This window comes from Nitrosomonas oligotropha, assembly GCF_900106555.1.
Lineage (GTDB): Bacteria > Pseudomonadota > Gammaproteobacteria > Burkholderiales > Nitrosomonadaceae > Nitrosomonas > Nitrosomonas oligotropha_A.
This window is the reverse complement of sequence record NZ_FNOE01000003.1, coordinates 115344-173014: the sequence shown is the minus strand read 5'-3', so window position 1 is coordinate 173014 and position 57671 is coordinate 115344. Positions and strand designations below refer to the sequence as shown.

Annotated in this window: 51 protein-coding genes (1 of these 51 only partly in view); 33 read left to right on the top strand and 18 right to left on the bottom strand. The window is 49.0% G+C overall.

Annotated features, from left to right (window positions below; genetic code table 11):
- The first annotated feature begins 24 nt into the window (after window positions 1–24).
- From hemA to grxD, 4 genes are all read left to right on the top strand, one after another.
- Entirely contained in the window at window positions 25–1278 is a 1254-nt protein-coding gene (gene hemA, locus BLU57_RS03290; RefSeq protein WP_090316137.1) for a glutamyl-tRNA reductase, read from the top strand.
- Window positions 1275–2354 (top strand): peptide chain release factor 1, encoded by a 1080-nt coding sequence (gene prfA, locus BLU57_RS03285; protein WP_090316134.1) that lies wholly within the window; start codon window positions 1275–1277, stop codon window positions 2352–2354. Before hemA ends, prfA begins: the two co-directional genes overlap by 4 nt.
- A gap of 34 nt (window positions 2355–2388) precedes the next feature.
- The gene (prmC, locus tag BLU57_RS03280) at window positions 2389–3219 is read left to right on the top strand and encodes a peptide chain release factor N(5)-glutamine methyltransferase (protein ID WP_090316131.1); all 831 of its coding nucleotides are present in this window, start codon (window positions 2389–2391) and stop codon (window positions 3217–3219) included.
- A gap of 97 nt (window positions 3220–3316) precedes the next feature.
- A complete protein-coding gene (grxD, locus tag BLU57_RS03275; protein WP_090316128.1) occupies window positions 3317–3625 on the top strand; it encodes a Grx4 family monothiol glutaredoxin in 309 nt (102 codons plus the stop codon).
- A 67-nt stretch (window positions 3626–3692) separates the two neighbouring features.
- Here grxD and BLU57_RS03270 read toward each other — a convergent pair whose 3' ends face one another.
- Window positions 3693–4112 (bottom strand): YqaA family protein, encoded by a 420-nt coding sequence (locus BLU57_RS03270; RefSeq protein ID WP_090316125.1) that lies wholly within the window; start codon window positions 4110–4112, stop codon window positions 3693–3695.
- A 282-nt stretch (window positions 4113–4394) separates the two neighbouring features.
- On the opposite strand from BLU57_RS03270, the gene BLU57_RS03265 reads away from it, so the two are divergent.
- Window positions 4395–6494, top strand: coding sequence for an SIR2 family protein (locus tag BLU57_RS03265; RefSeq protein WP_090316122.1), 2100 nt, complete (start codon window positions 4395–4397; stop codon window positions 6492–6494).
- 2 nt (window positions 6495–6496) lie between these two features.
- Here BLU57_RS03265 and BLU57_RS03260 read toward each other — a convergent pair whose 3' ends face one another.
- The gene (locus tag BLU57_RS03260) at window positions 6497–7408 is read right to left on the bottom strand and encodes a LysR family transcriptional regulator (protein ID WP_090316119.1); all 912 of its coding nucleotides are present in this window, start codon (window positions 7406–7408) and stop codon (window positions 6497–6499) included.
- Window positions 7409–7509: 101 nt separating this feature from the next.
- Here BLU57_RS03260 and metE point away from each other — a divergent pair, with 101 nt between their 5' ends.
- The 3 genes from metE to BLU57_RS03245 all read left to right on the top strand — a co-directional run bounded on the left by metE (window position 7510) and on the right by BLU57_RS03245 (window position 11133).
- A complete protein-coding gene (gene metE, locus BLU57_RS03255) occupies window positions 7510–9807 on the top strand; it encodes a 5-methyltetrahydropteroyltriglutamate--homocysteine S-methyltransferase (protein WP_090316117.1) in 2298 nt (765 codons plus the stop codon).
- A gap of 71 nt (window positions 9808–9878) precedes the next feature.
- Window positions 9879–10622: a 4-aminobenzoate synthase gene (locus tag BLU57_RS03250; RefSeq protein WP_090316114.1), complete on the top strand. Its 744-nt coding sequence runs from the start codon at window positions 9879–9881 to the stop codon at window positions 10620–10622.
- A gap of 148 nt (window positions 10623–10770) precedes the next feature.
- Window positions 10771–11133: a putative quinol monooxygenase gene (locus BLU57_RS03245; protein WP_090316111.1), complete on the top strand. Its 363-nt coding sequence runs from the start codon at window positions 10771–10773 to the stop codon at window positions 11131–11133.
- A 12-nt stretch (window positions 11134–11145) separates the two neighbouring features.
- On the opposite strand, the gene gshB is transcribed toward BLU57_RS03245, so the two are convergent.
- Both gshB and gshA read right to left on the bottom strand, forming a co-directional pair.
- Window positions 11146–12108 carry a glutathione synthase gene (gene gshB, locus BLU57_RS03240; RefSeq protein ID WP_090316108.1) on the bottom strand — a complete coding sequence of 321 codons (963 nt, stop codon included), beginning with the start codon at window positions 12106–12108 and terminating at the stop codon, window positions 11146–11148.
- A gap of 8 nt (window positions 12109–12116) precedes the next feature.
- Complete coding sequence (gene gshA, locus BLU57_RS03235; RefSeq protein WP_090316105.1) at window positions 12117–13412, bottom strand: glutamate--cysteine ligase; 1296 nt, start codon at window positions 13410–13412, stop codon at window positions 12117–12119.
- Window positions 13413–13527: 115 nt separating this feature from the next.
- On the opposite strand from gshA, the gene BLU57_RS03230 reads away from it, so the two are divergent.
- The 3 genes from BLU57_RS03230 to BLU57_RS03220 all read left to right on the top strand — a co-directional run bounded on the left by BLU57_RS03230 (window position 13528) and on the right by BLU57_RS03220 (window position 17533).
- Window positions 13528–15510, top strand: a complete 1983-nt coding sequence (locus BLU57_RS03230) for a monovalent cation:proton antiporter family protein (RefSeq protein WP_090316102.1) — start codon at window positions 13528–13530, stop codon at window positions 15508–15510.
- A gap of 283 nt (window positions 15511–15793) precedes the next feature.
- On the top strand, window positions 15794–16894 hold the full coding sequence (nirK, locus tag BLU57_RS03225) for a copper-containing nitrite reductase (protein ID WP_090316099.1): 1101 nt from the start codon (window positions 15794–15796) through the stop codon (window positions 16892–16894).
- A gap of 111 nt (window positions 16895–17005) precedes the next feature.
- On the top strand, window positions 17006–17533 hold the full coding sequence (locus tag BLU57_RS03220; RefSeq protein WP_090316096.1) for an adenine phosphoribosyltransferase: 528 nt from the start codon (window positions 17006–17008) through the stop codon (window positions 17531–17533).
- Window positions 17534–17576: 43 nt separating this feature from the next.
- Here the strand turns inward: BLU57_RS03220 and mpl are convergent, their stop codons facing one another.
- Complete coding sequence (mpl, locus tag BLU57_RS03215) at window positions 17577–18923, bottom strand: UDP-N-acetylmuramate:L-alanyl-gamma-D-glutamyl-meso-diaminopimelate ligase (RefSeq protein WP_090316093.1); 1347 nt, start codon at window positions 18921–18923, stop codon at window positions 17577–17579.
- Between the two features lie 182 nt (window positions 18924–19105).
- On the opposite strand from mpl, the gene gluQRS reads away from it, so the two are divergent.
- From gluQRS to BLU57_RS03190, 5 genes are all read left to right on the top strand, one after another.
- Entirely contained in the window at window positions 19106–20008 is a 903-nt protein-coding gene (gluQRS, locus tag BLU57_RS03210) for a tRNA glutamyl-Q(34) synthetase GluQRS (protein WP_090316090.1), read from the top strand.
- Window positions 20009–20119: 111 nt separating this feature from the next.
- Entirely contained in the window at window positions 20120–21283 is a 1164-nt protein-coding gene (locus tag BLU57_RS03205; protein ID WP_090316087.1) for an NAD(P)/FAD-dependent oxidoreductase, read from the top strand.
- A gap of 24 nt (window positions 21284–21307) precedes the next feature.
- Window positions 21308–21772: an SRPBCC family protein gene (locus BLU57_RS03200; RefSeq protein ID WP_090316084.1), complete on the top strand. Its 465-nt coding sequence runs from the start codon at window positions 21308–21310 to the stop codon at window positions 21770–21772.
- Window positions 21773–21845: 73 nt separating this feature from the next.
- Complete coding sequence (locus BLU57_RS03195; protein ID WP_090316082.1) at window positions 21846–22298, top strand: PAS domain-containing protein; 453 nt, start codon at window positions 21846–21848, stop codon at window positions 22296–22298.
- 154 nt (window positions 22299–22452) lie between these two features.
- Window positions 22453–22968, top strand: coding sequence for an aspartate carbamoyltransferase (locus tag BLU57_RS03190; RefSeq protein WP_090316079.1), 516 nt, complete (start codon window positions 22453–22455; stop codon window positions 22966–22968).
- Between the two features lie 71 nt (window positions 22969–23039).
- Here the strand turns inward: BLU57_RS03190 and BLU57_RS03185 are convergent, their stop codons facing one another.
- Together BLU57_RS03185 and BLU57_RS03180 are read right to left on the bottom strand one after the other, a co-directional pair.
- Window positions 23040–24440 carry a sensor histidine kinase gene (locus BLU57_RS03185; protein WP_090316076.1) on the bottom strand — a complete coding sequence of 467 codons (1401 nt, stop codon included), beginning with the start codon at window positions 24438–24440 and terminating at the stop codon, window positions 23040–23042.
- Between the two features lie 38 nt (window positions 24441–24478).
- On the bottom strand, window positions 24479–26920 hold the full coding sequence (locus BLU57_RS03180) for an EAL domain-containing protein (RefSeq protein WP_090316073.1): 2442 nt from the start codon (window positions 26918–26920) through the stop codon (window positions 24479–24481).
- A 587-nt stretch (window positions 26921–27507) separates the two neighbouring features.
- On the opposite strand from BLU57_RS03180, the gene BLU57_RS03175 reads away from it, so the two are divergent.
- From BLU57_RS03175 to BLU57_RS03150, 6 genes are all read left to right on the top strand, one after another.
- Window positions 27508–28077 (top strand): DUF2780 domain-containing protein, encoded by a 570-nt coding sequence (locus BLU57_RS03175; RefSeq protein WP_256206072.1) that lies wholly within the window; start codon window positions 27508–27510, stop codon window positions 28075–28077.
- A gap of 232 nt (window positions 28078–28309) precedes the next feature.
- Complete coding sequence (locus BLU57_RS03170) at window positions 28310–29209, top strand: hypothetical protein (protein ID WP_090316067.1); 900 nt, start codon at window positions 28310–28312, stop codon at window positions 29207–29209.
- A 545-nt stretch (window positions 29210–29754) separates the two neighbouring features.
- On the top strand, window positions 29755–30288 hold the full coding sequence (gene ppa, locus BLU57_RS03165) for an inorganic diphosphatase (RefSeq protein ID WP_090316060.1): 534 nt from the start codon (window positions 29755–29757) through the stop codon (window positions 30286–30288).
- Window positions 30289–30582: 294 nt separating this feature from the next.
- Entirely contained in the window at window positions 30583–31428 is an 846-nt protein-coding gene (locus BLU57_RS03160; RefSeq protein ID WP_090316057.1) for a carotenoid biosynthesis protein, read from the top strand.
- A 160-nt stretch (window positions 31429–31588) separates the two neighbouring features.
- Window positions 31589–32050, top strand: a complete 462-nt coding sequence (locus BLU57_RS03155; protein ID WP_090316054.1) for a hypothetical protein — start codon at window positions 31589–31591, stop codon at window positions 32048–32050.
- A gap of 36 nt (window positions 32051–32086) precedes the next feature.
- A complete protein-coding gene (locus BLU57_RS03150; protein WP_218131626.1) occupies window positions 32087–32419 on the top strand; it encodes a hypothetical protein in 333 nt (110 codons plus the stop codon).
- A 111-nt stretch (window positions 32420–32530) separates the two neighbouring features.
- On the opposite strand, the gene BLU57_RS03145 is transcribed toward BLU57_RS03150, so the two are convergent.
- The gene (locus BLU57_RS03145; protein ID WP_090316044.1) at window positions 32531–33937 is read right to left on the bottom strand and encodes an alkaline phosphatase PhoX; all 1407 of its coding nucleotides are present in this window, start codon (window positions 33935–33937) and stop codon (window positions 32531–32533) included.
- A 353-nt stretch (window positions 33938–34290) separates the two neighbouring features.
- Here BLU57_RS03145 and BLU57_RS03140 point away from each other — a divergent pair, with 353 nt between their 5' ends.
- On the top strand, window positions 34291–34740 hold the full coding sequence (locus tag BLU57_RS03140; protein ID WP_090316041.1) for a hypothetical protein: 450 nt from the start codon (window positions 34291–34293) through the stop codon (window positions 34738–34740).
- An 86-nt stretch (window positions 34741–34826) separates the two neighbouring features.
- On the opposite strand, the gene BLU57_RS03135 is transcribed toward BLU57_RS03140, so the two are convergent.
- The 3 genes from BLU57_RS03135 to BLU57_RS15985 all read right to left on the bottom strand — a co-directional run bounded on the left by BLU57_RS03135 (window position 34827) and on the right by BLU57_RS15985 (window position 36610).
- A complete protein-coding gene (locus BLU57_RS03135) occupies window positions 34827–35189 on the bottom strand; it encodes an exosortase system-associated protein, TIGR04073 family (protein ID WP_090316039.1) in 363 nt (120 codons plus the stop codon).
- A 60-nt stretch (window positions 35190–35249) separates the two neighbouring features.
- A complete protein-coding gene (locus tag BLU57_RS03130; RefSeq protein WP_090316036.1) occupies window positions 35250–35774 on the bottom strand; it encodes a hypothetical protein in 525 nt (174 codons plus the stop codon).
- A gap of 293 nt (window positions 35775–36067) precedes the next feature.
- Entirely contained in the window at window positions 36068–36610 is a 543-nt protein-coding gene (locus BLU57_RS15985; RefSeq protein ID WP_176776351.1) for a hypothetical protein, read from the bottom strand.
- Window positions 36611–36814: 204 nt separating this feature from the next.
- Here BLU57_RS15985 and BLU57_RS03115 point away from each other — a divergent pair, with 204 nt between their 5' ends.
- Complete coding sequence (locus BLU57_RS03115; RefSeq protein ID WP_090316027.1) at window positions 36815–37684, top strand: phosphoribulokinase; 870 nt, start codon at window positions 36815–36817, stop codon at window positions 37682–37684.
- A 151-nt stretch (window positions 37685–37835) separates the two neighbouring features.
- Window positions 37836–40031 carry a UvrD-helicase domain-containing protein gene (locus BLU57_RS03110; protein WP_090316024.1) on the top strand — a complete coding sequence of 732 codons (2196 nt, stop codon included), beginning with the start codon at window positions 37836–37838 and terminating at the stop codon, window positions 40029–40031.
- A gap of 18 nt (window positions 40032–40049) precedes the next feature.
- On the opposite strand, the gene BLU57_RS03105 is transcribed toward BLU57_RS03110, so the two are convergent.
- From BLU57_RS03105 to BLU57_RS03090, 4 genes are all read right to left on the bottom strand, one after another.
- A complete protein-coding gene (locus BLU57_RS03105) occupies window positions 40050–40913 on the bottom strand; it encodes a BPSS1780 family membrane protein (RefSeq protein ID WP_256206071.1) in 864 nt (287 codons plus the stop codon).
- A gap of 44 nt (window positions 40914–40957) precedes the next feature.
- Entirely contained in the window at window positions 40958–41908 is a 951-nt protein-coding gene (locus BLU57_RS03100; RefSeq protein ID WP_090316021.1) for a homoserine kinase, read from the bottom strand.
- Window positions 41909–41986: 78 nt separating this feature from the next.
- On the bottom strand, window positions 41987–42436 hold the full coding sequence (locus tag BLU57_RS03095; protein WP_256206070.1) for a DUF2782 domain-containing protein: 450 nt from the start codon (window positions 42434–42436) through the stop codon (window positions 41987–41989).
- 9 nt (window positions 42437–42445) lie between these two features.
- Window positions 42446–43165, bottom strand: coding sequence for an LOG family protein (locus BLU57_RS03090; protein WP_090316019.1), 720 nt, complete (start codon window positions 43163–43165; stop codon window positions 42446–42448).
- A 15-nt stretch (window positions 43166–43180) separates the two neighbouring features.
- On the opposite strand from BLU57_RS03090, the gene polA reads away from it, so the two are divergent.
- Complete coding sequence (gene polA / locus BLU57_RS03085) at window positions 43181–45922, top strand: DNA polymerase I (protein WP_090316016.1); 2742 nt, start codon at window positions 43181–43183, stop codon at window positions 45920–45922.
- A gap of 31 nt (window positions 45923–45953) precedes the next feature.
- On the opposite strand, the gene BLU57_RS03080 is transcribed toward polA, so the two are convergent.
- Window positions 45954–48479, bottom strand: a complete 2526-nt coding sequence (locus BLU57_RS03080) for an Rne/Rng family ribonuclease (protein ID WP_090316013.1) — start codon at window positions 48477–48479, stop codon at window positions 45954–45956.
- A gap of 459 nt (window positions 48480–48938) precedes the next feature.
- Here BLU57_RS03080 and BLU57_RS03075 point away from each other — a divergent pair, with 459 nt between their 5' ends.
- Window positions 48939–49937: an RluA family pseudouridine synthase gene (locus BLU57_RS03075; protein ID WP_090316010.1), complete on the top strand. Its 999-nt coding sequence runs from the start codon at window positions 48939–48941 to the stop codon at window positions 49935–49937.
- A 30-nt stretch (window positions 49938–49967) separates the two neighbouring features.
- Here the strand turns inward: BLU57_RS03075 and BLU57_RS03070 are convergent, their stop codons facing one another.
- The gene (locus BLU57_RS03070; RefSeq protein ID WP_090316007.1) at window positions 49968–50612 is read right to left on the bottom strand and encodes an arylesterase; all 645 of its coding nucleotides are present in this window, start codon (window positions 50610–50612) and stop codon (window positions 49968–49970) included.
- Here BLU57_RS03070 and BLU57_RS03065 point away from each other — a divergent pair.
- The 6 genes from BLU57_RS03065 to BLU57_RS03040 all read left to right on the top strand — a co-directional run bounded on the left by BLU57_RS03065 (window position 50611) and on the right by BLU57_RS03040 (window position 56965).
- A complete protein-coding gene (locus BLU57_RS03065) occupies window positions 50611–51297 on the top strand; it encodes an ABC transporter ATP-binding protein (protein WP_090316004.1) in 687 nt (228 codons plus the stop codon). The two genes, BLU57_RS03070 and BLU57_RS03065, sit on opposite strands and share 2 nt — an antisense overlap.
- Before the next feature lie 61 nt (window positions 51298–51358).
- Window positions 51359–53869: an ABC transporter permease gene (locus BLU57_RS03060; protein ID WP_090316000.1), complete on the top strand. Its 2511-nt coding sequence runs from the start codon at window positions 51359–51361 to the stop codon at window positions 53867–53869.
- Between the two features lie 4 nt (window positions 53870–53873).
- The gene (gene hemW / locus BLU57_RS03055) at window positions 53874–55067 is read left to right on the top strand and encodes a radical SAM family heme chaperone HemW (protein ID WP_090315997.1); all 1194 of its coding nucleotides are present in this window, start codon (window positions 53874–53876) and stop codon (window positions 55065–55067) included.
- Between the two features lie 45 nt (window positions 55068–55112).
- The gene (locus tag BLU57_RS03050) at window positions 55113–55910 is read left to right on the top strand and encodes a formate/nitrite transporter family protein (protein ID WP_090315994.1); all 798 of its coding nucleotides are present in this window, start codon (window positions 55113–55115) and stop codon (window positions 55908–55910) included.
- A 76-nt stretch (window positions 55911–55986) separates the two neighbouring features.
- Window positions 55987–56469: a hypothetical protein gene (locus BLU57_RS03045; protein ID WP_090315991.1), complete on the top strand. Its 483-nt coding sequence runs from the start codon at window positions 55987–55989 to the stop codon at window positions 56467–56469.
- An 85-nt stretch (window positions 56470–56554) separates the two neighbouring features.
- Window positions 56555–56965, top strand: coding sequence for a hemerythrin domain-containing protein (locus BLU57_RS03040; RefSeq protein WP_090315988.1), 411 nt, complete (start codon window positions 56555–56557; stop codon window positions 56963–56965).
- Window positions 56966–57073: 108 nt separating this feature from the next.
- Here the strand turns inward: BLU57_RS03040 and BLU57_RS16400 are convergent, their stop codons facing one another.
- Window positions 57074–57671 carry the 3' portion of an FxDxF family PEP-CTERM protein gene (locus tag BLU57_RS16400; RefSeq protein WP_256206069.1) on the bottom strand. 71 nt of this gene lie beyond the right edge of the window, so 598 of the gene's 669 nt are visible here — the last part of the coding sequence; the start codon falls outside the window, past its right edge; it ends in the stop codon at window positions 57074–57076.

Here is a 57671-nt window from a genome sequence, read left to right as displayed (position 1 = left end):
TTTCATTGGCTAACATTATTTTTCATGCAGTTATTCGCCTTCGGTATTAATCACAATACTGCGCCACTGGATGTGCGTGAGCAGGTTACTTTTCCTGAAAATACGATGGAGCTCGCGCTGAGGGATCTGGTCGGGCGCAACCCGATTAAAGAAGCAGCCATTGTATCCACATGTAATCGCACGGAAGTCTATTGTTGCACCGATAAACCGGAAGATGCCATGGCGTGGCTGGCGGATTTTCATCATTTGCCGACGCGTGAACTGGATCCCTATCTATACAAATTTCCCCGCGAACACGCCGTAAAACATGCTTTCCGCGTTGCCAGTGGATTGGATTCGATGGTGTTGGGCGAACCGCAAATATTGGGGCAGCTCAAAAGCGCGGTGAAATCGGCGGAACATGCCGGGACCCTCGGCCTATTGCTGCATAAACTCTTTCAGCGCACCTTCTATGTCGCTAAGGAAGTGCGCACATCGACTGAAATCGGCACCAGCTCGGTATCGATGGCTGCCGCAGCGGCACGCCTGGCCGAACGGATTTTCGGCGATATCAGTGAACAGCGTGTGTTGTTTATCGGCGCCGGAGAAATGATCGAGCTGTGCGCCAATCATTTTGCCGCGCGTAACCCCAAGAAAATAACCGTAGCGAACCGTACCACCGAGCGTGCCGAAGCGCTGGCGGAACGTTTTAATGCACAAGCAATTACGCTCAGCGAATTGCCGGAACAATTGGCGTTGCATGACATCGTGGTGACGTGTACCGCAAGTCCGTTGCCGATACTAGGCAAAGGCATGGTCGAGCGTGCGATCAAGATCCGCAAGCATCGCCCCATCTTTATCGTCGATCTGGCTGTGCCGCGCGATGTGGAATCGGAAGTGGCGGAACTGGATGACGTATTTCTCTATTACGTCGACGATTTGGCGGAGATCGTCAAAGAAGGACTGGATTCGCGCCAGAATGCAGTCGCTCAGGCCGAAACCATTATTGACTCCAACGTCGTTGATTTTATGCGCTGGCTGGCGACACGGGAAATGGTGCCGACCATTCGCGCGTTGCGTGACCAGGGCGAACGTTACCGCCGCCATGAACTGGAACGGGCGCACAAGCTGCTCGAGAAAGGTGAAGATCCGAAAAAAGTCATCGAAGCGCTCAGTAATGGCTTAACCAATAAATTCCTGCATGTGCCATCCAGTATTCTGAATCATGCAGCGGCGGATGAACGTGAAGAATTAGTCGAACTGATTAATCGGTTATACCAGCTGCATCGCCCGCAATGAACAAAAACATCACGGACAGGCTCACTCGCTTGAGTGTGCGGTTGGAAGAATTAAACCATCTGCTGAGCAGTGAATCCGCTACATCCGATCTGGATAATTACCGCAAATTGACGCGCGAACACTCCGAAATCGTTCCCATTGTAGAACTCTACCGCGCTTATCAGCAAAGCGAACGTGACATCCAAACCGCGCGGGAAATGCACGCCGATCTCGATATGCGCGCTTTTGCCGAAACCGAGATACAGACCGGTAAAGAGAAACTGGTAAAACTGGAATCGGAAATACAGAAACAGCTGCTGCCGAAAGATCCCAATGACGAACGCAATATTTTTCTGGAAATCCGTGCCGGAACCGGCGGCGATGAGTCCGCTCTGTTTGCCGGAAACTTGTTCCGCATGTATTCACGTTTTGCGGAAAGGCGCGGCTGGCAGGTGGAAATCATTTCGCAAAGCCTGTCGGATATCGGCGGTTACAAAGAGATCATTGCCAAAATCATCGGTCAAGGCGCTTATTCCCGTCTAAAATTTGAATCCGGCGGGCATCGCGTGCAACGCGTACCTGTCACTGAAACGCAAGGGCGGGTGCACACTTCCACCTGTACCGTGGCGGTGATGCCCGAGGCAGATGAAGTCAGCGAAGTGGTATTGAATCCTTCCGAATTACGTATCGATACATTCCGCGCTTCCGGCGCTGGCGGCCAGCATATCAACAAAACCGACTCGGCTGTACGCGTTACGCACTTGCCAACCGGCATTGTAGTGGAATGCCAGGATGGACGCTCGCAACACAAAAATAAAGCACAAGCGTTGAGCGTACTGGCAGCGCGTATCCATGCCAAACAGATGCGCGAACAGCATGCGGAGCAAGCCGCCACCCGGAAATCACTGGTGGGCAGCGGCGAGCGCTCAGAACGGATCCGTACTTACAACTTTCCCCAGGGACGCATAACCGACCATCGTATCAATCTGACGCTCTATAAAATGGATCAGATCATGGATGGCGATATCGATGAACTGTGTTCGGCGTTAATGGCGGAGCATCAGGCAGAACTCTTAGCCGCTTCCGTGCAAGAATAATCAGCCGTACGGTTGATTTTCCTGATTGCACATTATGCAACCTCTCACTATTTCTCAAGCGTTAGCAACAGCTTGCCGCGATATCGACCGGATCGACGCGCGCTTGTTGTTGCAGCATGTGCTCAATGCCGGTCATACATTCTTGCTGACTTACCCGGATCGAATACTGACTGCGCAGCAACTGGAAGCATTTTTACATCTGGTTCAGCGGCGGATTGACGGTGCGCCGGTTGCTTATTTGACCGGCGAGCGGGATTTTTACGATCTGACTTTTAAAGTCAACGAAGCGGTTCTGATTCCGCGCCCCGAAACTGAATTACTGATTGAATTGGCGTTGCAATTGATTCCATCCGGCCGGTCTTGCAGGATACTCGATCTGGGAACGGGCAGCGGTGCGATTGCGATTACTCTCGCCAAACATCGTCCACAATGCGAAGTTACTGCGGTTGATTTGTCACCGGCTGCAATCGCGGTTGCGCAATGGAACGCGCGCAATCTGCAAACGCATAATCTGAATTTCGTTACGGGCAGCTGGTTCGATGAACTTTCCGGGGAAGAATTTGATCTGATCGTATCCAATCCGCCTTATGTGGCTGACACTGATCCGCATCTGCAACAAGGCGATCTGCGTTTTGAGCCGCCCATGGCATTATCCGCTGGTGACAACGGTTTGTCGTGCATTCACTGTATCATCGATAAAACACCGGATCACCTGGTTAGCAGCGGCTGGTTGCTGCTGGAACATGGTTACGATCAAGCTGCTGCGTGCAGGCAATTGTTGCAGGAAAAGGATTTTAGTAATATTTGTTCCCACCCGGATTTGGCTGGCATAATGCGGGTAAGCGGCGGTCAATTGAATTTTTGATGTAAGCTATCAGTAGGGCGCTAGCGTAGTAATTGAGAACGCGGCTTTTTGTTTCTGTATAAAACTTTTGAAATGATTTTTTGGAGAAATTAACACTATGAATGTTGAAGATTTAATCGAACAACAAATTACCACACATCCGGTCGTACTCTACATGAAAGGCACCCCAGACCAGCCGCAATGTGGGTTCTCGGCGAATGCTGTGAATATTCTGCAGGCTTGTGGTGTTGATAATATTTACGCTGTGGATGTACTGGCGGATCCGGAAATCAGGCAAGGTATCAAGGATTATTCAAACTGGCCTACCATTCCGCAGCTGTATGTCAACGGTGAGTTTATCGGCGGCTCGGATATCGTCACCGAAATGTATCAGAGTGGTGAACTCCAGAAACTGTTTGAAAACTGATGCTGGTTTAATCGATTATCAACGATCCGGCTTATTCACCAGAGCGAATAAACCGGATTGTGCATCCTCAGTTCACCGCAACCGCAATCACCCAATAGCGCGCGAATTTCCCCGCTGCAATAAATAACAAAGCCCATAGCCAATTGGTGCGCAACCACCCTGCGGCCACACACAACAAATCGCCAATCAACGGCGCCCACGATAACAACAGAATAGGCGTGCCATGCCGCCGCACCCATTCCAGCCCGCGTGCATTTCCACCGGCTTTCTTCAACACGGTCTTTTCATCCGGCAGCAACCGGCCAATCAGATACGAACTCATCCCTCCGAGCGTATTGCCGACGGTCGCCAAAATCAGCGCCTGCCAATGCAAATCGGGATACGCCAATAACACCCCCACGAGTACCGCCTCCGATCCACCGGGAAGTAGGGTAGCAGCGAGAAAACTGCTGGTGAATAACGCGATTAGGCTTGATTGTTCGTCCATGTGAATTATTTGAATTTAGAAAGGCCGATAGTTTAACTGGATATTTTGCGATGAAGATATAGTTAGGGGAAGCACAATGGGAGATTCGGATATCATAACTTTGGTAGTTTTATATCCATGTAGCATGGTTGTATATTTGGTAATGCTCAAGAAATACTCAATATCTCTATTAACGAGGAATACACAAGTAAAAATTCTTAATTAGTATTCTATTGCGTACTTGGATTTTGCTGTTTATAAAGCTGAATCAAACTGCTTTGATTATCAACTGGAGAGATCAATTTGTTTAGTAGTGACCAAGAGACTCATAAAGCGCTCAATTCACTTACGACGGCTGCGCGAGATCAAACTCGTCCTTTGATAATATGGGTGGGTGCTGGAGTAAGTTCGTGGGCAAAATACCCATTCTGGAACAATCTGGCTGAACAGATGCACACTGTATTTTCAAGAGAAGAACGCAATTACGATGGAGTTTTTTCTTCTCGATTATTGGAGGGAGCTAAATATCCCGAGTTATTCGAACAAATGCGCATTGCGAACCAGTCGCGGTATTTCACATTCTTGTCAGATCAGTTTCGTCCACAACATGCCACTGGGGTATACAGACGTTTTATAAGAGCGATATGTAAGATCCCAAACGTTTACATAGTTACAACTAACGTAGATGAGGCGCTGGAACATAGTTTGCCAGAACATATAACCATTCAGCGTTCCGATATCGAACGTCTTCCACAGTTACTTCATCAACGATCAAAATTCATTTGCAAGCTACATGGTTCTGTTAGCTCGGTAGAGTCCATGATTTTCTCAACGCACGATTACGAGTCACTTCAATTGGAGAATGGCTATCTTGAGGCTATACAGTCAATATTTTCGAATACAACTGTACTGTTTCTTGGATATGGTTTGCGAGATGAATACGTGTTTCGAAACCTGCGGGCGTGTTCGACTATACGCCCATTATTCGGTGTAGGGCCACACTTCATAGTTACATCGGAAGAACGAAACGAGCTTCCTGCAACAGTACGACGAATTCGATATGTACCTGATGCGACCGATCACCGTGATGCTCTTCAAGTATTGGAAGTAATTGCTGATTTCGCATCAAGTCAATCAATACAGGTAGTTAACGAGGGTAAAGAAGAGGTTTCTAGTCATCATAGCATCTACTATCTTGCTGATCTTATAACCCCAGGTAGTTGGACAACTTCTCAGACATTAAATTTAGAGCCATTTCCGGGTGCAGTTCAGCCACAGGTGATTATTGGGGAAGGTTATGTTAACGGTGAAATTGAGTCTTATAACTATTCGGCTCTGCATGATATTGTTGTTGGATTACTGTGTTTCGACATAGTTTGTGTATCAATAGACCATTTAGCACGTGTGCATGACCTTCTTGGCCCCGAGGCGTTTTGGATTTTTGTTGAAAATGGCTCACTTCGTTTGGTTATCCCTCCATCAGTTTCTGCGATTGGCTTTTTTGATGAACAGTCGCCAATTGGTGGTCTGATGATGGTCGATCTTGATATTTTAGGTAAAAAATCTTTGCCTAGTGTGTCCGAACGCATTCGCTTCCAGATTTTACCTGCCGCAGGTAAGGAAAAGATCGCAGAGAAACTTTTTCAACTTCTTGAAGCATCTATTTTTGATGTATCAAAATCGAAACTGTCGAATTCTGTTATAGAAAAAACACTCGGGGCGCTCATGAATCCTTCAATACGCCGCATGTTAGGGATTAGTCAGGGTACACCGAGAAATGTCATTCCTCGGTGGTTGTCATTCCCAGCACTTAGGCTTGCTAAAGTGATAAGCAGTGGAATTATCTGTCAGCACATTCAAGCTAGTTCGGCCAGAATGATTTTTGGTAGCGAAAAACAGGCGAGTGTAGCGTTTTCTGCTACTGAAACTGAACAATGGGCTCAGGATGCTGCCAGTTATGTATTAACAGGACGTTTCAACTCTGATGTTGGAGAAATAATAAGGAAAAATCCAGATTTGCTTTTCGGAATAATAAAATTTCGTGAGTCTTCAACCGGTGCAAATTTCCGGCGAGAGACTGCACAGTCGCTCGCAGCGGATAATGGAAGTCAAATCGTTACAGCGATCAATTCTGGTTTGAATCAAGCTATTCCAGTAGCAGTTCTCCAACAAGCACGAGACCAATTTTCTGGATTATTTATTCCTCAGAAAAATTCTTCATTATCCACGCCAGTAGTTTGGGGGGATCTTCGTAATTCAGATACTCAAATTTCTCGTTGGAGAAAACGTAGTCGTACCTTATTAGAAGCAGAAATTAAACGTCAGAGATTAGGGCCTTATGACGAATGCCCGTGTGGTTCGGGAGAGAAACTGAGGTTTTGCTGTCAAGATGCTTTGTCTTGATTTTACTCAAATTTTTGAATGATCGGATTCTTCGCAGCCTTCTGCCCCACCCCAATAAACTGCCGGATATACGAAACCGTATTATCTGCCTCCCGCATCGCCAAATACAATTTCTGAAAAAGCCCTTGATCGCCGATTTGGATTTTTTTGAGCTGCAAATCCTTGTTCTTGATGTCGGCGAGCCATTCCGGCAGGACGCACACACCGCGGTTGAGGGCGGTCATTTGCAGCATGATTTCCAGGGATTCGATTTGTTTCAATTTTTCCGGTTCGAGGTGTGCGGGTGTCAGGAAATGCGTCAAGATATCCAGGCGTTCGAGCGGCACCGGGAAGGTTAACAAAGTTTCCTTGCACAAAAGCTCCGGCGTTACGAATCGAGTGTCTGCCAGTGGGTGATCAACAGATACCAGTAGCACCAGTTGATATTCCGCCAGAATTTCATAATCGATTTTTTCTTTTTTGACCCAATCAGGTGTGATCAGAACATCGATATGCTGGTTGAGCAGACCTTCCAATCCCGAGAATTGAAATTTCTGCACGATGTCGACGTCGATGCCGGGCATTTGCCGCATGTATTGGCCGATCATACCGGTGAGCCATTCAAAGCAGGGGTAGCATTCCACGCCGATGCGCAAGATGCCTTGCCGGCCTTCACCGTACGCTACCAGCGTTTTCTCCGCTTGCGCCAGCACCGGTAGCACTTGCTGGGCGGTTTCCAATAGCAGTAGGCCCGCCTGCGTCAGGCGCAAGCTGCGGCCTTCGCGTTCCCACAATTTGACTCCGAGTTTCTTTTCCAGATAACCGATCTGATGCGATAACGCGGGCTGACTGAGGCAGAGCGTATTGGCGGCTTCGGTCAGGGTGCCGTTGGTGTGCAGCGCTTGAATGATTTTCAGGTGGCTGTGTTCGATCATTTATAAGGTAACCTAATTGGAATGTGAAAATTGATCATTATTATTCATTACTCAACCTTCATACAATAGCGCTACTTTGATTAATCTTGGAGTGGTGATTTATGGTAACGACACACAATCTTGGATTTCCGCGCATTGGCAGAAACCGTGAGCTGAAATTCGCTTTGGAAAAATACTGGAAAGGCGATATTGCCGAACACGCCTTGCTGGAAATCGCAGCGCATCTTCAAACGCAGCATTGGCAAGATCAATCCAGGCTCGATTGGATTCCGGCGGGTGATTTTTCATTGTATGACCATGTGCTGGATACGAGTTTCCTGCTGGGGAATATTCCCGCGCGTGTCAGCGCATTACCGGGTGGCGCGCTGGACAATTATTTTCGCGTGGCGCGCGGCCGTTCGGTCAGCGATGGTAATGATTGCGCTTGCGTAAGCGCCGGTGAAATGACCAAGTGGTTCGATACCAACTATCATTACATCGTGCCGGAATTTGACGCAAACACACATTTTTCATTGCACGCCAGCCGTTTTCTTGAGCAGATCCGGCAAGCGCAACAGATTCACCCGCGAGTCAAGCCCGTCATTTTGGGGCCGGTCACTTATTTGTGGCTGGGAAAAGCCAAGGATGGCGGCGATAAACTGGATTTGCTGGACGATTTGTTAGATGTTTACGCGCAATTGCTGCATGAACTTAAAGACGCCGGTATTCAATGGGTGCAAGTCGACGAACCGGTGCTGGTCATGGAGCTTGACCAAGCATGGAAGCACGCGCTGCGCAAAACGTATTATCAATTGCAGGCTGCACCGGTCAAGTTGCTGTTAACCACTTACTTCGGGCAACTGCAAGACAATCTGCAATTGGCGTGCGAATTGCCGGTCGCCGGATTGCATCTGGATGCGGTCTCGGCGCACGATGAAATCGCCAAAGTAATCGATTGGCTGCCGGTGCATAAAATCCTCTCTTTAGGCGTGGTCAATGGGCGCAATGTCTGGAAAACCGATTTAACCGCGGCGCTGGATTGGCTCGAGCCGGTGCATGCCCGTTTGCAAGACCGGTTGTGGCTCGCGCCGTCTTGCTCACTGCTGCATGCACCGGTTGATCTGGAGAGCGAACAAAAACTCGACCGGGATATCCGCTCGTGGCTGGCTTTTGCGGTGCAGAAATTGGATGAAATCGGCCTGCTGGCAAAGGCTTTGAATCATGGCCGGGGTAGTGTCACCGAATTCTTGCGGGAAAATAGCGCGGCGATAACCAGCCGGAAACAGTCCAAACGCGTTCATAAAGCGTCGGTTAAAGCGCGCTTGCAGGAAATTAATGATGCGATGGGTACTCGGCAGTCGCCTTATCGTCAACGCGCGATCGTGCAGCAAAAACGATTTCAGTTGCCGCCTTTTCCGACCACGACCATTGGATCTTTCCCGCAAACGCAGCAGATCAGGCAAACGCGTCGCGATTATCGCGAAGGCAGATTGCCGGAATCGGCTTATCGTCAGGCAATGCAGCAGGAAATTGGCTATTGCGTGCGCGAGCAGGAAACGCTGGGATTAGACGTGCTGGTGCACGGCGAGCCCGAGCGTAACGACATGGTGGAATATTTCGGTGAACAGTTGGAGGGCTACGCCTTTACCCAGTTTGGCTGGGTGCAGTCGTACGGGTCGCGGTGCGTCAAACCGCCGGTGATTTATGGCGATGTTGCGCATGTCAAAGCGATTACCACGGAATGGATCAGATACGCACAATCACTCACCAGTAAGCCGATGAAAGGCATGTTGACGGGGCCGGTGACGATGCTGAATTGGTCCTTCGTGCGCGACGATCAACCGCGGCGTGAAACTTGCCTGCAACTGGCACTAGCGATACGCGACGAAGTATTGGCGCTGGAGCAAGCCGGTATCCGTATGATTCAGATCGATGAAGCGGCGCTGCGGGAAGGGCTGCCACTGAGAAAATCGCAATGGAATAGCTATCTCGACTGGGCGATTCGTGCTTTCCGCATTACCGCCAACGGCGTAAAAGACGAAACGCAAATTCATACGCATATGTGCTATTCGGAATTCAATGACATCATGGAAGCCATCGCGCGCATGGACGCCGATGTGATTACGATTGAAACATCGCGCTCGGATATGGAGTTGCTCGATGCTTTCGACCGATTTCAGTATCCGAACGAAATCGGCCCGGGCGTGTATGATATTCATTCGCCCAATATACCTTCCGTCGATTCGATCATCGGCTTGATGGAAAAAGCAGCGCAACGCATACCCGCCCAGCGCCTGTGGGTGAATCCGGATTGCGGGTTAAAAACGCGCAACTGGGAAGAAGTGAAACCGGCATTACGCAATATGATTGCCGCCAGCCGGTATTTGGCCAGCCATCTGAACCCGGCTCAAGCCAGCTAAATTTGACTTGCCGGTGTTATTTAGCGATGATATGCGGCATCTTTATCCATCACGGTTTAAAAGGAGTGATCATGACCACCAATACCATTCTGAAACAAAAAATCAGTGCCATTATCAGCGAGAAACATCTGCTGAAACATCCATTTTATATCGCTTGGACAGAAGGCAAACTGACCAAGGAACAGTTGCGCCATTATGCCGAACAATATTTTTATAACGTTCTGGCCGAGCCAACCTATTTAAGCGCGGTGCACTTCAACACACCGCATATCCATTCCGAAAGCAACAGCGGCGACATCAGCGTGCGTCAAGAAGTGCTGCGCAACCTGATCGACGAAGAACACGGTGAAAAAAATCACCCCGCATTATGGAAAAATTTTGCTTTTGCATTGGGTGCGAACGATAAAATCCTGGCCAATACAGCGGCATTACCGTCGACCGAGAATCTGGTCGACACCTTCCGAGATATTTGCCTGAACCGCCCGTTCTATGCCGGATTGGCAGCGCTGCACGCATTCGAGTCGCAAGTGCCTGACATCGCCGCAGTGAAAATCGACGGTCTGGCTAAATTCTATGGCATGAAAAACCCTGAAGATTATGAATTCTTCTCGGTACACCAAAAAGCCGACATCTATCACTCACAAGCCGAATGGGCAATCATTGAGCGCTTCGCCGACACGCCGGAAAAACAAGCCGAAGTGCTGGCCGCAACCAAGGAAGCGTGCGATGCGCTGTGGGGCTTCCTGGACGGTATCCACGAAACCTATTGCAGCAATCTGATTTGCGAAGAAAAGCAAGCTGCGACAGTACACTAAGTTTGTAATAACAAGCTTCCAGCTTACGATCAGCCCGGGATGGATCACAATGCAAGTTGTGTCTGTTCCGGGCTTGTTAATGATGAATCCGGTTTTTTCGTGATTCCAATCATCATAAAACCTTCTCTGCTTCAAATCGCCTGAATCCATGTCAACACACGATCGGTGCTGTTCGATAGCGCCCTATTTCAAGATTGCCGAGGGTCAAATCGACCAGTTCAAACAGCTCTGTGAGCAGTTTGTTGCCAGATCCAGTGTTGAGCCGAAATGCCTTTATTACGGTTTCAGCTTCAATGGCAGCGAAGCGTATTGCCGTGAAGGATATGAAGATGCCGAAGGGTTGCTGGCGCATTTGAACAATGTGGGTGATCTGCTGCAACGAGCGCTCGAGATGGCTGAGATCGTCCGTTTGGAAATCCACGGACCCGAGGAAGAGTTACAGAAACTGTATCAGCCGTTGGCCCAATACAATCCGCAGTATTTTGTGCTGGAACATGGTTTCCGGCGGTAATTTGCTGTTTGATTAATGCTTTTTGTTTTGGATGCTCGCTTCAATCGCGTCCAGCATCATTCCCGCTACGTTAAATCCCGTTTGCTGGGTAATTTCCTGCATCCCCGTCGGGCTGGTTACATTGACTTCGGTTAGGTAATCGCCGATCACATCCAATCCCACCAGCATTAAACCACGCTTGGCCAATTCAGGCCCGAGCGATTCTGCGATTTCCTGGTCACGTGCGGATAACGGCTGCGCTTTTCCGGTACCGCCGGCGGCCAGATTACCGCGCGATTCTCCCGGTTTGGGGATGCGCGCCAGCACATAGGGTACAGGCTTGCCGCCGATAAGGAGAATGCGCTTGTCGCCTTGCGCAATCTCGGGAATGAACCGTTGTGCCATGATGGTTCGCGTGCCGTAGTGAGTCAGCGTTTCAAGAATCACGCTGATATTGTGATCCGCGCTGTGTACACGGAACACGCTGGCGCCGCCCATGCCGTCGAGCGGTTTCAGGATGATGTCCTGGTGCTGTGCGAGAAATTCCCGGATTAAATGCGCTTGACTGGTTACCAGCGTGGGGGCGATCCATTGCGGAAATTGTGCGATGGCCAGCTTCTCGTTGTGATCGCGGATGGCGCGCGGACTATTGATGACGAACGCGCCTTGCGTTTGTGCCAATTCCAGCAGATACGTGCTGTAAACATATTCCAGATCGAAAGGCGGATCCTTGCGCATCAGCACGGCATCGAATTGATTGAGCGGCGTAGGCACGCTGTCGCTCGTGTTGTACCAATGGCCATCTCGGCCGGGCGTGTCCGTGAAGGTCAGGGAACGGCAAAAACCGGTGACGGTGTTGCCGGTCAATGCGATATCGTGCTGATAGAGCACGTAAATCTGATGATTCCGGGCGATTGCCTCGCGCATCATCGCAAAACTGGAATCTTTAGCGGTTTTAATTGAATCCAGTTGGTCGATGACAAAGGCAAGTTTCATGATGGAATCTAGGCGGGCCGTGGCGTTTGCGCATGTGGATCGGTTTGCTCCAATTCCAATGCGGCGGCTAGCAGCGCGAGCCGTGCAACGACACCATAGGCATAAAAGCGGTTTGGAATGACATTCGGCTGCGTGGCGCTGGCTTCCAGACAAGTGGTTTCAAACGCCAAGGGCACGAAATGCATGCCCGGCGCATTCAGGTTTTCGTCGATGCCGCGTCCGGTATGGACACGGTAAAAACCACCGACGACGTAGCGGTCGATCATGTACACGACCGGTTCGGCCACCGCTTGGTTGATTGTTTCAAAGGTGTAGACGCCTTCCTGCACCAGCACGTGGGAAACTTGCAAGCCTTCTTTTACTACGGCCATCTTGTTACGTTGCTTGCGGTTGAGGCTATGGATTTCCTCGCCGCTCTTGACCGTCATGATGCCCATGCCATACGTGCCGGAATCGGCCTTGACGATGACGAAAGGATCTTCTTTCACGCCATATTGCTGATATTTTTTCCTGATTACCGAGAGAATCCGGTCAATCGCGGCTGCGACGCATTCCACACCTTGTTTTTCCAGGAAATTGATTTCGCCGCACGAAGTAAAACGCGGGTTGATCAACCAGGGATCGATGCCGATCAAATCGGCGAATTCCTGTGCTACGCGATCATATGCGGCGAAGTGCTCCGATTTGCGCCGTGTCGCCCAGCCGGCATGCAAGGGTGGAATGACCGTTTGCTGCAAGTTCTGCAAAATATCCGGAACACCGTTAGATAAATCGTTATTCAGAAGCACCGCACAGGGATCGAAATTATGGACGCCGAGTTTGTTATTTTTACGGATAATGGGTTCCAGCGTGATGAACTGTCCATCTGGCAAATCAATCTGGGTGGCTTCGGTCACTTCGGGCAGCAAGGTGCCCAGGCGCACATTCAAACCGGCGCGCTGGATGATGTTCTGCAAGGTTGCGATATTCTGCAAGTAGAAGGTATTGCGCGTGTGGTTTTCCGGAATCAGCAGCACGCTATGCGCATCCGGGCATACTTTTTCAATCGCGCTCATCATCGCCTGCACGCATAGCGGGATGAATTCCGGGTTCAGGTTGTTAAAACCGCCGGGAAACAAGTTGGTATCAACGGGCGCCAATTTGAAACCGCTATTGCGCAGGTCGACCGAGCAATAAAAAGGGACGGCATGTTCGCGCCACTTGTTCCTGAGCCAATGCTCAATGGTAGGCATAGCATTGATAATACGGCTTTCAAGATCAAGAATAGGGCCGCGCAGAGCAGTAGAGAGATGAGGTACTGGCATTTCCGTATGAAGTATTAAATCGGAGCGATTATAGCATTATGTCTTGCGCCGATTGTGAAGCGCGCTATCCTTAAGTATCTTAGGGTACTTTGCCCAAAACCAATTTTTTGCCGGTATGTTCAATCCATTACAGCCTGTTCTCATTTTGTTAGCCGTGTCGGTATTGGCGGTGGTCGTTTTCCGTTTATTGCGGCTGCCGCCGATGCTGGGTTATTTATTGGCGGGCGTGAGCATCGGTCCGTATGCGCTGGGTTGGATCGCGGATTCTGACGAGACTCGCCATTTGGCTGAGTTTGGCGTGGTATTTCTGATGTTCAGCGTGGGCCTGGAATTCAGTTTGCCCAAGCTGATTACGATGAAGCGCATTGTTTTTGGTTTTGGCACGGCGCAAGTGGCGATCTGCATTCTTTTAGTGATGGCGATAGCTTGGATGCTGGCGCTGGATTGGCGCACCGGATTGGTATTGGGCGGCGCTCTGGCGATGTCTTCCACCGCTATTGTGAGCAAAATATTGGCCGAGCGGGCGGAACTCAATTCCACGCATGGCAGGCAGGTGATCGGCGTTCTGCTTTTTCAGGATCTGGCGGTTATTCCATTATTGATTGTGATGCCCGCTTTGGCGGCTGAGATCGATAGTGAAACGAACGACTTCAGCTTGATGCTGACGGTCGCTTTGCTGAAAGTGGCCGCTGTGCTGACCTTTCTGTTATTTTTCGGGCAGAAGTTAATGCGCCCCTGGTTTCATTTGGTCGCCCGGCAGAAATCGTCGGAATTGTTTGTGCTGAATGTGCTGCTGATTACGCTGGGTATCGCGTGGTTAACCGAACTGGCCGGTTTGTCTATGGCTTTGGGAGCATTTCTGGCGGGCATGTTGATCTCCGAAACGGAATACCGCTACCAAGTGGAAGACGATATCAAGCCTTTCCGGGATATTTTGCTGGGTTTGTTTTTTGTGACGATTGGTATGCTGCTGGATATGCAGGTCGTCATTGAGAACTTTCTATGGATATTTGCTATTTTGGCGGCACTGATTGTGCTGAAAATAGTCGTGATTGGAGGGTTGTCGCGTCTGTTTGGCGCGGATGCCAACGTCGCGATCAGGACGGGAATGAATCTGGCGCAAGCAGGAGAGTTTGGCTTTATTTTACTAGCGCAGGCGGGTGAATCCGGTTTGATCGAAAACTCAATTCTGCAGCCGGTGCTTGCGGCCATGGTGCTATCGATGTTTATCGCGCCATTCATTATTGAATATAGTGAATCGATGATTCACCGCTTATACGGCTCGGATTGGATGTGCCGCGCTATGCAGATCACGTCTATCGCGGCGCAGACGATGGTGTCGCAAAATCATGTGATTATCTGCGGTTACGGGCGCAGCGGTCAGAGCATGGCGCGGATATTGGAACAGGAATCCATATCGTTTATCGCCTTGGATCTTGATCCGCAACGTATCCGCGAGGCAGCCGGCGCGGGGGAGGCGGTGGTGTACGGCGATGCGGCGCGACGCGAGGTGCTGATTGCCGCGGGACTGATGCGCGCCAAAGTATTAGTTGTCAGTTATGCTGACACGGTTTCTACGTTAAAAATTCTGAAACACGTTCAGGAGTTGCGCCCGGAATTATCCGTTGTTGTCCGGACGCGCGATGACTCCGATATTGATATATTGAAAGAAGCCGGGGCTACGGAAGTGGTCGCGGAAATCATGGAGGGGAGCTTAATGTTGGCGTCCCATGCGCTGATGTTTGTCGACATATCGACCGGGCGGATTTTACGCCGCATCCGAAAAATTCGTGAGCAGCGTTATAGTCTGTTGCGCGGTTTTTATTATGGCGTGACCGATGGAGCAGAGGACAACAGTGAGAAACTGTTGCCGCGTTTGCTGACGATTACCATTATTCAAGGCGCGGCTGCGATTCATAAAACACTGGGCGACATTGATCTGGCAAGCTTGGATGTCGAAGTTACTGCGGTGAGAAGACGCAACATTCGCGGATTATTGCCCACCGGGGAAACACGTCTGGAACTTGGCGATGTTATCGTGCTTCGTGGAACGCAAGAAAATCTCGCGGCGGCTGAAATTAAGTTAATTCAAGGCTGAAAATTGCTGATTGAAGGGATTTTGACTCGATGAGCGGATAACAATAGGATTTATATTAATATCGATTCGAGTCATTCCAATCCCATTCATTCAGTATGGCTATAATCGTTACAAGCTACTAAGAATAGACAGTTTTCTTCAAAAAGTGTATATTCTCCGTTCCGTCCTTTGGGCTCTTCATAGCTTAAAAGGCAGATGTTGGTAATCTTGATGATTACATGACAAGTAGCAATTAGAATGGCGCATAAAAAAAGCGTAAAATTCATCATTTATGGAGGGAGATATGATTAAAGCTGTTCAAGCGATTGTTGGTCTAGGATTGCTCTGTTTAGGCGCAACTCAAGCAGCTGTGGCTGCTACAGACGTTTCTAAATTACCGCATGTTAAACAAACATTGGTGGCTCCACCAAATGTGCCTGCACATGAGCAAACTTCAAAAGGGCCAAAAGTTGTTCAAATTACAATGGAAACCCAAGAGAAGCTGATTGAAGTTGCGCCAGGTGCAAAAGTTTGGGCGCTGACTTTCAATGGTAGTGTTCCTGGTCCGCTTATCGTTGTGCATGAAGGCGACTATGTTGAATTGACATTAAAAAATCCAAAATCAAGCACATTGGCCCATAACGTAGACTTCCACGCTGCAACCGGCGCGCTGGGTGGTGCTGGTTTAACACTGGTTCAACCAGGTGAAGAAGTTGTACTGCGTTGGAAAGCAATTAAAGCAGGTGTATTCGTTTATCATTGCGCACCTGGTGGAACCATGATTCCATTCCACGTTATTTCCGGTATGAGCGGTGCCCTCATGGTATTGCCTAAAGATGGTTTGAAAGACAACAAAGGCAAGCCATACAAATATGACCGTGCATACTACATCGGTGAACAAGATTTCTATCTGCCAAAAGATGACAAAGGTAATTTCAAAACCTATGGCTCACCAGCAGAAGGCATGGCAGATATGTTGGAAGTTGCTAAAGGACTTATCCCAACACACGTAGTATTCAACGGTGCAGTTGGTGCATTGACCGGTGACAACGCACTGAAAGCCAAAGTGGGTGAAAAAGTTCTGTTTATCCATTCACAAGCTAACCGTCCTTCCTATCCGCACTTGATCGGTGGACACGGTGATCTGTATTGGGTAGGCGGTTCATTTGGTGATGCGCCTCTGACCAACCAAGAAACCTGGTTTGTTCCAGCAGGTGCCGCAGTTGCTGCTGCTTATGAATTCCATCAACCTGGCTTGCATGTATACCTCAGTCATAACCTGATTGAAGCTGTATTGCTGGGTGCTGCTGCTCACATGACAGTTGATGGTGCTTGGAATGATGACATTATGACTCAACTTAAAAAACCAGCTAGCTTTGATGCAAAAGCTGGAATGGACCACTAAGATTTGATGTAGTGTTCTATTGGGGTAGTGTTAAAAGGCCTCAACCTGTTATGGGTTGAGGCCTTTGTCGTTTTAATTCCTTGAGTTTTCATTATTGCTTGTTACAACTTTATGACGATTAAATCCCATATTCGTACGGTTCCTCACTACCCCCATCACGGCATTATGTTCCGTGATATCACGACATTGCTAAAAGATCCGATCGGACTGCGAACAACTATTCAGGAAATTGCAAAGCGTTACAGCAATGTGGAAATTGATAAAGTGATCGGCATTGAGTCGCGCGGTTTTATTATCGGTGCGCCCGTGGCCTATCAGCTGGGTAAAGGTTTCGTGCCGATTCGTAAGCGCAATAAATTACCGGCGGAAACGATAGGAAGAGACTATCAGCTGGAATATGGCAGTGACCGGATTGAAATTCACGTCGATGCGATCCAACCGGGAGAACGAGTGCTACTTGTGGATGATTTGATTGCCACCGGTGGAACCGCTGAAGCTGCTGTTGGCCTGATCCGTGATATGGGCGGTGAAGTGGTGGAGTGCTGTTTTGTGATCGATCTGCCGGACGTGGGCGGTAAAGCCCGGTTGGAAAATCTGGGATGTCCGGTGTTTGCGTTATGCGAATTTGAAGGCGACTAGATACGTTGTTTATAGTGTTCTTTTTAGTACCAACGGGTTTTTATTACGTTCGTTCTAATGCGGATAATATTTTTTCATGGATGCCGCCAAAACCTCCATTGCTCATGATTAAGATATGATCGTCAGGCTCAGCGATTACTGCGATAGCTTGGACGAGCTGATTCAAATCATCAAAACAACGCGCCTTGTTATGTAATGGCAGCATGGCATCTTTAGCCCAGTGTGCATCGCGGGTGAAGCAAAGCACCTGATCAGCTTCGCTCAAACTCTTCGCAAGAGAATCTTTCCATACTCCCATTTTCATGGTGTTTGAACGCGGTTCCAGGACTGCAATAATCCTTGCTTTACCGGTATGAGTCCGTAAGCCTTCGATAGTCGTTTGAATGGCGGTTGGGTGGTGAGCAAAATCATCATAGACGGAGACACCGTTGACCGTGCCGCGTTTCTCCATACGGCGTTTGACATTCTTAAATTGTGCTAATGCTTCGATGCCAATGTTGACGGGTATTCCGGCATGCCGCGCAGCGATCAGCGCAGCCAGCGCATTCATGCGGTTATGTTCGCCTAATAAATCCCATTGTAAGCTTCCGTGAAATGTTTCGTTGCAATAGACATCGATCGTATTGTCAGCCCGCGCTTTGGTATGCCAGCCACTATCAGTGCCGAATTCTTCTACCGGTGTCCAGCAGCCTTGTTTCAGGACATGCTTCAGATTTGGATCTTTGCCATTTGCGACGATTAAACCGTTATTCGGAATAACTCGTACAAAGTGATGGAATTGCCGTTCAATCGCTGCAAGATCTGTAAAAATATCCGCATGATCGAACTCAAGATTATTCAGTATCGCTGTTTTCGGGTGGTAATGAACGAATTTAGAACGTTTATCGAAAAATGCCGTGTCGTATTCGTCTGCCTCTATGACAAAGAAAGGCGAGGTGTTTCCGATCCGTGCCGAAATACCAAAATTCTCGGGAATTCCACCGATCAGGAATCCCGGATTCAATCCGGCATAATCCAAGATCCAAGCTAACATGGAGCTGGTCGTGGTTTTTCCGTGGGTACCGGACACGGCGAGTACCCAGCGATGCCGTAGAATATTTTCCGATAGCCACTGCGGACCGGAAATATAGGGTAAATTCCGGTTGAGTATTTCCTCCATCAGTGGATTGCCGCGTGTAACGACGTTACCGATGACGAAAATATCCGGTTGTAACCGGATCTGTTCGGGCGAATAACCCGCTATTAATTCGATCCCTTGAGACTCAAGTTGCGTGCTCATCGGTGGATAGACATCCTGATCGCAGCCCGTCACAGTGTGACCGGATTCGCGTGCAATGGCTGCAATACCGCCCATAAAGGTACCGCAAATTCCGAGTATATGAATATGCATGATTAGTTTGAAATTCTTGATTCTGCTGACAGAAAACTACTAATATGATTGGCAAGTTTGGGCAATTATAATGGATATGGCAGGGCAATACCGGATGTTGATATTTTATTCATTCATAGAGCGGCTAAAAGGAAAGGGTGCGGTGATGATTATTCTTTTAATCTCAATGTGCTAATTTCCAAATGGAAAGCACTCGATCGATTGATACGCATTATCGCGGACGATTCGCACCATCGCCAACCGGACCGCTGCACTTTGGTTCGCTGGTGGCGGCTGTAGGCAGCTATGCCGATGCGAAATTTCATGGCGGCAAATGGCTGGTTAGAATTGAGGATGTCGATTTGCCACGTAGAGTACCTGGAGCGGCCAAACAAATTTTGGATACGCTCGAGAAATTGGGTATGGAGTGGGACGAGGAAATCATCTACCAAAGCCGCCGTTCCGAGGCATACCGGGAGGCTTTGGATGTTTTGGATAAACAAGGTTTATTGTATCCCTGCACGTGCTCCCGGAAGGAAATCGCGGATTCCAGTATCACCGGTTTATATGGCTTCATTTATCCCGGAACTTGCCTGAACAATCCCGTCTCACTGCAAAGTGCACATGCGCTTCGTATTCAAACCCATGATGATATCATTCAGTTTACCGATGGTTTGAAGGGATTGTATACGCAGAAACTGCACAGTGAAGTGGGTGATTTTGTGTTACGCCGGGCTGATGGAATTTATGCCTATCAGCTTGCGGTTGTGGTGGACGATGCTGCGCAGAATATCACGCATGTAGTTCGCGGCGCCGATCTAATCGATTCCACGCCACGACAAATATTTCTGCAGCAACTGTTGCGTTATCCGGTACCGCAATACATGCATTTGCCCGTGGTAACAAACGCGGCAGGAGAGAAGCTCAGCAAGCAAACAAACGCTGCCCCGGTGAATACGGCTGAGGCATTAAAAGAGCTGGTTGATGCGTTGCATTTCCTGGGTCAGCAGCCGCCACTAGAGATTCTGGAAGGCGATATTGCTTCTTTTTGGGACTGGGTCATGCAAAATTGGCGCGTGAACCGGATTCCAAACGGTGTGGTATAAAGATAAAGCCATGCAGCTGGTAATTATGCTAGGCTGTAGTGCAGCCGGGTTCAAGTTAACATTACCGGCGCAAGGTTTTGCGTTAATCATAGATAAAGGTAAGGAGTGATCGTGGCTTTGCTGCCATTTAATATTTCCAAGCAAAAAAGGTTGAAGGTGGTCATTGCCGGTGGCGGATATGCCGGACTTGCCGCGTTAACCAATCTATTACAATTTGCTCCGGATACCGACATTACGTTGATCGATCCTAAAACGCAGCATCTAAAGATTACACACTTACATGAAACATTTCGCTATCCGCTAACCGATTTGCTGGTTCCTTTTGCCGACATAGAAAGTCGTTACGGGTGCCGGCACATTCCGGCAGCGGTGAGCTTTGATCAAAGCGCGTTGGAGAGCTATCAGGATGAGCGGCAGCTGGTTGTGAATGGTGAGATAGTTGATTTTGATTATTTGATTGTCGCGAGCGGTTGCGAGAGTCAGAAAAATGATCATGTCGATAGCGGCAATTTGCTGAGTCTGAATGATTTTGCCACGATAAGCGGATCAGATTTATTAACCCGGCTGCTCGACCGGAATGACTCACCGGAATTGTCGATTTCCGTTGTAGGCGGAGGAGCCACGGGGATACAGTTTTTATTCGAAATAAAGCAGTTTCTCGATCGGATCAGACGTAAGGTGGAATTGCGCTTGATCCACTCGGGCGAGCATGTGCTGGAGCAATTTCCTGCCGGGTTTGGTACTTATGCGGAATCCCGCATGCGGGATATGAATATCGCTTTTTATCCGAATACATATTACCGTGAACAGCAAACCGGAAAAATTTTACTGACGGACAAGGTGACTGAACAGCAGTTTGAATTGCCTTCCAGTCTGACCCTACTGTTTTTGGGAAAAAAGCCGCGCAATATTTTTACCGCAAATGCTTTCGGACAGGTTATAGTTGATCAGAAACCGCTACCCAATATTTTTGTAGCGGGTGATTGTTCGTATTACCAGTCGCTTGGATCGAATACATTGACCGCGCAATCCGCTGTCAGGAAAGGTAAATTAGTGGCGCGAAACGTGTTGCGGCATGCGGGATTTCCCGGATTGCTCGAGCCTTATCTCCACCATGAATTGGGTTATGTGGTGAGTCTGGGGCCGTCGGATGCGGTAGGCTGGCTGGTTGCGGAAGGTAACTTGATTACCGGTATTCCAGCTTTAACGATTAAAGAAATTGTTGAAGCGCAATATGACTTATTATTGGCAGGAATCGATACCTATTTGGTTTAGCAAACACCGTGCGGGAGGCATTTTATGCTTGGTTTGTTCAAAGACAGCCCTGTAATTGGCAAGGCCAGTGCAATAATTCGAAGTCCCACCGATAAACTTTTCAATTTTATCGGTAATGATCTGCTCATTAATTATCCCCGATGGTCTCCGGAAGTTAAGGAATTGGAGAAACTGACCGATGGTCCTATAAAAATAGGAACCGTCTGCCGTCAAGTCCGCATCGATCAAGGCAATCGCTCGGAATCGACCTTCAAAGTTAAATTTTTTGATACGGGTGCACGTATCTGTTTTGAAGGCGTTTCCAATCCTTACCGGTGTGATTATGTCATTGAACCAGTGAATGCTTCCGATAGCCGGATAACTTTTATTTTTGAGTTACTGAGCCTGGATCTGCATGTCAGGCCGTTTGAGAAGCTGGTGCGTATCGCCGTTCAAGATGGAACTGAAAGGACTGTCAAGAATATCAAGAAACTGATCGAGGCGGAGTAGGTTGATGTAAGACGGCGGACCCGTTCGTACGTATTTAATTATGCTAACAGTTGATTAACTTGGAGAGAAGATCATGGATTTTATCGTTGAAAAAGACCCTGGATTAATTCCACAAGTATTGTCCAAGATTCTTGATTCATGCGTGAACGGTGTAACACTGGCTGATCCCGATCAAGAGGACATGCCTTTGGTTTATGTGAATAAAGCGTTCGAGACAATAACCGGTTATACGTTAGCGGAAACGGTAGGCAGGAATTGCCGTTTTTTGCAGGGCGATGAACACGATCAGGCCGGTGTTAAGCAGCTCAAGGAAGGGATAAAAAATAGAAAACCGGTGGAAGTGGTTTTGAGAAACTTTCGTAAGAACGGTGAGTTATTTTATAACCACTTACTGGTTTCCCCGCTTTTTGATTCGCATGGAAACTTACTTTATTTCCTTGGTGTGCAATTAGACATCACCCCGAAAATCCGTGCGGAAGAGGAAATTAAGGCTTTGAAGGAGCAACTGGCGGCACTCAAGCGATGAAGCCGGATGCATGAGCGGCATCCGGATAAATAACCGCACGATTTAAGCATTCTTACCCGTGCATGAAACAGTCAAACGAGGTACAAGATTTGCTCTGTGTGCGGTTTCCACCAATCTGATCGGTTCTGTAAGCTCACCGTAGCGGAGAAATAAAATGAATCAGTTATTTACTGTCACTTTCTTGCTGGTTTTTCTTTTGCCGGCATCGATTCATGCTGCTGCGCCCGCGGATGAAAAGCGATTGAACGAAGTAGCGGAACGCGGCGCTCATGTCATGCCGTTTGATTTGGAAAAGACCGTGCATGTTTTCACCAAGACTGAAAGTGGTGGCGTTCAGAAGGTTACCGTCAGAAACATATCGGATCAGGAGCAAGTCAGTTTGATCAGAGCACATCTGTCTAAAATTGCCAATGAATTTAAGCAAGGTAACTTCTCAAACCCGGAAAAAATTCATGGTGGAGACATGCCCGGATTGGCTGAGTTGAAAGCAGCCAAACCGGGAGAAATCAAGATTGAATACAAAGTGCTCCCTATCGGCGCACAAATAGGCTATTCCACTGAATCACGGCAGCTTGTCAATGCAATCCACCGCTGGTTTGATGCGCAGCTAAGCGATCATGCGCGTCATGCTGAACCCGGGCAGCTGCATCAGCATATGCCAAAAAAATAATAGAGTACTCATTGGATACTGCGGGTTTCAAAGCGCGCTTGAGTGGTTTTAAGCAATGCCATGCAATCCTTTCAGAGTGGAACAATCAGCGAAAAACGGGTCGGATTTTTACGATGAATAGTGAGTTCCGCGGAAATTTGCTCACTGAGTAACTGAACAAGTTGTAAACCCAGGGATTGGGTATTTTCAATATCGAAATCGTCCGGTATCCCTACACCGTCATCGCTAAGACATACCAGCAGTTGTCCTTGATTCTGGCGTTTAAGGCTGATATCGATATGGCCGCCCCGGTTTTCAGTAAATGCATACTTCATGGCGTTCGTGCAAAGCTCGTTTAGAATCAATCCCAATGGAATACTGACATCGATGGGAAGAAGCACTTCCTGATCGGTATCGATATTTATAACGATTCTCGACGTATCCAGCGCATAGGAAACGGATAAGTTATCAACCAGGGATTGGATGAAACCGGAAAAATCAACGCGGGAAAAATCCAATGATTGATATAAGATCTGGTGAATCAGCGCCATGGATTTCACCCGGTTCTGACTTTCTTTTAAAACGGATATAGCAGCCGTATTATTATCCAGCATATCGGATTGCATTCCGAGTAGGCTATCGATGATTTGAAGGTTGTTTTTAACCCTGTGATGAATTTCCGATAGCAATAAATCTTTCTCCTTCAATGCTGCTTTGAGTTGTTCCTCTTGAGATTTCCGCTCAGTAATGTCGATAACGGACGCAAGCACCATAACACCTCTGGGCGTTTGGATCGGATTCAAGCCTACTTCGACTGGAAATTCTTTGCCGTTTTTGTGCGCCCCATGCAGATCTCTGCCATGCCCCATTGCGCGCGTGCTGGGATATTGCAGATAATTACTTCTTAATGACGGATGATGGGCGCGATGTGATTCCGGTATCAAAATTTCAATCGGTTGACCCAGTAATTCTCCCCGGTGGTAACCGAATAGTTCTTCAGTAGTGGAATTTACCATCATAATTTTTCCTTCATGATTGGTCATCACCATACCGTTCGGAGAAGCCTCGACTGCGAGGTATATCATTTCCTCGGCATGCTTGCGATCGGTAATATCGACGATGGCGGCCAGCACAAAAATGCCGTCATGTTCGGTTTCCACGGGATTCAGACCAACTTCAACTGGGAATTCCTTGCCGCTTTTGTGCAGGCCGTAAAGATCCCTGCCATGCCCCATGGAACGCGATTTTGATTCGCTGATATAAGCTTCCCGATAGCCGGGATGATGTCGGCGGAATCGTTCGGGGATAAGCATTTCGATGGAATGACCGATTAATTCCTGCCTGGAATAGCCGAATAGCTTTTCCGTGGCGGAATTCACCATGACAATTTTTCCATCACAACCGGTCATGACCATGCCATTGGGAGAAGCTTCCACAGCAAGATGCATCATTTCCTCGGTATTGCTCAAGCTTCTGAATCGGGGTGGCGGCATATCGCTATTTAATCCTGGTGTGAAGAAGTGGGGGTAGTCTAGAACTTCAGGGAGCTCAGGCGATCCGGCAGTTTCTGGATCAAATAAGGTATCTGTTCGGAATCTACCGGTTTACTCAGCAAGTAACCTTGCAACTCATCGCATCCAAGATTACCGAGAAAATCGGCTTGCTCGTAAGTCTCGATACCTTCCGCAGTTACCTGCAGATTCAGTTTCTGAGCCAATGCCAGAATAGCTGCTGCAATGGCGCAATCATTCGTATCATAAGGTATGCCCTTGACGAAGCTCTGATCGATTTTCAGCCGCCGTATCGGAAGGTTTTTCAATGAACTCAAGCAGGAATAACCGGTGCCAAAATCATCGATGGAAATCGGTATACCCAGACTCTCCAATTGTTCTAAACATCGGATATAAATCAATTCATTTTGCAGACAGGATTCCGTTATCTCCAGCTCAAGTGACTGGGCTGGCAATGCGTACTGTTGCAATAGTTCTGCAATAAATTGCTGCAAATCTTTATCGGCGAGTTGACGTATCGAGATATTGACCGCAATGCGGATATCGCAAAAACCTCTATCTCGCCATTGTTTGAGTTGCTTGCATGCTTCCGTCAGGATCCAGTTACCGATTTCCACGATCAGCCTGCTCGTTTCGGCAACCGGAATAATTTCAGCGGGAGATAACAAACCCTTTTCCGGATGCTGCCAGCGGATTAACGCTTCCACGCCGGTTATTTTTTTCTGCGATAAAGAAAATTGCGGTTGATAATGCAGCAGAAATTCATTTTTAATTAAAGCGTGATGCAGTTCCCGTTCCCGCGTCAAATAATGAGCGGCTTTTTGTGTCAGGGATGGATGATAAAAAGCGTAACTGTTGCGCCCTTTGTTTTTTGCTTCGTACATGGCGGTATCCGCCATTTGCACTAATTCATCATGATGTGAGGAATGATCCGGGTATGCGCTGATACCGATACTGCACGATGGGACGACTTCCATGTTACTGATGACAATGGGATGGGAAAGACATTCCAGTATTTTTTCCGCGACGATTACCAAGGCATCGCGGGATTCAGCATTCGTCACAATGACGATAAACTCATCACCTCCCAATCGGCCCAAAGTATCGCTTTGCCGTAGCACGGAGAGCATTCTCTGCGCCACAAAGCAGAGCATCGAATCTCCGTGTGTATGCCCCAGGGTGTCATTGATTCTCTTAAAGTTGTCGAGGTCAATGAACAGCACGCCAAGAAACGAGGAACTCCGTATGGCTTTTGCCAGCGCCAATTGAAGCCGATCCATGATCAGCATGCGATTGGGCAAGTTGGTCAGATTATCGTAGTACGCAATATGCGATAACTGTTCCTGCGTTTCGCGGATCGCCGTAATATCGGATATCATGACGACGAATTGCTGTTCTTCATTTGCTTCGGCGGGAATGAGTCCAATCGTCAGCCAGACAAATATTGTCTCATTATTTTTCTTGAATGCCGTGATTTCTCCTCGCCAATGGCCATGCTTATCAATACTTTGCCATATGCTATTGTAAATATTCTTACTCAAGGAACGGCTGGTAAGAAACGGTAACTCCTTATTCCGGAGATTGTGGGGCTGAAATCCGGTGATCTTATAAAAGGCGCTATTGGCGCAATTAAATTTTCTATTTTTGTTGAGAATGATGATGCCTTCCGATGCGCATTCAAAAACAGTAGCGGCTTGCGCCAGGCGGTCTTTTGCAAGACGGTTCTCGGTTGTTTCCTGTAAGATACCGACGATCTGATGCTTTCCTGCATCACTATTTTTAAACGATTTGCCATATAACTTGTACCAGCAGCTTTTTCCGGTATCAGGGCTAACGCGGAATTCTATTTCAGCAGCCAAGCCCTTTTTATTGCGCAATTTATCGATAAAGTCAGATACTTTTGGCTTGTCTGTTTCGTCTATTGAAAGAAAGAAACTTTCCCAGTCGGATATCGGTTCTATGGTTCCTTCAGGGCTTTTACCCATGAATATCTCACGAGATTCTTTCGTTACTTCCCAGGTGCCCAAGCGCGCCGCTTCCAGTGCGAGACGAAAGTGCTGCTCATTCTTTTTTAACAGAATATCGTTTTCGTAACGCTCTATACTGACTTGGATGATGATGTGCAGCTCTCTGTCGGAGAATGGCTTTAATAAATAACCGTAGGGCTTGGTCGCTTTCGCCCGATTCACGGTTTTTTCTTCGGAGTAAGCGGTCAAGTATATGATTGGGATGCTATGGGCTTTTTGCAGCTGATCCGCCACTTCAACGCCATCCATATCCCCTTGAATATGAATGTCCATCAACACAATATTGGGGATCTCCTGGTCCACCAGCGCCAGTGCTTTCTGGCCGCTGGCAGCCATTCCGGTAACTTGATAGCCTAATTTTGTCAGACGTCTTTTCAGGTCAAGCGCAACAATTTTTTCGTCTTCAACGATCAGTATCTTGATGTATCCGCTCATACGTTCCCAGTCTCCTGCAACTAATTATTTCGAATAGACTATTACTTGAAATTCAATACCTCTTTTGCGGTGATTTTTTCTAAAAACCAATAAATTTTCGAATGTAATGTATTGGTTTGAACAAACATCCTCTATTGATAACTATGTCTAAAATTTCGGAACGCTGTGTGGAAGGAATCAAGAGGGAGGAGAATAAATTAACAAAAAGAAGAAAAAATTTATATCAGCGTTGTCTTACACATATATTAAAGAAACCCCAGGTTATGTCGGGTCTTAGGATGCTAAGCACCTGGCAATGCTGTAAGCAGCGTTAGAAATTGTTCCGCAAAGTTATCCATTGCAAGCATTTTTATAGCGATAGCCGGCGTGGTTACGATGGTTTAGAGTTTTATTAAGCGGCGGCGCACCGGTTAATGAGAATTTAAAGGGTGCCGGGAAACAGCCTGATGCACTTGCGAAGGAACTATGGTAGCTTATCGGATATTATTAACTCTGCTGGTTCAGAGAGGCTAAAATATTTTTTATTCTCAGCACAAATCTATTATGACAATAGTCATCGATCACATATCTATACACGAGAAGGAGTTATGATGAAAAAAAGCAATTACGTTCAATTAGGCGCCGTGATCATTTTGTCGGCAGTTACGGGCTGCGCGACCAATACCGGCGGTACGAATCCTGTGGGTGCGGTCAATCAAAGTCTATCAACGATAGAAAGCGCGGCGCAGAGCGGCAAACAAGTGCTTAATGCCGGTGCTGCAGTTGCCGGTAACGCTGAAGGAGCTGCGCAGATTGGTCTGGTGGATATTCTGGCTCACCGTCTTGGTGTCTCGCCGCAGCAGGCCTTGGGTGGCGCCGGAGCGATATTTCAAATGGCGCAAAGCAATATGAATCCGCAGGCATTTTCGTCATTGTCCCGGTCTGTTCCCGGAATGAGTACAATGCTGGGCGCCGCACCCGCCATGTCCAATCTATCCGCGTTAGCGGGCGGTAATAGCACACTCGGCAGTGCGGCTGCACTTGCTGCATCATTTCAGCAATTGAATCTTTCCCCTGATATGGTGGGAAAATTCATTCCGGTAATTACCAACTATGTGAGCAAAACAAGCGGACAGGCAACGGCTAATCTGCTGCAATCCGCTGTGACTGCCCGTTAAACTCCAGAGTTTGATTAATGGAAACGAGCAAGTGCAAGTGACTTGCACTTGCTCGTGTCGTTTCATCATGGTGTGCTGTTACTGCATCTCGTATGAGCACCATAAAATGCAAACAACCGATTCGGCGCTTTTCTCCGGATTTTGCCATTACCAGTCAGATGCCAATAACCAAAGCGCATTGTATTGTGCAATTTGAGCACTCGAGACAAGGTAATTCAAGAAGAAGGGCGGGATGCAAAATCGAACAGCTTTTCTGAAAGCGGGCGCTTACGCGGGTTTCGCGGGTACCACGATATTCATTGTGCAAGCCGTTTTCACGTCGGCCAGTTCAACGGCTGCTATTGGCTTGATCATGATCCCTTTCTATGGTTTTCCAGCTGCGGGCGTGGGGTGGGCGTTGGTTTATAGCGCTTTTGCCGTGCTTGATTTACGTTCCGGTAAAGCGTCATGGAATAGCAGGAATGTGCAATTTGCCGCCGTATTCCTGGCCGTACTCCTGTTCGCGGGGTTAGTTTTCTTCGCGCAGCAGCGTGCGTTAGCGGTTGCCAAAAATCCGGTATCTGCACCGCAAGCGCTGGAGGCGGTGAGTCAACACTGGATTCCTTGGGGACGCCGGGAGGTGGAAATCGCGCTAGCCCAGCATCCAGCAACGCCAACGGCTATTCTCGAAAGGCTGGCCGTGTCCAGCGATAATGCTGTGGTGCAACAAGTTGGCGCCAATGCCAATACGACGCTGGAGGCTTTGGAAGGAATTGCGGCAGGGGCGCTGACTTACGAGCGGGTCACAGGGCTGGCCGGTAATCAAAAAATCTCGCGAGCCATGATGGAGAAATTGATAGCGGCCACGCTAAATGATATTAATGCTACCGATCCCGTTCGCCAGGGATTATATAAAACCTATGTCTTGTCGGCGCTCGCCGCCAATGCGGTGCTTCCGCAAGATCTTTTCGATCGCGTGGCTGCTAGTGATTCACCAACGCATTTCCTGATACTAGCGGTGATCAATTCGCCCCATGTCAATTGCCTGCAAATGTCCGAGCTACTGGTGTCTGCACCTGCGCTGGAGAATGCCGGTTTGTACAACACCATCCTGAATAAAATGACCGAAAAAAATTGTTTTGTCGAGAACTAGTACCTAAAAACAACCTGTAAACGAGTAAACTGCCGGGGTTAATCTGCGTCAATAAATCCGGTTTCAACGCAGGTATTACTTGAAGAACTGAAAGGAGTGAGCGTGTGATGGACAAAATTATCTATGGTGCCGCGGCGATACTCATGATCGCTGCGATCGCTTACGGCGGATCGTGGCTATATCAGTTTTTATTGGAGTTGTTTAAGAAAACAGCGTAGTACGAACATGTGTAAAAGCTGCTATCCCGAATGAATCAGCAAACCGGGCCGCACCATTTCCTTTTTAATTTTTCATCGAAAAGGAGCATTTTTTAGCCGGAATTGGACTCATGCCGGTCGACGCCAAATTTCCCGGAAACTTAGCCCATCCGATCCAGCAACCGGCAATGATTGAACATTGCGTAATTCCTAAGTTGCTGTACGCATGGGCTGCAATGTGCGGTTTTTCAACGCTGGTTTGACAGCCTTTCCACTCCTCAGTACACTCAAACCCAATGAACGACAACTTCTGTCACTCACTTCAAACCTAGCAAAAAGGCAAATTCCATGGATATCAACGCTATTCCCGTAGGCGGAAATGTGCCTAACGATGTCAACGTCATCGTCGAAGTACCAACCGGTGGTGAACCTGTCAAATATGAGTTTGATAAAAAATCCGGTGCATTATTTGTGGATCGGATCCTGCATACGCCCATGCGGTATCCGGCCAATTACGGTTTTGTTCCACACACCTTGTGCGATGATGGCGATCCGCTCGATGCACTGGTGATTGCCCGTTCGCCATTTCTCGCCGGTTGCGTCGTGCGCGCCCGGCCAATTGCGTTACTGCATCTCGAGGATGAGCATGGCGGTGATGAAAAACTGATCTGTGTGCCGGATAATAAAACTTTCCCGTATTACGCCCATGTGCGCGAACGCGACGATCTGCCCGATATTGTGTTTCAACAGATTGAGCATTTCTTTACGCATTACAAGGATCTCGAGCCGGAAAAATGGGTGCGCGTCGGCCGCTGGGGTGATGCCGCCGAAGCGCGTGACATGGTGATGCGCGCCATCGACATGGCGAAAGCCGCAGATTGAACACCGGTATGCCCGGAGCAAAGGTACGGACTGTACGGCAAAAGTAGAAGATCTCGCGAATAGGTATCCAGCAACGCAGAACATGCGTTGCCTTACTTCGTTTCGTTATTTAGTTGTTCATCTGTCAGATTAAGCTTATTGCTATCCTTCATAGCAAAATCAGCCAGACAATAAAACCCGGCAGGTTGTGAAGACGCTGGGAATCGCAATCCAATGCTGCGGATAATTGCCGGAACTGGCGATTATCCGCTCAAATCGAACGGACTGAACAGTTCATCGGCCTAGGAGTTATTCATGTTTGATGCCGCAATTGACACCATTGTCATGCGCCCTTATGTATTTACTTTTTTTGCGGCATTTTTGCTGGCCTGTGTGCCGCATTTGGGCTGGCGCAAGACGTTGATTTTCACACTGGCCGGATACTTGATCGCTTTTACCTCCGAGAAACTCTCGATTACCACCGGATTTCCTTATGGCTGGTACTATTACATTGACGACACCAGCCATCAGGAGTTGTGGGTTTGGGGAGTGCCCTTCTTCGATTCACTCTCTTACGTTTTTCTGACTTATTGCAGCTACACGACCGCATTGTTTATTTTGTCACCGCTAGCGACCAAGGGTACCGATCTGATCACGCTGGAGACGCGTGCTATCCGGCATTCATGGGCAGCGCTGATATTGGGTGCTTTTTTGCAAACGTTCCTGGATATCATCATCGACCCGGTGGCATTGCAGGGAAATCGCTGGTTTCTCGGGCAGATTTACGGTTACTACGAAGCAGGGTTGCATTTTGGCGTGCCGATTTCAAATTACCTCGGCTGGCTGCTGACCAGTTTTCTATTGGTAGCCGCTTTGCAGCAAATTGACCGCAAGCGGGACGGGAAAACACCGCGCGGGATTTTTGCCATGCCGTTCCGCTCTTTATTGGGGCCGGTTTTGTATCTGTCGGTACTGGTCTTTAACTGGATAGTCACACTGTGGATCGGCGAATATCTGATCGCGCTGACCGGTATTTTGATTTTTACCCTGCCGATCGTCATGGTGATCGTTTTGGCTGCTTTGCGGGTCAATCGCTACCGTGCGGAAGAGTTACAGGAGCATTTAGAAAATTATCCGTGGTCACCGCTGAATAAGTCATGAAAATTGCAAACCGGGCGCCGGTCCGGTACAAATTTGAGGGCAACCGTGGTTTGTCTTGTCAAGCAACGCATACTTAGGCACTATGGTAGCGGAGTTAGATTAGCCGAGAAGTTAAATTTATCCATCTATTAACCGGGTTATATCCATCAGGAGATGACAAATGATGAACATTGATCGAAGAATACCGGGATTCGGCGTATTTTTAGTTTCTGTTTGTCTCGCGGTGATGCTGGCGTTATCCAGTTGTGCGGTAAAACGGATCAGCGGTTATGACGAGACGACCGATAGGGCGGTGACTGATTTACAGCGCAAAACGGAAGCACATCTGGTGACGCTTGAATCGGTAGAAGGTTTGCCCGAGTGCACATATGAAAATCATAAGCAATTTTACGATGAAGCCAAGGTGGATATTAACGTGATTACCGTCCGTGCTGCGGCGATTCCAAAAAATGACATCACCACTCAAGAGTCGCAATTGCTGGCCAGTCAGTTGGATAATCTTGAAAAGCTACATAAGATCGCATGCTTATCCAAGGATCAAATCACGCTCGTGCGTACGCATTTCAATACCAGCTTTACGGCAATTCTAAAGCTCGAGCTTGCGAAACGGCGTGGCGAGTGATTGTTGCGCAACGATTGATATCTATCTGAGGAGAATATGATGAGCCTGGATGCGGTTAAATTGGGAAAAGACATACTCGCTGCGTTGAGTGGCAGCCTCACGGAAAAATGGCCCGATGTCAAAGATTATGGTGAAGCCGAAGCGAAAAAACTCGCACAGACATTGGTGATGATCGCAACGCTGAAAGCCACTGGGAAAATCAATAAGGAGCAGGCCGAGTTACATCTGGAAATGCAAAAGAATGCGACGCGCATGGTACTGATGACCATAGAAGGATTAGGTGTTCTGTCTGCCGAAGCAGCCATCAATTCGGCATTGAGTGCCGTGAAGGATAATGTGAATACGGAAATTGGTTTTACGTTACTTTAGCAAGGCTATCCGATAAAAAAGATCACCCCAGGTTTATCCGGGGTGATCCGCCCACTGCAAAGTCTCATGTCAAGGTTATACCGCTGACATCGAACTCCGGAGAATGATCAATTACGAATTGCTTTGTGAGGGACGTTTTCTGCGATACACGGTAGCACTCACCAAACCAAGTCCGATCATCAGCATCGCGTAGGATTCAGGTTCCGGCACCGCAATCATCACGGTACGGTCATCGCCGCTGAATGGATGTTGCACATTCACATAAGCGATGTTCGGGTTAAATTTGTCAAAATAAAGCCCGGTCGGTTCTGCACCCAAAGTTGACAGGGAAGCCCAACGGCCAACCGATTCGGCAATACCGTCGTTATTCGCATCTTGAGCAAACCAGATATCGGCGGAGCCGCCCGGTTGGTCTTCAACGATGTATATGTTGCCTTTGGCATCGATAGCCAAATTATCCGGATTCTTGAATACGCTGCCGACACCCAAACCGGTGGCTTGGTCAAGCGTGGAAGTATTGACAAACAGACTGGCGTTATTGCTGGCGAGATTGAAGGAATACACTTCATCCGTCGTGGTAGTGGCGACGTAGAGGATCTGATCGCCGTTCGACAGTGTTTTGATTTCCAGATCTTCCGGGCGTTGATAATCGGTTGAAAGCGCATTGTTGGCGGACAAACGACCATCGATGGTGCCATCGGCGCTGAGTACGGAGACTCCGGGCAGTGCGCCGCCGCTGGCATCGGTGATCGGCGCCCAGGTGATGGCGCCCGTTGCATTGGCATTATTACCGCCGTTAACCAGCATCACGAAGGTTTGTCCAGCGGCAAAATAGTCATCGCCGTTGGTTGCATTCGGGCTGGCTGAAACAAATTTGTAGATGCCGCCACCGTTGACTTCATCGATAAAGTAAAAATTATTGTCTTTGTCAAATGCCAGACCTTCATGTGATACGTGCGGAATGACGGAACGTTGCACGAAATGGGAATCGCCTGTGCCGGTTGCGGTGACTGGGTTGGTCAGTTCAAACAAGCGGCCTTTGGTGCTGCCCGCGCCCCATGATTCTTCCGCAGTCAGATAAGAACCCCAGGGTGTCCAGCGCGAAGCGTCGCCAGAAACGAATCCTTGAGTACCGGGCGCAACCAAGGTTACAGCACGAGTATTATAATCGGCATTCCATAAATCGATACGTTGCACGCCAGCGGATCCGGTTTCAAACGGCATGAACAGATAACGGCCCGCATCCGCGCCGGATTCGTTGGCCGTGATCATGTCCCAGTTACCGCTATTGGCTTGACCTTGCGCGAGCTGGTTGTTGCGATTGGCGATGGAAAGCTGGGTCCAGCTTGGGTCTGCGAGTAAAAATGGGCTGGATTCTGGTAATGAACCCTCGGGAACGCTGCCGAATAAGGCAGTAAAGCTGTCAAAACCGGTGCTGGCGGCAATGGCTTGCGGTGCTCCGGATATCATCATGAGTGCCCCGGAAACGACAGTAGCGAGTATTCTTTGTTTGTACATTGTATTCTCCCGAAATATGCTAAAAAATTCTTTAATCCAATGATAAGTACAGGCAATCTGGCTATCTGCGTTGCAGATCCTGGATTTTCCGGTCCCCGGCTCACACCGGGTATAGCTTTACAGTACGCGATGGATTATAAGAACGGGATGTGACGTGCCTATTGCAGGACTATTACCGGATCGGTTGGAAATTACTTGGCGCCGGAATAGTCTGTGTGGATGTTGTGGTTGTCATAGGGTAAGGAAGAAAATGTTGTTATGAAAAAATGCGATAATTTTGTTTACAACGATGAGGTGTGGCTCTGCAATGGAACAGCGCATGCTTCGGATTAACGGTGATGAGAGGGGAATCAATGAGGTTGTTAGTTTTGCCATTTCTGGCGATCGCCTTGCTTGGCTGTACCGCGTTCACAACCGGTAATCAGCGTCCTGCGCTTGATGTCAAGCTGATCGGGGTATGGACAGGCGAATACCTGGAGGAGGGCGGCACGTTAAAACGCTGGACGCAAACGAGAAATGCCGATGGCACTTATACCATTGAATTCAGTTTCACGGAAAAGGATGATATGGCGCAGAGTTTTAGCGAATCCGGCCGCTGGTGGATCAAGGATGGTTTATTCCATGAGATTGCTTCACCGGAAAAAGGACACCCGGATAAATATCGCTATTCTTTCAAAAAGAAGGACTGTGTCAGTTTCGTACTGGTTGAAAGCGAAGGATTCGCCGAAAAGGAAGACAGTTATGTATTCAGCGAATGCCTGGAAGCGGACTCACCACCGGCAAATTTTGGTAAGTCCATATAATTTCTAAAAGAACTTATTTTTTAACGATTATTTTCTGCCACTGCATTTTCTGCTGAGAATGGCCAGTGGCAGAAATAGTGAAGCGATTAGCGCATGTGCGCTTCGACAAAAGTGGTTTCGCGGTTGAAATCATCCCAGATGGTGGCTGGTTTGACAAAAGGCGTCGTCGGTACCAGGAAGGTTGCAATATCGAATGCGCCGCTCAGTGAGCGGCCTACCGCATTGGCGATACCGGTCAGAAAACCGACCGTCATGCCGTGAATAACGCCATCCCGGTTGCCGACAATCGTGATTGTTTTCGGTATTTCAACAACCCCGGTCACCGCATTGGCAATACCATTTCCCAGTTTTTCTACAACTTTGTCCGGATACTGATCGGCAAATACCCATTGAGGGGCTGCTAAAAGCATCGTGCAGACGATTAATAATGCTTGAATCGTTTTTTTCATTGTCAATCCTGTCGAGTATTAATTGAATTTTTCATTCTACCGAAATGCCGGGTAATTTTTTTACTTGCCATCCCCTGGTTTGGCAGGTTGTTTCAGAATGCCCAGAATTCCTTCAACATCACGTTCGATCCGGCTTTCCGCATGTCCCAGGTTCTGCAGTTCCGTTCTGATTCTGTAGGCGATTTCCAGAGCGAGCAAATCCATGGTGTTTTTGTCACCTTTCTGCGATGCCGCTTGATACTCTACTTGGAACCGATCGATAGCATTCAGCAAAATATCGTTTTTGATATTCAAACTGGCTAGGATGGAATCCAATTCATATTTCAGATTGCCGGATAATGCGGGTTGCGCCAGCTGAGGTCCTTTTTCAGGCTCATATGGCATGTATTTGGGTAGCAAGACCGAGAGCATGAACAGTGCTACACCCGATCCCACAGTAATTGCTACAAACTGCCAGATTTTATATTCCTTCCCACGCAGTTTTATGACGCTGGTCCGTTTCACACCAAACCAGGCTTGAACGATTATTCCAATTAAAAACAGAATGGCACCAAGTGCCATGATAATAGGTACAAGCGGATGCACAGTTTTACTCCTATATTCTTATCTTAAAGTTCAAATGCAATTGGCAAAAAACGAATGGCGAGTTTCTATCCTGAATCGCTGGTTGCCGATGTTCAGCGATCGTTTTCGATGCATATTCTAACGTAATATGATACGGAGTTATTGGTTGTTTGATAAGCAATGATCTATCCGTTTGAACACGGATTCATGCTGACCTCGCCGCAAGCTTTTCTCCCCACACTGAAACTCCGGGTATTGATGACTCGCAATGTTATACCTGTTATCGAGATTAGTGCAGGAGGCAGAGCGAAAAATTATCGCGGTGGCGGTGGCGGGGGATTACCGGGGGGCGGAGGCGGCGGAGTAAAATTGGATGGCGCAGGCGCCGTGCCGCTACCGCTGTGTGCAGGCGGGCCACCGCTAATTCTGCCGGATACTGGGACGCGATGGCCTTTGGCATACATACATTGAATATAGCTCATGTCGTAGCGCTGCTGATTGACGTACGCGGAAGTGCTGGCCGTACCCGAACCGACCAGCCCGCCGGCTAACAAACCAGTACCCGCGCCGATCGCAGCGCCTCCACCACCTGCGATGGCGGCGCCTGCCGCCGCACCGAGTCCGGCACCGATCGCTGCACTTTCCACACCACTCGCTTGCGCCGATTGCCGTGGTGTTATACCGCCGACTTGCTCATAGGCATAGCGGCGGCAATCGTAGTCATCATAGCGGAACTGCTCGAAGCTTTTACCGGAGCCCGGCAAGGTCATCACGCTGGGGCCGGACGGTAAACTGACACAAGCTACCAGAATGCAGGAAGCTATCGGCGGTATGATCAGTTGTTTGATTGCTTTCATGGTGCTTTCACTCCATTATCGTGCATGCGGGTTTAGGGGGCTGCGTGCGGTCAAGCAGTGGTATTTCTCGCTACGTGAATTCGTATAATTCTTTCAGACAAAGTTCAATGCAAAGCAATTATCCCTGTCAAAGATTAGCAGAAAAAAGGTATCATATAGGATGCAAAATTTTAATAGTGATATATATTTTAGGAGAAAATAAGAATGTCGCAAAAACACCCGGTTATCGCCGTTACCGGATCATCAGGTGCAGGCACCTCAACGGTTAAAACCAGTTTTGAACATATTTTCCGCCGTGAGAAGCTCACTGCGGCGGTGATCGAGGGTGACAGTTTTCATCGCTACGATCGTGAAGCGATGAAGCAAGCCGTAGCCGAATCAGAAAAAAACGGCAACCGCCCGATCAGCCACTTCGGTCCTGAAGCCAACGAATTTGAAAAATTGGAAGCACTGTTCAAAGAATACGGCGAGAAAGGCACGGGACAGAAGCGTCTGTACTTGCATAACGAGGAAGAAGCTGCGCCTTGGAATCAAAAACCGGGAACATTCACACCTTGGTCGCAGATTCCAGCAGGATCCGATCTGCTGTTTTATGAAGGACTGCATGGCGGCGCCAAGAGCGATACCGCCGATGCTGCCAAATATGTGGATTTATTAGTCGGTGTAGTGCCTATCGTCAACCTGGAGTGGATTCAAAAAATCTATCGCGACACCAGTGCGCGCGGTTATTCGGCTGAAGCTGTCACACATACCATATTGCGCCGCATGCATGACTACGTGCATTACATTACGCCGCAATTCTCGCGTACGCATATCAATTTCCAGCGCGTGCCGACGGTCGATACTTCCAATCCGTTCATCGCCCGGGAAATTCCAACACTGGACGAGAGTATGGTCGTGATTCGTTTTAGACATCCTGAAACGACGGATTTTCCATTCCTGCTGAGAATGATCCATGATTCGTTCATGTCCCGTCCTAATACCATCGTTGTTCCCGGCGGCAAAATGGGTATGGCGATTGAACTGATACTGACGCCGCTGATTTTGGATATCGTTGCCAAAAGCAGGGCATAGTAGTTTCTAACCAACGGCCGGTTAATTCGTGAATCACGATATCAAGTGCAAGCTCTGATTTATCGTATTCCGGATTAATCAGTGCGTTGAAAATGCACTCGATACCCTTAGTTCCAAGTCTAGTCAGTCTGTTGCTGGCTATATCGGCTACATGACTTCTTTATTATCCAACCTCAATCCGCAGCAACTCGAAGCGATCACGTTACCGCATCAATCAGTATTGGTGCTGGCTGGCGCCGGTAGCGGCAAAACCCGTGTACTGACAACGCGCATTGCTTATTTGATCCAATCGGGGCAAGCGAATCCGCATGGCATCCTGGCCGTGACGTTCACCAATAAGGCGGCCAAAGAAATGTTGACGCGCATTACCGCAATGCTGCCGGTGAATCCGCGCGGTATGTGGGTCGGCACGTTCCATGGTTTATGTCATCGCATGTTGCGGACGCATTATCAGGATGCCGGTTTGCCGCAAGCGTTTCAGATTCTCGATTCCGCCGACCAGTTGGCTTTGATCAAGCGCATTCTGAAAGATCTATCGGCTGACGAAAAAAAATTTCCGCCGCGCCAGGTGCAATGGTTCATCAATAATGCCAAGGAAGCCGGATTGCGTGCGGCATATGTGACGGTCGAAGATGCTTACTCGCGCCGCATGCTGGAGTTTTATCAAACGTACGAGCAGCAATGCCAGAAGGAAGGTGCGGTGGATTTTGCCGAATTGCTGTTGCGCAGTTATGAATTGCTAAGCCGCAATGAAGTCCTGTGCCAGCATTACCGTGAGCGTTTCCAGCATATTCTGGTGGATGAATTCCAGGATACCAACCCGTTGCAATACAAATGGCTGAAATTACTCGCGGGTACAGGAACTAAGAATGCCGCTGCGGTTTTTGCCGTCGGCGATGATGATCAGAGTATTTACGCGTTTCGAGGGGCTTATAGCGGTAACATGCGCGACTTCGAACATGATTTCGGCATTACCCGGGTGATCAAGCTGGAGCAGAACTACCGTTCGCACGGCCATATTTTGGACGCAGCAAATGCTTTGATCGAAAACAATAGTGAGCGATTGGGGAAAAATCTCTGGACGGCGGAAGGAAAGGGCGAGCTATTGCGGGTTTATAACGCCCCGAATGATTTCGACGAAGCGGCGTTTATCGTAGGAGAAGTCAAAGCATTGCACGCGGAGGGTGTCGCGTTGTCGGAAATAGCATTACTGTATCGCTCCAATGCTCAGTCCAGGGTGCTTGAGCACAGTTTATTCAATGCCGCGATACCGTACCGGGTGTACGGCGGCATGCGATTCTTCGACCGGCAGGAAATCAAACATGCGCTGGCCTATTTGCGCCTGATTGCCAATCCCGGCGATGACAGCGCATTATTGCGAGTGATTAATTTTCCGGCACGTGGCATCGGTGCTCGCGGTTTGGAGCAATTACAGGACGATGCCAAGACGCTTGGCGGCAGCTTGTGGGCTGCTGCGGTGCAGAAATGCGGCGGAGAGGATAGTTTATTGCAAAAATCACCGGAATCGTTAAAAGGCATCGCCGGGTTTGTGCATCTGATCCTGACCATGCGGCAGTATTGCCATGCTTTGCCATTGCCGCACATTGTGGAATACATGCTGACGCACAGCGCGTTGTTGGCGCACTATGGTAAAGAGCGTGAGGGTGCGGAGAGACTGGAGAACTTAAACGAATTGATTAATGCCGCAACCAGTTTTGTGCATGAAGCGGAAAACGACAGTCTGGCAGAATTTCTTGCACATGCCTCGCTGGAAGCTGGCGAGCATCAAGCGGGCAGCGGCCAGGACGCACTGCAATTGATGACCGTGCATGCCGCCAAGGGACTGGAATTTCATAGTGTTTTTCTAAGCGGTTTGGAAGAAGGATTGTTTCCACATGAAAACAGTCTGAGTGAAATCAATGGCATTGCTGAAGAGCGGCGACTGATGTATGTGGCCATGACGCGCGCGCGCCGCCGATTGTATATCAGTTTTGCGCAAAGCCGCATGTTACATGGTCAAACCCGTTATCACATTGCATCGCGTTTTCTCGATGAAATCCCGCAAAACTGCTTGAAATGGCTGCAATCAACGCCACGAATGAATCAAAGCACCTATGCTTCCAATAGCGGTAATCAAGCAGCAGGTTTTGCAAAAACCGCTTACGGTCAGCCAAAATCTTCCGGTGGAGAGTGGCGCATCGGACAAAATGTCTCGCATGCCAAGTTCGGCGACGGCGTAATCATCAACTACGAAGGCAGCGGCAGCGATGCACGCGTTCAGGTTAATTTCGATCATGCCGGTGCGAAATGGCTGTTGCTCGAATATACCAAATTGACCGCGCTTTAGCGCGCTGTATGCGCGTGCTCAGCGGTCGTTTTGGTCCTTATCCTGAGGTTTATTTCCGGTTGTAGTCGTTTCCTGCTTGGCTTCAGGCTCATGTTGTTCCGGTTGCTGATCGGCATCACCCCAATTGGCCTTTTGTAAATCCGCTTCGGATGGGTTGTTTTTGAAGCGGATGGGTTCATTCAGGAAAATATCTTTGTAGCTGACGTAAATGGACGCGAAAATGGTAGGAATCAGGATGATCAGACCGGCACCGTATGGCATTACACTGATGATAGTCAACACGATGAGCGTGACGCCATACAACTGAAATGGAATGAAGTTTCTCAGGCAGGCAAAAAAGCTTTTTTGCATGGCTATAATGGGCGGTACGTTATCAAACACAACCAGCAACGGTGAGAACCAGGAAGCCATCATCAATGGAATGGAAAGCGTCAGTGCAATCAAGGAGGATGTCAGGAAACTGCTCATCACGCCCATCAGCTCACTTTCGTCGACCCGCTTGCCATAGAGCATCATGTCCGTCATTTGGGAACCGCCGATCAACATGACCAGACCGATGATGAGAATCTGCCCGATCAAATAAATTCCGCCGATCGTAATGAGCGGCACGGCATTGGTTTTGAAGGCAACGAATAAGTGTGTCATATCCAGTGACTTGCCTTGTTCCATGTCCTTGCATCCCAGCATGATCCCCGCCAGAAATACCGGTGAAACCAGGGTGAAAATAAATTTTCCCAGTAACGGGATCAATGACATCGATATGGCGATCAACATCAAGGTGAAGCACACAAAAATCCAAGCCAGCGGTGCTCTACGAAACATGTAGAAACCGCTTAGAATCCATTGCAATCCTTGTTTTGCGTGAACTTGATGAATTTCCATTAATGTTTCTCCAGTTAATTTCAGTAAACGGTTTTAATCGAGCGTTATATCCAGAGCTGTTGTAGTTTTACTGAATCGCGTGCATGATTTTTCAATATATCCCGGAAATGCGCCGGATCTTTGGCGTGTGTCAATTCCCCCGGGCGTGGTAAATGATAGTCGTATAAACGGGATACCCAGAAACGCAGAGCGCCGGCACGCAGCATAGCTGGCCAGGCATCGTGTTCGGCCGCGTTGAGCGGACGTACAGCATGATAGGCTTTAATCAGCGCTAGCGTGCATGATTCATCCAAGACTTTGTTCTCAGTCATGCACCAGTCGTTGACCGTGATGGCCAGATCATACAAGAATGCATCGTTGCAGGCGAAATAAAAATCGATGACGCCGCCGATGATATGTCCGGTAAACAGAATATTGTCGCGGAACAAGTCGGCGTGAATAACGCCGCCCGGTAGTGCGCCGGTTTGCTGCGATTGTTGGAAATTCAATTCTGCCGCAAGCAGGGATTGCTCGTCAGTGGAAAGAAAAGGTGCAATCTCAGGCGCTCTGGCTTGCCACCAAGGGAGTCCTCGCGGGTTATTCATTCGTTCCGGATACGAGCTGCCTGCCACATGCATTCGAGCCAGCATCCGGCCAACTTCCGCGCAGTGTTCCGCAACGGGATGCATAACGGATTGCCCCGGCAGGCAGGTTACGATCGTTGCCGGTTTGCCGTTGAGCTCGCCCAGTAACTGCTGATCCAACATCGCAACCGGCGCGGGGCAGGGAATGCCATGCCGGGATAAATGTGCCATCAGATTCAGATAATACGGTAGCTCGTCACGCGTCAGTTTCTCGAACAACGTCAATACAAATTTGCCTCGCGTAGTCGTGACGAAATAATTGGTATTTTCGATGCCCGACGAGATACCTTGCAGTTGGACCAATTGACCCAACGCATAATTTTGTAACCAGACCGTGAGCTGGCTATCGGTAACAGGTGTAAAAACTGACATGGGTTAACAGAATAAAAAAGCGGAAAAGTGGAAACAGAAAGGTTTCATCGGATTACATGCTTTCGCTCTTTATCGGGGTTAAAATTTCAAGAATTGCCACATCGGCGGGCTGACATCAATACCGGCATCACCTGCGTGCGTATGGCCTCGACTGATGTTTTTTTTCAGATAATACGGCGGACCGATGCGGGGAATCACTTTGATCATCATCAATTCGCCGTTGACGCGATGTTCTTCAATGGTATCTTCGCCACGCTTGATGATGGTGACTTGCGTTTCCAGTTCGGGATCCGGCTGAATATCCGGCGGAAGTGGTGGAGGATCCGCCAATTCTTTAGGTAACTCGGGAGGCTCCGGCAATGGAATGAGGTTATCTGGGTGCGAAAGCTTTTTAGCTTGCTTCGGCTGATCAGATTGCGCCGTGGCAGGCGGTGCAGAAATGATCACCAAGATAAGAATAAGTGGATACAGGTACATCATGTTGGTTACCGGCGGGTCGGGATTAACGGGTATTCTACCTAAAATCATCGCTGACAGTTAAAGATTGAGTTGAATTTCTCGCTCGGCGGCAGTCGGTTCAAATCCGCTGCTTTCATAGTATTTAAAAATGGCGTTGACGATTTGATCCGGCTCATCAATGACTTGAATCAGATTCATGTCCTCAGCCGATATGAAACCTTCGGTGATCAAAGTGTTCTGAAACCAATCCAGCAAGCCGCGCCAGAATTGGGAATACACCAGAATGATCGGCATCTTGCGGGTTTTGCCGGTTTGTACCAATGTCAGCGCTTCCATCAATTCATCCAGGGTGCCGAAACCGCCGGGCAGCACAACATAAGCCGTGGCGAATTTGACAAACATATATTTGCGCGCGAAAAAATGCCGGAAAGTCTGGCTGATATCCTGATAAGCATTGCGATGCTGCTCATGTGGCAGCTGAATATTCAATCCGATGCTGGGTGATTTGCCATAGTAAGCGCCTTTGTTGGCGGCTTCCATAATGCCGGGACCGCCGCCGGAAATGACCGCGAAACCGGCATCGGAAAGCTGCTTGGCAATCTGCTCGGCTAATTTATAGTGCGGACTGTTAGGATCGGTGCGCGCGCTACCGAAAATGCTCACGGCGGGTTGGATGGTATCAAGACGTTCTGTTCCTTCGACAAACTCTGCCATAATGCCGAACAAGCGCCATGATTCTTTTGCTGACCAGGGTTTATCCACAGACAAATGCGTGGCCGGTTTATCGTATAGGCTCATAGGAAAATCTTATCAATGAAAACATTGTTGCTGGTTGACGGCTCATCGTATTTGTATCGCGCTTTTCATGCATTGCCAGATTTACGTAATCATAACAATGAACCGACCGGCGCAATTCATGGCGTGCTCAATATGTTGCGGCGCTTACACAAGGATTACCGCGCCGATTATAGCGCGTGCGTGTTTGATGCAAAAGGTAAAACTTTCCGCGACGAATTGTATCCTGACTATAAAGCGCACCGGCCGCCGATGCCGCCCGATCTGGCGGTGCAGATCGAACCTCTGCATGCTTGCATTCGTGCGATGGGATGGCCGATGCTGATTGTTGATGATGTGGAAGCCGACGATGTCATCGGCACGTTGGCCAAACAAGCCGCCGCTGCTGGTATGCGTTGCATCATCTCGACCGGCGATAAGGATATCGCGCAACTGGTGAATGCGCAGGTGACGTTGGTGAACACCATGAGCAATGAAGTGCTCGATGAAGCGAACGTGCAGGTTAAATTTGGTGTGCCGCCGGATCGTATGCTGGATTATTTGATGCTGGTTGGTGATACCTCCGATAATGTTCCCGGTGTGCAAAAAGTGGGCCCAAAAACGGCGGTCAAATGGCTCACGCAGTATGGATCGCTGGAAAATCTCATTGCGCATGCCGGTGAAATTAAGGGCGCGGTTGGTGACAATTTACGCCATGCGCTGGCTTGGTTCGATACCTCGCGCCAGTTAATCACGATTAAATGCGATGTCGATTTGCCGGTCAAAATTACCGATCTTGCGCCGCAGCCGCAGGATACTGGGCGATTGATTCAGCTGTATGAGCAGCTCGACATGAAATCGTCTTTGCGCGAACTGCGCCAGCAGATGATTGAGAACCAATCCGGATCGACTGTTGCCGATGAAACGCCGGGCAACGCGATGAGTGATAGAAGCACTCCAGCTGCACTGGATTGCCCCGTCATGTACCAAATGATTCTGACCGAAAGCGAGTTGGATGAATGGCTGGCCCGGCTGGATACAGCGCCCTTGGTGTCGGTCGATAGCGAAACGACCAGCCTCAATCCGATGCAGGCGAAACTGGTGGGGATTTCGTTTTGTATTGAAAGCCATCATGCGGCGTATGTTCCGCTGATGCATAACTACGCTGGTGTACCGCAACAGCTTGCACTTGAAACGGTATTGCATAAATTAAAGCCTTGGCTGGAGGATGAAGCAAAACCCAAGCTGGGGCAGAACTTGAAATACGATAAGCATGTGTTTGCCAATCATGGTATTCAGTTGAACGGTATTACGCATGACACGTTGCTGCAATCGTACGTGCTCGAGTCGCACCGGCCGCATAATATGGATAGTCTAGCGCTGCGACATTTGGATGTGAAAACGATCAGTTATGACGATGTGACCGGCAAAGGCGTGAATCGCATCGGATTTGACGAAGTAGCGCTTGATATCGCCACACAGTATGCCGCGGAAGACGCGGATATCACACTGCGCTTGCACCAAACGCTATATCCCGGCATTCAAAAGGAAGAACGGCTGAATTACATTTATCGTGAAATAGAGATGCCGGTTCTGGATGTGCTGTTTGAAATTGAACGCAACGGTGTGCTGCTGGATTATAAGCTGCTGCAAAAGCAGAGCCACGAACTGGGCGAAAAATTGCAGACGCTGGAACAACAAGCGCATATGCTTGCGGGACAACCCTTCAATCTGAATTCGCCGAAGCAGATTCAGGAAATTTTGTTTACTCAACTCAAACTGCCGGTTATCAAAAAAACGCCCACTGGCGTGCCTTCCACCGATGAAGATGTGCTGCAACAATTGGCGCTGGATTATCCATTACCCAAACTGTTGCTCGATTATCGCGGTCTGGCCAAACTGAAGTCGACTTACACCGACAAACTGCCCTTGATGATGGATCGCAATACCGGCCGGGTACATACTAATTATGCCCAGGCGGTCGCCGTGACTGGTCGTCTGGCCAGCTCGGATCCGAATTTGCAGAATATTCCGGTGCGTACCAGCGAAGGCCGCAGAATCCGCGAGGCATTCATAGCGCCGCCAGGTCACAAAATTGTGTCTGCGGATTATTCGCAAATCGAGTTACGCATCATGGCGCACATCTCCCAGGATGAAGGATTACTCAAGGCATTTGCCGCCGGGGAAGATATCCATCGCGCAACAGCTGCGGAAATTCTCGGGATTCCGCTGGACCAAGTCGATCAGGAGCAGCGCCGTTACGCCAAGGTGATTAATTTCGGTTTGATCTATGGCATGTCGGAATTCGGCCTGGCGTCTCAACTCGGCATCGAACGCAGTGCCGCGCGTGCTTATATGGAACGGTATTTTGCCCGCTATCCGGGGGTGGACACGTATATGCGGCAAACCCGCGAAAAAGCCAGGCAATCGGGGTATGTTGAAACCGTGCTTGGGCGCCGGTTATGGTTACCGGAAATCAATAACGCCAATGGAAATCGCCGCCAAGGCGCGGAGCGGGCCGCCATTAATGCGCCGATGCAAGGTACTGCCGCCGATATCATCAAACTGGCGATGATCGCGGTGCGAAACTGGCTGCACCAAGCGCAATTGCGCAGTAAATTGATCATGCAGGTGCATGATGAATTGGTTCTGGAAGTGCCGGACGATGAGGTGGCATTAGTCAAAGACACCTTACCGGCGTGTATGGGCAATGTGCTGCAGCTGGATGTTCCGCTGCTGATTGAAGTCGGTGTTGGAGATAATTGGGAGCAGGCACATTAAACTCAGTGTGCCTGCTGCATGTTAGAGGTGTTTATTCGCGCGTTTCAACTTGCATCAGCGGTTCAGTTGGCGTCGTAGCGGCTTTTCTAACCCTTCTACGCGGTCTTTTAGGGATGATGATTTCTTCAATCACCATTTCGACCTTTTCGGGCGGTGTTTCTATCATGATCAAGCCGCTCTTGCTTAAATCCGGAAGTTCCTTAGGTGCACTGATTTCCGCTATTGGCGTTGGAACTGGTGCGGATTCCGGTGGAATAATACTGTTTTGCACGGTTTGATCGACCGCCGGTGCTCTCCTGCTGGATTGCTTTTTAACAGCGGGAGGCGGTGAATCTTCGCTAACAGGCATAGCTTCCGCTACTACCACCACCGGTTGCAGGCTGACTGGATATTCATCATGTTGTACAGTATCCCCCGGCGCTTCGTCCGTCACAGTTTCGTGGTTTTCCGCAGCATTTATTCCTGGTCCGTTATTGTCGCGGTTTTTATTGCCACGATGCCGGCGATTTCGTCTGCGTTCATCGGTTTTCGTAACGTTGCCTTCAGCGCTTTCGGTTTCCGCAGCAGAAAGATCGTTAATCTCGGCGGCTTCCACAAAGTCTGCGGTCACTGGCTGAGCGGTTCTCCTCGGATTGTTCCTTGGGGATTCTGCGGCTACCGGATATTGCGGTGATTGTCCGGATTCCGGATTATTGAAATCCTGCGCTGCACCGGTTGAATCTGGGGCATCGTTTTGCTTGGCTGGTTTTTGTGCGGAAGTATCTTTGCGTTCATTCCGGTTGCGTCCACGCCGTCCGCGCGAGCGTCCGCGCTCCTGCTGCCGGGTTTTATCCATATCAACCGGCTTTTCTTCAAGATCAATCCTTGCTTCTTCGCTGTGTGCGGGCTTAAACCAGCTGAAAAATTTATCCAGCAGCGAGGTATCGCGTGATCTATCTTCGCGGATCGGTGCAGGTTGAGCGGGTGTTATGCCTTGGACTGCGGCTTGAGGGCGGGTGGGCTTGTTTCTTTGCTCGGAAACGACCAGGTTGTTTTCCTCGGTATTTTTTTCGACCAGCTTATAACTTGCTACGGATTCGTTTGCTTTGCTGTCTTCGTGGCGTATTCGAGTGATATTGTATGTGGGTGTTTCAATATGGATATTAGGTATGAGGACGATACTGATCCGCTGTCGCACTTCAATATCATAAATTTCCGCTCGCTTCTCATTCAGAAGGTAAGTGGCCACATCCACTGGAAGCTGGACGTGCAATGCACTGGTGTTTTCTTTCATGGCTTCTTCCTGGATGATTCTTAGCACATGCAGTGCCGAAGAATCGGTTCCGCGGATAAATCCGGTACCTTGGCAGCGTGTGCACGGAATATAATTGCTTTCACCCAGGGAAGGGCGCAGGCGTTGCCGTGATAACTCCAGAAGGCCAAAACGCGATATTTTTCCAACTTGGATGCGCGCGCGATCTTGCCGCAATGCTTCGTGTAACCTGGCTTCAACTTCACGTTGATTGCGCTGCACATCCATATCAATAAAGTCGATGACGATCAATCCGCCCAAGTCGCGCAAGCGCAATTGCCGGGCGATTTCATCAGCGGCTTCAAGATTGGTATTTAAAGCAGTATGTTCAATATCCAATCCACGGATAGCGCGTGCTGAGTTGACGTCAACCGATACCAACGCTTCTGTGTGATCAATCACAATTGCGCCGCCGGAAGGAAGCGTAACCTGCCTGGAATAGGCCGTTTCTATCTGATGTTCGATCTGAAAGCGTGAAAAAAGCGGCACATCGTCGTGATAAAACTTCAGGCGATCAACATTGGCGGGCATGACATGCGCCATGAATTGACTGGCTTGTTCATAGATGTCGCGGCTGTCGATTAAGATTTCACCGATTTCCTGGCTGAAATAGTCGCGGATCGCGCGAATCACCAAGCTGCTTTCCTGATAGATCAGAAAAACACCATCCTGATGATTGGCTGCTTCCTCAATCGCATACCAGAGCTGTGTCAGGTAATTCAAATCCCATTGCAACTCTTCCGTGCTGCGGCCGATTCCGGCAGTTCTGGCAATGATGCTCATTCCATCAGGAACTTGGAGCTGCGCGATCACTTCGCGTAAATCGTTGCGTTCTTCACCGGTGATACGGCGTGATACGCCCCCGCTATTGGGATTGTTGGGTATTAAAACCAGATACCGGCCAGCCAGCGAGATATAGGTTGTCAGCGCGGCGCCTTTTGTGCCACGCTCATCTTTATCGACTTGTACGATTAATTCCTGGCCTTCTTGCAATAGATCCTGAATACGGCCATTGGCGGTACCATTTTCGGCAAGACAAGAGGAGGCTATTTCTTTGAAGGGTAAAAAACCGTGACGTTCGCAGCCATAATCTACAAATGCGGCTTCCAGACTGGGTTCAATTCGTGTGATGACAGCTTTGTAGATATTGCTTTTACGTTGTTCCTTACTGATAGATTCTATGTCAAGGTCGATCAGTGTCTGACCATTGACGATTGCAACTCGCAACTCTTCAGGTTGGGTCGCATTAAATAACATTCGTTTCATTTACAAGCCTTACGTGTTCTATTTATAAATACACTATCCGCAATTTCTTCGGTTAGATTTTTTTGGTATGCGTAGTTGTAATGACGAGGCTTTGATTTAATAATTTTATTGTATGCTTATTTATCAATCTAATTATTTTATTGTTATATTTCAATATCTTATTCTTATTGGTGAAATTTTTTGTGTCGAAGTCATTAAAGCTCGCCCATGCTCTACTTAGCAGGTTTTATTGTCCTCGTTACTTAGTAGGTTTTATTGTCCCCGTTTAAGGTAACAGATTTTACATAAAGTTCCAAACAGAACTTTGTTTTATGTCAATATTATTAACGCTGCTGGTAGTGAGTATAGCCGGTAGATTTTACAGCAACAACTTTAAAAAGAAATGAGTAAAATCTTTAGATTTTTGTCAGAAATCTGCATTTCTTTGCATCAATAACCGAAATAATCAAAAATGTGACAATGAATACTCAATCCCCTGTATCAATCGTCAAAGAATGCATAGGAGAAGAAGAAAACGATCAGCGGATTGATAATTTCTTATTCAAGCGTTTTAGGAATGTACCGAAAAGCCACATCTATCAATTGGTGAGAAGCGGCCAGGTGCGTGTTAACGGAAAACGGATAGATGCCTGTTATCGCCTGCAATCGGGCGATATGGTGCGGATTCCGCCGATCAAGACCGCCGAAAAGAATGCGGTCAAGCAGATTGCACCGGTCAATTTTTTTAACTTCACTATTTTGTATGAAGACGATGCATTATTGGTGATTGATAAACCCAGCGGCATGGCGGTCCACGGTGGCAGCGGTATCAGTTTCGGTGTCATCGAACAGCTGCGCACACAGCATCCAACCTGGAAATTTCTCGAACTGGTGCACCGCTTGGATAGGGAGACATCCGGCGTACTTTTACTGGCGAAGAAACGAAGCGCGCTGGTTGATCTGCACCGGCAAATTCGTGATGGCTTGATGGAAAAGCATTACCGGGTGATGGTCAAAGGGGAGTGGCGTAACGCCAAGCAACATGTCAAATTGGCGCTCGATAAATATGTGACAACAGCCGGTGAACGGCGTGTAATGGTTGCCAGCGGGACTCACAAAGACAGCAAGCCGATGCAGGCGCATACGATATTCACGTTGCAAAAATCCTGGAAAAATTTCAGTTTGCTCGATGCCGAGATTAAAACCGGGCGGACACACCAAATTCGCGTCCATTTGTCGCATATTGGGTTTCCCATCGCCGGTGACGATAAGTACGGCGATTTTGAAGTGAACAAGCAATTGGCCAAAGCGAGCGGAGCAAATAAACTGGCTCGTATGTTTCTGCATGCTCACACGTTACGTATTACACACCCGGTTTCAGGAGTGCGCATGCAGCTGCAATCGCCGTTGTCGATGGATCTACAGAAATTTATCGATGGTCTTGAGCGTGCGCAAGCGTCACACACTCGCGGATCTTAATGGAATGAGCCTAAGTGCTATAATGCGCTGCTAGTTTTTCGGGGTGGCGGCAACTTGTTTGGTTTTAAACATGGTGTATAAAACTTCCCAAACATTTTCTACAATCTTTTTCTGTGCAACTTCGTTCGGGTGTATTCCATCGGCCTGAAAATATTCGTGTTTATCGCCAAAACCGGCTAATAGAAATGGCACTAATTTGATTTTATAATTTTCAGCGAGTTGCGGAAAAATAGCCTGGAACTTTTGTGTATAAGTCATGCCATAATTGGGCGGCAGTTGCATTCCAGCCAGTAAGACCAAAGCGTTGTGCTGTTGACATTTTTCAATGATCGCCGCCAGATTGCTATAGATGGATTTAATCGCCGCGCCACGTAAACCGTCGTTTGCACCAAGCTCAAGGATAATAATCTCAGGGTGGTGTTTCTCAAGGGTTTGTTGAATCCGGTTGCGGCCACCCAGCGTGGTTTCACCGCTGATACTGGCGTTGATGATTTGATAATCGGCAAACTCGGATTGTAACCGTTGCGTGAGCAATGCAACCCAGCCAGATTCTCTCGCTATACCGTAATTGGCGGACAGGCTATCGCCAAAGACCAATACTGTTTTGCTGGATGCAGTAGCGGGAGTGGCGAAAGTAAAAACAAGAATCAGAATAATCAGGAAATTTTTTTTCATGTCAGATAATCGTATTAATCAACCCATTCTTTGGACGCAGGCGCTCACCAAACAAGTGAATACCGGCGATCAGCAATTGACTATATTGCAGGATATCGAATTGCAAGTAAATCCTGGTGAAGCGGTTGCAATTATAGGCGCATCCGGTTCCGGTAAATCGACTTTATTAGGGCTTCTGGCTGGATTGGATTTGCCGACTTCCGGGAAAGTTCATCTGGATACGGTGGATATTTTCTCGCTGGATGAGGATAGCCGGGCGGCATTGCGCGGCAGGGTTCTTGGTTTTGTGTTTCAATCATTCCAACTGTTGCCTGCCTTGACCGCGATTGAAAACGTTATGCTGCCGCTCGAATTAGCCGCCACCGGCAACGCGGAAACTACCGCGCGAAGATTGCTGGAACGCGTCGGATTGGGTCAGCGCCTGCATCATTATCCCAAACAGTTATCCGGCGGAGAGCAGCAGCGGGTCGCCATTGCGCGTGCGTTTGCAACCGATCCCAAATTGTTATTGGCCGATGAGCCTACCGGCAATCTCGATTCGGCTACCGGTGTGCAAATTATCGACTTGATGTTTGAACTCAATCGCGAACATGGCACGACCCTGGTACTGGTTACGCATGATGAAGCTTTGTCGCGGCGTTGTGCGCGCCAGATCCGATTGGCGGACGGGCGGTTGGTACGGTAGATGCAAAAACTGAGCAGCGTGGGTATTTCTTCTTTATTTCTTCACCAAGGCCCTCATTCTCATGAATCATTTTAAGCTGTCTTTGCGCATGCTGCACCGCGATTGGCGTGCAGGTGAGCTCAACGTTTTGCTGCTGGCTCTGATTATTGCCGTCAGCGGCATTGCTACGGTTGGTTTTTTTGCCGACCGGGTGGAATCGGCGCTGGCGCGTGAAAGCAATCAATTGCTGGGCGCGGATTTACTGGTTATTTCAAGCCAACCGCTACCCGAGCAATACGCTGATGAAGCTCAGCGGCTCGGTTTGTCCGTTTCATCGCTGACCAAACTTGCCAGCATGATTTCCAATGGGGACAGCAATCTGCTGACCGAGATTAAGTCGGTTACCGAAGGCTATCCGCTACGCGGACGCGTGCATTTGGCCAATCAATCAGCACAAGCTTCTGCTACGCAAGCGGAAATCCGCGAAGCTGATGGAATTCCGCAGCTGGGCGCCATCTGGGTCGATGAAAAAGCCATGACCCGGTTGGATCTCAAGGTTGGCGATGTCGTCGATGTCGGTGTCACGCAATTGACGGTCACCGAGCTGGTAGTGCGTGAGCCGGATCATTCGGTGGGATTCATCAACATGGGGCCGCGCGCCATGATCAACGCGGCCGATCTGGAAAAGACCGGTCTGATACAAGAAGGCAGCCGTGTTGCCTATCAATTGCTGATCGCGGGTGAACCGCATGCGGTGCAGCAATTCCGTGATTGGGCAAAACCTCAACTGACCAAAGCGCAACGAATGGAAGGCATACGCGATGCGCGCCCGGAAATTAAAGCCGCGCTGGAGCGCTCGGAAAAATTTCTCAGCCTGGCCGCACTGGCCAGCGTGGTTTTGGCCGCTGCCGCAATCGCCTTGGCCGTGCGCCGCTTTACCCAGCGTCATCTGGACGGCTGCGCCGTGATGCGCAGTCTGGGCGCGAGCCAGCGCCAGCTGTTTTATTTGTATGTTTATTATTTTGTTGCCTTGGGGGTGATCGCCAGTAGCATTGGCTGTTTGCTCGGTTTTGCCGCGCAGCAAATTCTGACGCATTGGCTGACCGGCCTCGTGGAAACCGAGTTGCCGTGGCCAAATTGGCTGCCTGCGGTGCAGGGGCTGCTGGTGGGGATGGTTTTGCTGCTTGGGTTTGCCTTGCCACCGGTGCTCAATTTACGCAGCGTTCCGGCATTGCGCGTGCTGCGCCGGGATATCGGATTGTCCAACGCGCACAGCATTGCGGGTTATTTACTGGGATTGGCGGCTTTATCCCTGTTGTTTATCTGGAAAGCGCAAGATCTCAAGCTGGGACTATATATCGTGATGGGATTCATCGCAGCCATCGCCATTTTCGGCGGTCTCGGCTGGTTGCTGATCCGCTTGCTGTCGAGCCTGCGACATCAGGCAGGCGGCGCGTGGCGCTATGGTCTGGCCAGTATCCGCCGTCGCGCGGTTTCGAGTGTTCTGCAAGCGGTGGCGCTGGGATTGGGATTGATGGCCTTGCTGGTGTTGACCCTGATCCAGGATGATCTGATCGACGATTGGCATACTAGCCTGCCGCCGGATGCGCCGAATCATTTTCTGGTGAATATCCAGGCAGATCAGTTGCAACCACTGCAGGAATTTTTCCAGCAGCACGCGCTGGAGCCGCCACAGATGCATCCTATGGTTCGCGGCCGATTGATTAAAATCAATGGAAAGGAAGTATCCGCGGAGGATTATGCCGATGATTTGCATGCGGAAAGACATATCCGGCGTGAGTTCAACTTGACCTGGGCTGATGAGCTGGGATCGGATAACCAAGTGGTACAGGGCGCTTGGTGGGAGAACGGTACACAGAAAGCGGAATTATCGATCGAAGAAGGCATTGCCAAAACCATTCGCGTCAAACTAGGTGATGAACTGACTTACGATATCGCGGGCAGTCATTTTTCCGCCAAAATCACCAGCATGCGGAAAATCGATTGGGATACTTTCCGCGTCAACTTTTTTGTCGTTGTGCCTCCCGGTTTGCTGGAAAATTATCCGGCCAGTTACATCACCAGTTTCTATGTGCCGCCCACGGAAATTCATCGCGTGCATGAATTGGTTAAAGCGTTTCCGAATATTCTGGTGGTCGATGTGGCAACGGTCATCAATCAAGTTCAGCAGATGATCCAGCAGGTTTCGCAAGCGATTGAATTTGTCTTTGTGTTTACGCTGCTGGCTGGTTTTGCCGTGCTATATGCTGCGATAGCCGCAACGCAGGATGAGCGCATTTACGAAGCGGCTATTTTTCGGGCATTGGGCGCCCGGCGTGAACAATTGTCGCGCGCCTGGGCTGCGGAGTTTGTGATCCTAGGCGGGCTATCCGGATTATTCGCGTCGGCGGGCGCCAGTGCGTTAGGGTATGTGATCGGTAAGCATGTACTGCATCTCAATTACACGTTTAATCCCTGGATCTGGGCAGTGGGTGTGTCCATCGGCGTGGCCGGTGTGTTAATCGCCGGTTTGTTGGGTACGCGTTCAGCGCTATCGAGTCCGCCATTGTTGACGTTGCGCAAGATCGGATAAATCCATGAACGATTTACCAGTACCGAAACTTAAAGCGTTGCCGCCGCTGAGTTTGTATATTCATATTCCGTGGTGTTTGAAGAAATGTCCTTATTGCGATTTCAATTCGCACGAAATTCGCGGGCAGGACAACCAAACGCCCGAGGATGAATATGTGGCGGCACTGATACGCGATCTTGAACTCGCCCTAGCCGATGTGTGGGGGCGGCGCCTGAGCAGCGTATTTTTCGGTGGCGGTACGCCGAGTCTGTTCAGCGCCCGGTCGATCGATACCATCTTGACGGCGGTACGCACATTGTTGCCGCTGGAGCATTTCGCCGAAGTCACGCTGGAAGCCAATCCGGGCACGTTTGAAGCGCAGAAATTCGCCGATTTTCGCGCGGCAGGCATTAACCGTTTGTCGATCGGTATCCAAAGTTTTAATCCCCAACATCTGAAAGCCTTGGGACGGGTGCATGACGATCAGGAAGCGCATCGCGCCGTCGAAATTGCGCAAAAAATTTTCGATAATATCAATCTCGACCTGATGTATGCATTGCCCGGACAGACTTTGCCAGAAGCGCAAAACGATATCGAAACGGCATGTGCTGCGGGTGTTACGCATATTTCCGCTTATCATCTGACGCTCGAACCGAACACGTTGTTTCACCGTTTTCCGCCTGTGCTTCCCGATGACGAACAAGCGGCGGCAATGCAGGAAATGATTGAACAAGTTACGGCAAGTCAGCAGTACCGCAATTACGAAACCTCGGCGTTTGCGCGCGCAGGCAAGGAGTCACGCCATAACATGAATTACTGGCAGTTCGGCGACTATCTGGGGATTGGCGCGGGCGCGCACAGCAAAATCAGTTTTGCCGATAAAATCGTGCGCCAAATGCGCTACAAACAACCAAAGGAATATCTGGGCAAAGCGCAATCCGGCGAGTCGTTGGTTCACACACACCAAGAAGTAACTGCTGAAGACCGTGGTTTTGAATTCATGATGAATGCGTTGCGGCTGAACGGCGGATTCGACACATCCTTGTTCCAGGAACGCACCGGCTTGCCGCTCAGCGCCGTGCGGCAACAGCTGGATGAAGCCGAGCAACGCGGTTTGCTGGTGCACGATCATCTGCGCATCAAGCCGACTATCTTGGGTAGACGATTCCTCAACGATCTGCTGCAAATCTTTCTGCCTGAAAAAAATTCCGCCGGATAATGCGCTAAAATCGCAGCCTCGAATTTGTACTGAGGGGGCACGGATATGGCGTATGTAAAACCGGAAGAAGTCGTCGAAAACATGTTGCAGGCGGGTGCCAAGAAAGCCAGTCTGCCGGTCAAACAGTTGCTAATCCGCGGCTTCCTGTCGGGTGCTTTCCTGGGTTACGCCACCACGCTGGCGATTCTGGCGGCAACCCAAACCGGCTGGGGCATCGTCGGTGCGCTGGTGTTTCCAGTGGGTTTTGTCATGATCGTGCTGCTCGGATTGGAACTTGCCACCGGTAATTTTGCGCTGATCCCGATTGCCGTGAAAGATAACAGAGTTCCGTTCAATCGCCTGCTCGTCAATTGGACCTGGGTGCTGACCGGGAATCTGATCGGTAGCGTCACGTATGCGTATTTGTACTGCATCGTGGCGACCAAAATGGGCTCGATAGACCCGGCCACTATCCCGGCATTGCAACGCACCATCACCATCGCCGAAACCAAAACGCTCGAATACGCGAAACTGGGCTTCGACGGCACTATCGCCGCGTTCACCAGCGCGATGCTGTGCAACTGGATGGTCACCTTGGGCGCTGTGATGGCGTTCACCTCGACCAGCACCATCGGAAAAATCGCCGCGATGTGGCTGCCGATCATGACGTTCTTCGGTTTGGGTTATGAACACGCCATCGTCAACATGTTCGTCATTCCCGCCGGTATGTGGCTCGGCGCGGATATCACCATCGCGGATTGGTGGTTGTGGAACGGATTGCCGGTGATTGCGGGGAATTTATTCGGCGGAATGCTATTTACCGGGTTTATGTTGTATTGGAGTTATGGGAAGGTGAATCAGTAATCTTACTACTTGTCTTTTAATTTAAGATTTATTGTTCTGTAATAATTATTCAATTAATTACTGTAGGAGTCATCAATTGGAAATATTCTTAACGATACTGGCAGGTGCTGGGACTTTTGTTTTGGGTCAAATCATTATGAAATTGGTCATTGATCCTGTTCAATCACTTAAGATTGCAATTGCTGAAGTTGCGAATAAATTGATTTTATCTGCCAATATCTATGCAAACCCAAGACCAGCAAGTGATGAGAAACAGAAAGAAATGTCTCAAGAGATGCGTATCCTTTCATCGAAGCTACAGTCAAATATGCATTTGATTCCATGCTATGACTACACAGCGAAAATATTCGGTTTGCCTAAAAAAGAACAGATAGCAATAGCATCGAATGGGCTAATCTTTATTCATAATGGGCATGATGGAGTATTAGCAAATCAGGGGATACTTAATTGCTATGCTGCTCAAAAAATCAGAATTGCATTAAGTATATTTATTCCTCCTGGTGAATATCTTAATCCAGAACATGAAAAAGTATTTATCAAAGCAAAGCAGAACGAATAAGCTGAGCTGAGCGTTATCGATCACAGTTCAGTTTATTTTATTCAAAAATAATGATTCTCTTGTGTAGCCGTTCTTTTTAAACAATATGCCCCGAAGCGGCGCTTTACTCTCATTATCCCGTGAACACCATTCGTCGCTGGTGTTAGCGCGTGCTATCCGTCAAGCAGCGGAGAGCGGCGATAGTGCGGCTCTTCCAGCGATGATGAAACGCATCGAAGAGCATTGGCGAACCGTATTGTGTGAGCATTTCGCACGAGAAGAGCATTTGTTGCGTTTGGCGGCGGATGCAGTGGATGCTGAATCTGTCGATCGAATCCTAGCCGAGCATGCGGAATTGCGCAGTTTGGCTTGCGGACCTTGTGAATTGGATTTGCCTGCGCGGTTGCGCCGGTTTGGTGAGTTATTGGCTGCGCATGTGCGCTATGAGGAGCGTGTGCTTTTCCCGCAATTGCAATCGCACCCGAGCATCGATTCAGCGGCTGCGGAGTCAATTTAAAGCATATCAAACGGAACGGAGAAAACCGAGCGTTCCGGAATTTCGTCCGGTTAGAAAAACAAATCCCGCTATTCGAGCGGGATTTGTTAGCAATGCAGTGAAATGCGATTATGCGTTTGCTTTTTTGCGGCGCGCTGCGAAACCCAATAGTCCGAGACCTGCTAACAGCATGGCATAAGTTTCGGGTTCGGGAACCGGTGCGATACCGGCGACACCGACTGTAAATCCGTGCCAGCCTTCGGAGACATGGGTAAACGTGATGGAATCAAAAGAACCCGGCAGTCTGATCACGCCATGCACTTCACCGGAACCGAAGAATCCCGTGCTTGTTCCATTCAGAATGGGTGTGCCCACACCCCAGTATCCCGGACCGAAACTGTCGATCACGATAGGCACGCCAAAATCCACAGTATTGCCATTCCAGCTCACCAATCCGATGTACGAATCCACGACGGTTTGTGAAAACGTGATCGTGACTGTGCCGCCTGTACTGAGTGCAACGATATCGGAAGCGGGTGGTGCATTATCGACGGTACCGTTGGTATACGCTGATCCTGTCCAGAAATTTGCTCCTCCTGCCGTCTGCACAAAGGCGTGCGCTCCGGTACCGGAGTATCCGACACCGACTGTGGTTGATCCAACCAGCAAATCACCGGATGCCGAGAACGAATCGGTTGAAGTCGTCCAATCCGTCCAGGATACGGTT

Excerpts from the sequence above, each read along its gene's own strand:
- BLU57_RS03115 (WP_090316027.1), top strand. The coding sequence starts at position 36,815 with ATGTCGCAAAAACACCCGGTTATCGCCGTTACCGGATCATCAGGTGCA.
- hemA (WP_090316137.1), top strand. The coding sequence starts at position 25 with ATGCAGTTATTCGCCTTCGGTATTAATCACAATACTGCGCCACTGGAT.
- BLU57_RS15985 (WP_176776351.1), bottom strand. The coding sequence starts at position 36,610 with ATGAAAGCAATCAAACAACTGATCATACCGCCGATAGCTTCCTGCATT.
- hemW (WP_090315997.1), top strand. The coding sequence starts at position 53,874 with ATGAACGATTTACCAGTACCGAAACTTAAAGCGTTGCCGCCGCTGAGT.
- gshB (WP_090316108.1), bottom strand. The coding sequence starts at position 12,108 with ATGAAACTTGCCTTTGTCATCGACCAACTGGATTCAATTAAAACCGCT.
- nirK (WP_090316099.1), top strand. The coding sequence starts at position 15,794 with ATGATTAAAGCTGTTCAAGCGATTGTTGGTCTAGGATTGCTCTGTTTA.
- BLU57_RS03140 (WP_090316041.1), top strand. The coding sequence starts at position 34,291 with ATGAGGTTGTTAGTTTTGCCATTTCTGGCGATCGCCTTGCTTGGCTGT.
- BLU57_RS03105 (WP_256206071.1), bottom strand. The coding sequence starts at position 40,913 with ATGGAAATTCATCAAGTTCACGCAAAACAAGGATTGCAATGGATTCTA.
- BLU57_RS03250 (WP_090316114.1), top strand. The coding sequence starts at position 9,879 with ATGACCACCAATACCATTCTGAAACAAAAAATCAGTGCCATTATCAGC.
- mpl (WP_090316093.1), bottom strand. The coding sequence starts at position 18,923 with ATGCATATTCATATACTCGGAATTTGCGGTACCTTTATGGGCGGTATT.
- prfA (WP_090316134.1), top strand. The coding sequence starts at position 1,275 with ATGAACAAAAACATCACGGACAGGCTCACTCGCTTGAGTGTGCGGTTG.
- BLU57_RS03070 (WP_090316007.1), bottom strand. The coding sequence starts at position 50,612 with ATGAAAAAAAATTTCCTGATTATTCTGATTCTTGTTTTTACTTTCGCC.
- grxD (WP_090316128.1), top strand. The coding sequence starts at position 3,317 with ATGAATGTTGAAGATTTAATCGAACAACAAATTACCACACATCCGGTC.
- BLU57_RS03145 (WP_090316044.1), bottom strand. The coding sequence starts at position 33,937 with ATGTACAAACAAAGAATACTCGCTACTGTCGTTTCCGGGGCACTCATG.
- BLU57_RS03170 (WP_090316067.1), top strand. The coding sequence starts at position 28,310 with ATGCAAAATCGAACAGCTTTTCTGAAAGCGGGCGCTTACGCGGGTTTC.
- BLU57_RS03245 (WP_090316111.1), top strand. The coding sequence starts at position 10,771 with ATGTCAACACACGATCGGTGCTGTTCGATAGCGCCCTATTTCAAGATT.
- BLU57_RS03080 (WP_090316013.1), bottom strand. The coding sequence starts at position 48,479 with ATGAAACGAATGTTATTTAATGCGACCCAACCTGAAGAGTTGCGAGTT.
- BLU57_RS03190 (WP_090316079.1), top strand. The coding sequence starts at position 22,453 with ATGAATCAGTTATTTACTGTCACTTTCTTGCTGGTTTTTCTTTTGCCG.
- BLU57_RS03270 (WP_090316125.1), bottom strand. The coding sequence starts at position 4,112 with ATGGACGAACAATCAAGCCTAATCGCGTTATTCACCAGCAGTTTTCTC.
- BLU57_RS03135 (WP_090316039.1), bottom strand. The coding sequence starts at position 35,189 with ATGAAAAAAACGATTCAAGCATTATTAATCGTCTGCACGATGCTTTTA.
- BLU57_RS03260 (WP_090316119.1), bottom strand. The coding sequence starts at position 7,408 with ATGATCGAACACAGCCACCTGAAAATCATTCAAGCGCTGCACACCAAC.
- BLU57_RS03090 (WP_090316019.1), bottom strand. The coding sequence starts at position 43,165 with ATGAGCCTATACGATAAACCGGCCACGCATTTGTCTGTGGATAAACCC.
- metE (WP_090316117.1), top strand. The coding sequence starts at position 7,510 with ATGGTAACGACACACAATCTTGGATTTCCGCGCATTGGCAGAAACCGT.
- prmC (WP_090316131.1), top strand. The coding sequence starts at position 2,389 with ATGCAACCTCTCACTATTTCTCAAGCGTTAGCAACAGCTTGCCGCGAT.
- BLU57_RS03050 (WP_090315994.1), top strand. The coding sequence starts at position 55,113 with ATGGCGTATGTAAAACCGGAAGAAGTCGTCGAAAACATGTTGCAGGCG.
- BLU57_RS03200 (WP_090316084.1), top strand. The coding sequence starts at position 21,308 with ATGCTTGGTTTGTTCAAAGACAGCCCTGTAATTGGCAAGGCCAGTGCA.
- gluQRS (WP_090316090.1), top strand. The coding sequence starts at position 19,106 with ATGGAAAGCACTCGATCGATTGATACGCATTATCGCGGACGATTCGCA.
- BLU57_RS03060 (WP_090316000.1), top strand. The coding sequence starts at position 51,359 with ATGAATCATTTTAAGCTGTCTTTGCGCATGCTGCACCGCGATTGGCGT.
- BLU57_RS03160 (WP_090316057.1), top strand. The coding sequence starts at position 30,583 with ATGTTTGATGCCGCAATTGACACCATTGTCATGCGCCCTTATGTATTT.
- BLU57_RS03100 (WP_090316021.1), bottom strand. The coding sequence starts at position 41,908 with ATGTCAGTTTTTACACCTGTTACCGATAGCCAGCTCACGGTCTGGTTA.
- BLU57_RS03065 (WP_090316004.1), top strand. The coding sequence starts at position 50,611 with ATGTCAGATAATCGTATTAATCAACCCATTCTTTGGACGCAGGCGCTC.
- BLU57_RS03220 (WP_090316096.1), top strand. The coding sequence starts at position 17,006 with ATGACGATTAAATCCCATATTCGTACGGTTCCTCACTACCCCCATCAC.
- BLU57_RS03150 (WP_218131626.1), top strand. The coding sequence starts at position 32,087 with ATGATGAGCCTGGATGCGGTTAAATTGGGAAAAGACATACTCGCTGCG.
- BLU57_RS03075 (WP_090316010.1), top strand. The coding sequence starts at position 48,939 with ATGAATACTCAATCCCCTGTATCAATCGTCAAAGAATGCATAGGAGAA.
- polA (WP_090316016.1), top strand. The coding sequence starts at position 43,181 with ATGAAAACATTGTTGCTGGTTGACGGCTCATCGTATTTGTATCGCGCT.
- BLU57_RS03040 (WP_090315988.1), top strand. The coding sequence starts at position 56,555 with ATGCCCCGAAGCGGCGCTTTACTCTCATTATCCCGTGAACACCATTCG.
- BLU57_RS03155 (WP_090316054.1), top strand. The coding sequence starts at position 31,589 with ATGATGAACATTGATCGAAGAATACCGGGATTCGGCGTATTTTTAGTT.
- BLU57_RS03185 (WP_090316076.1), bottom strand. The coding sequence starts at position 24,440 with ATGCCGCCACCCCGATTCAGAAGCTTGAGCAATACCGAGGAAATGATG.
- BLU57_RS03195 (WP_090316082.1), top strand. The coding sequence starts at position 21,846 with ATGGATTTTATCGTTGAAAAAGACCCTGGATTAATTCCACAAGTATTG.
- BLU57_RS03175 (WP_256206072.1), top strand. The coding sequence starts at position 27,508 with ATGATGAAAAAAAGCAATTACGTTCAATTAGGCGCCGTGATCATTTTG.
- gshA (WP_090316105.1), bottom strand. The coding sequence starts at position 13,412 with ATGCCAGTACCTCATCTCTCTACTGCTCTGCGCGGCCCTATTCTTGAT.
- BLU57_RS03095 (WP_256206070.1), bottom strand. The coding sequence starts at position 42,436 with ATGATTTTAGGTAGAATACCCGTTAATCCCGACCCGCCGGTAACCAAC.
- BLU57_RS03110 (WP_090316024.1), top strand. The coding sequence starts at position 37,836 with ATGACTTCTTTATTATCCAACCTCAATCCGCAGCAACTCGAAGCGATC.
- BLU57_RS03230 (WP_090316102.1), top strand. The coding sequence starts at position 13,528 with ATGTTCAATCCATTACAGCCTGTTCTCATTTTGTTAGCCGTGTCGGTA.
- BLU57_RS03180 (WP_090316073.1), bottom strand. The coding sequence starts at position 26,920 with ATGAGCGGATACATCAAGATACTGATCGTTGAAGACGAAAAAATTGTT.
- ppa (WP_090316060.1), top strand. The coding sequence starts at position 29,755 with ATGGATATCAACGCTATTCCCGTAGGCGGAAATGTGCCTAACGATGTC.